This is a genomic window from Kocuria sp. HMSC066H03 (assembly GCF_001812045.1).
Classification (GTDB): Bacteria; Actinomycetota; Actinomycetes; order Actinomycetales; family Micrococcaceae; genus Kocuria; species Kocuria rhizophila.
The window spans coordinates 1-55,875 of sequence record NZ_KV807509.1 but is presented as its reverse complement, the minus strand read 5'-3'; the positions used below and the strand labels follow the sequence as shown (position 1 = coordinate 55,875).

Here is a 55,875-nt window from a genome sequence, read left to right as displayed (position 1 = left end):
TGATCCAGAGGGACCGGAACTGGGTCTCGATGAAGTCCTGCAGCAGCAGACCCAGAATGCCGATCGGCAGCGAGCCCAGGATGATGAACCAGCCCATCCGGGCATCGGGGTCCCTGCGGTCCATCCGCCCGGTCAGTGAGAGCGCCCAGTGCTTGATGATGCGCACGATGTCCCGCCAGAAGAAGATGATCACGGCGGTCTCCGTGCCCAGCTGCGTGATGGCGGTGAACGCCGCTCCGGGGTCGCCGCCGCCGGGCAGGAACTCCCCCACGATGCGCAGGTGCGCGGAGGAGGACACCGGGAGGAATTCGGTCAGGCCCTGCACGAGGCCGAGAATTATCGCTTCGATCCAGTTCACGCGACAACTGTACGGCACGTGAACTCCACCCCGGCCGGTGCAGCAACTGGGAGGGGGCTGGACGCACGCAGGGCCCCCGTCCGTGGACGGGAGCCCTGTTCGAGGCGCGGCGAGGACGGCTCAGCGGGTGCCGGGGCGATCTTCCGCGGTGTCGTCCTCGTCGTCGAAGTCGTCCTCGTCGATGAGGTCCTCGTCCATCATCTCGTTGTCCTCGAGGAGGTCCTCCTCGTCGTCATCGTCATCGTCCTCGTCGTAGTCGTCATCGTCGTCGTCGGCGAAGACGGTGAGGGGTGTGACCTCGTCGTGCGCGTCGTACAGCGCCTCCTCGTAGGCCTCGAAGGCGTTGGCGATGGCCACGTAGGCCTTGTCCACCGAGGGGTCCTCGTCCGAGCGCCTGTTGGCGGCTGCGGCGAGGTGCTCCTCGAGGGCGGTGACGAGCGATTGCAGGGCGGCGCGAGGATCGGTGCTCATGGAGTAGACGTTAGCCGTTATCCGAGCAGAATGGGAGCGATGAGAGAACAACGCCTCAAGCGCACGTCCGTCACCGGGCACCCCACCATGACGGGTCGCGACAAGCGCTACGAATACCTGTCCCTCACGGTGGGCCCCCGCGAGAAGCCCGCCGACGCCCGCACCCGCGTGGCGGAGCACGCCGAATACGGCAAGTGGGAGCTCATGCGCTCCGCGGTGCTCTACGACGGGGCCCGCCGCTTCGTGCTGCGACGCCGGATCATGCGGGTGGACCGCACGCTCTGAACGGGCGGCCCCTGCGTCAGTCGGCCACCGGGCCCAGCAGGGAGGTGGCCGTGGCCGCGTGCACGGACTCCTCGTCCGAGGGGTGGTACATCCCGGCGAGCACGTCCCGGTAGAGCCGCTCCAGCTCGGAGCCCCGCCGGTACTGCGACCCGCCCGAGGAGCGCAGCGCCAGGTCCACGACCTCCCGGGCGGCCTCGGTGGCACGGTGCTTGACCCCGGAGAACAGGACGAACCAGCGCCGCCCGTGGGCAACCTCCCGGTCCGAGCCGAGGGCGTCCACGTCCGCGCACAGCTGCCGCAGCTGCAGCTCGATCCCGTCCCGCAGCACCCCGGCCCGGGCGATGTGGCGGCGGATGTCCGGGTCCTGCGAGTACGCCGCCCCCTTGGCCAGCGAGCGGCGGGTCGTGGTGATCTCCACGGCCACCTCGATCGCCCGGTCCGCGATCCCGGTGTAGACCGCCGCGAGCAGCAGCTCGAAGCACCCGAAGATCCCCCACACCACGGGATCGGGGTTCGGGCCCACCGCGGTGGTGGTCAGGAGGTCCGCCTCCCGCAGCAGGGCACCGTCCAGCACGGTGGTGCAGGACTGCGAGGCGCGCATGCCCAGCGCGTCCCAGTCCGCACGGGTGGTGACCCCGGGGGCAGGGCCGCGGTGGTCCTCCCGGGTGAGGAATCCCACGAGGAGCCGCGCGGCGTCGTCGTCCTCCGTGGGTGCGCCGCCGGGGGCGTCCGCGCCCTCGACTCGGGCGTGCACGAGCAGCCGCGTCCAGCGCGGCGAGAGCGACGTGAAGATCTTGGTCCCGTGCAGCGCCCAGCCCCCGGTGGTGGGCTCGGCGCGGGTGGTTGCGTCGAAGAGCACGGAGTCGTTGCCGGCCTCCGAGATGCCGAACGCGAAGACCTCCCCCGCCACGGCGTCCTCGAAGATCCGGCGCGCCCGCTCGTCCCCACGCAGGTGGAGCGTGTAGCCGATGCCCACGATCACGTGGTGCATGTTGATCCCCAGCGCCGTGGCCGGGGCGGCCGTCGCGAGCCGTCGCTGGGCGCGGGCCGCCTGCTCCAGCGTGAAGCCCAGGCCGCCGAACTCCCGCGGCACGAGCATGCGCAGGTAGCCGACCTTCCGCAGCGCCTCGAAGTCCTCGTCGCAGAAGCGGTTCTCGCGGTCCACGTCCGCGGCGCGGGCGCGGATCCGGGCCAGCAGGTCCTCGGGGAGCAGGTCGGTCACGGGGTCCATCACGGGGTCCATCTCAGGGTCCTTCGGATCGGGGTGTTCGCGGGTTCGGGTGCTCGTGCGGCTGGGTGCTCGCGCTGCCGGCTGCGCGCGGTGCGCTGGCCGGGCGGTGAGCTGGGGAACGACGCCGCGCGAGCACGTCGGGGGGACGACGCCGCACGGGTGCGTTGGGCGCGCACGCGACCGTGCGGCGTCGTCGTCGCCGGTCCCTGCTGTGGTCAGTAGGTGCGCAGGAGCCGGTCCAGCACGCGGGAGCCGAACTCCAGGGAGGCAACCGGCACGCGCTCGTCCACGCCGTGGAACATGCCCGTGAAGTCGAGCTCGTCCGGCAGCTGGAGCGGCACGAAGCCGTAGCCGGTGATCCCCAGGGTGGACAGGGACTTGTTGTCGGTGCCGGCGCCCAGCATGTAGGGCAGCACCACGGCGTCGGGGTCCTCGGCCTCCAGTGCGTCGACCATGGCATCCACCACCGTGCCGGAGAACGGGACCTCCAGGGCGATGTCCTCGAACTCCGCGTCGATGCGCACCTTCTCCCCGGCGAGCTCCTGCAGCGTGGCCAGCACGTGCTCCTTCTGCTCGGGCAGGAAGCGCACGTCCACCGCGCCCTGGGCGGAGCCGGGGATCACGTTGGTCTTGTACCCGCCCTCGAGCACCGTGGGGTTCGAGGTGTTCTGCAGCGTGGCCCCCACGAAGCGGGACACGGCGCCCAGCTCCCGCAGCAGCTTCTGGGGGTTCTGCGGGTCGAACTCCACGCCGGTGAGCTCCGTGACCTGGTCCAGGAACGCCCGCGTGGTCTTGGTGAGCTCCACCGGCCACGTGTACTGGCCGATGTTCGCCATGGCCCGGGACAGGTGCGTCACGGCGTTGTCCTCGTGCAGCCCGGACCCGTGGCCGGCCTGGCCCTGCGCGTGGAGCTTGAGCCACAGCAGCCCCTTCTCCGCGGTCTGCAGCAGGTACGCCCGGCGCCCGCCGATGGTCGCGGAGAACCCGCCCACCTCGCTGATCGCGTCCGTGACGCCCTCGAAGACCTCGGGGTGCTCGTGCACCATGTACTTGGAGCCGTAGCGCATGCCCGCCTCCTCGTCCGCGAAGAACCCGAAGACGATGTCCCGCTTGGGCACGGCCCCGGTGCGGCGCATGTGCCGCAGGACGGACAGCATCATGGCGTCCATGTCCTTCATGTCCACCGCGCCGCGGCCCCAGATCATGCCGTCCTTCAGCTCGCCCGCGAACGGGTCCACGGACCAGTCCTGGGCCATCGCGGGCACCACGTCCAGGTGGCCGTGCACCAGCAGGGCGCCCGCCGTGGGGTCCGAGCCCTCCAGGCGGGTGAACACGTTGGCGCGGCCCGGGGCGGACTCGAAGTACTGGGTCTCCAGCCCCACCTCCTGGATCAGCTCGGCCACGCGCTCGGCGGCCGCCCGCTCCCCCTCGGCCTCGCCGCTGGAGTAGTTGGAGGTGTCGAAGCGGATGAGCTCCTGGCAGATCCGTGCAGTCTCCGCCTCGGGGGTGGAGGTGTTCTCGGTCGTCTCGCCCATGGCGCGGCTTCTCCTCACTCGTCGATGACGACGCCGCCGCGCGGCCTTCCCGGGCCGCACTCGCTCCCGGCACCGGCGGCGTCGCTGCTGCTCCCACGGTAGTCCCCCGTGGAATTGGCAGGGTTCTCGGTTACCCTGAGTGGCACGAACCCCTGTGTTTCATGAGGACCCGTTGGAGGACACGATGACTGGAAACATCACGCTGATCGCCCGGACCGTGCCCAACCGCCGGGAGGTCACCGCGCCGAGCCGGTCCGTGACCGAGAGCGACTCCGCCGCCCTGGCCCAGCTGCTGGTGGAGGCCTACGGCACGCGGGTGGAGGGCGAGCAGGACAAGGCGGAGGCCCTCGTGCGGGACGCATTCGCCGGTGCCTACGGTCCGTTCCTCGCGGAGCAGTCGCAGCTGATCGAGGACGAGGACGGCCACCCCGTGGCCGCCGCCATGGTTCTGGAACGCCGCGAGGACGACCGGCTCCCGGACGTCCCCTACCTGTTCGAGCTGTTCACGGCGTCGTCGCACCGACGCCGCGGACTCGCGGAGCAGCTCGTGCGCCAGGTCATGGCCTCGCTGCACGAGAACGGGTACGACGAGGTGTGCGTGCGCATTCCCGAGGACAACTCCGCGGCGCTCGCGCTGTACCTGACCCTGGACTTCAACCGCTGGTCCCCGGAGCAGGACGAAATCTGAGCCGACCGCCCCGGGCAGGGCTGCGCCCTGCGCGGGCCCTGCCGCTCGACGTGGGCCCTGCCGCTCGACGCGGAACCGCAGTAGGCGCGGAGCCCGCGCCGCACCCGAGGGTGCCGGATGTCCCGGTCGGCAGTGCCGACCTTCTCGTGCCGGTGGGAACGGCGAACCGGGGCTCCCGCCGTCGGCTCCCCCCGGCCGCGCCGGGTCACGCCACCGCTCCGCGGCCTCAGCGCAGGTCGAGCTCCCTGCGCACCGGAGGCTGCTGCGTGACGTCCGTGTGCAGCGCCCAGCGCACGGCCACCTCGACGAGCCTGAGGCTCTGCGGGTCGTGCGTGGCGGTGGCGCCGGGGTGCCGGGAGTCCAGGACCTCCCCGGCCGCCGCGGCCTCGGCATCCTCCAGGATGCGGGCCTCGCCCTCCAGCTGGACCTCCTCGGTGCCGTCCCGCATGATGACCATGGAGATCCGCGGGTCCGAGGCGATGTTGGAGCACTTGCGGGAGGCCACGTTGGTCCCGAGCACGAGGTGTCCGGCCTCCGTGCCGGCCACGTGCACGTAGGCGGACTCCGGGTACCCGGTCCCGCTGTTGCTGGCCACCACGGCCGAGCCGGCATCGGCCACGAAGCCCATCAGCCAGCGTGCGTCCTCGGTGAGGTTGTTGCCCAGTTCGACCATCTCTGCCCCCGGTGGGTCGTCGCGGTTGCCGGTGCGGCACGTCCACCACCCACTGTAGGGCCGCGGCCCTGGGAGGTCACCGGATGGACGCGTGTCGCCCGAGGCCGAGCAGGCACCGCCGACGCCGGGCGTGCCGTTCCGGGCCGGAGGATGCCGACCGGAAGTGCGGCCCGCCGGCCAGAACCGGGGCATGACGACCGGAATCCGAACGGTGCCCGGGGTGTCGGCACCACCTCCGGAGGCTCAGAGCAGGGTCTGGACGGGCTCCACCAGGTGCGCGCCCCGGGACTGCACCGAGCCCACGTCCGTGCTCACGGGGTGCATCCGCCACTGGCCGGCCACGTCCAGGCTGTGCGCCACAGCGCGCTCCAGCAGGGCCCGGGTGTGGTCCTTGTCCTTGTCCGGGGCGATCCACTCGCGGGCGAAGTCCTCGCCCATGCCCATCGGGAGCCTGTTGTGCAGGGCGCCGAGCGCGGCCAGGTGCGGGTCTCCGGAGCTGGGGTCCGGTGCCTCACGGGTTAGGATCGAGCACGACAGCAGCCACTGCCCCGGGGCGTCCTCCTGCGCGGCCCTGCCGGGGCGCGACTGCCCCGGGCGGGCGGCGTCCTCGCAGCCCTCGGGGATGCGCCACCACTCGTAGATCCCGGCGAACCAGATCACGGAGCCGTTCCGCGGGTGCACGTAGTACGGCTGCTTCCGGCCCCGCCCCGAGGCGGGGGCCTGCCACTCGTAGTAGCCGTCAGCGGCGATCGCGCAGCGCCGGGCAGTGATCGCCGCGCGGAACGAGGGCTTCTCCATCACGGTCTCGGAGCGGGCGTTGAACATCTTGGAGCCCACCGAGATCTCCTTGGCCCACGAGGGCACCAGACCCCACCGGGCGGCGTGGATCTCCGGCAGCAGCTGACCGTCCTCGGTGAGCCGCTCGAGCAGGACGGGCACGGTGTGGGTGGGGGCCACGTTCCAGTTCGGCTCCGCCCCTTCGCCGATCGAGTCGTCCACCCGCGCGTCGAAGGGCAGGGCCAGCTGGCCGGGGGTCCTGGCGATCACATAGCGCCCGCACATGCCGCGCTCCTCTCCCTGGGGGTCATTGAGAGGCCGACGACCGCGTCACCGGGCCGTAGCCCATGTACGTGGCATAGCGGTCGTAGACCCCCATGAGGGCCTCCTCGACCTCCGCCACCGTGGTCCCGGGGCGCACGTCCGCCACGCAGCCGGCCGTGGCCGGCTCCCACGGCACGTCCAACGCCTCGTAGACCTCCTCGAGCACGCTGCGCAGCGGCTCCGACTCCTCGACCACGAGCACCGTGGAGAAGTACCACGCTCCAGCCACCACGCGCTGCGCCGTGCCCGCGAGCTTCACGGGCCGCGCCGGATTCGCCGCGGTGCCGGGCGCGTGCACGCTGTACTCGCCGGCACAGTACTCGCCCGGGATCTCCCCCACCTCGGCCGGGATCTCCAGCTCCTCCAGAGCCGCCACGATCATGTCCCCGAACAGCCGGTAGCGGTCCTGGATGCCCGTCTTGGGATCCGGGTCCGGTTCCACGTGGTCGATCACCAGGCACCCACCGTGGTAGGCCGCCGCGCGACCACCCACGCGGCGCACGAGAGGGGTGAAGGCGGCGTCGTGCGCGGCCTGGCGCGCCCGGGAGAACCCCGGGTTCAGCTCGTCGCGGCGCCCGAACGCGACCGTGGGTCGCGGCTGGTACACGCGCAGCACGGGTTCGGTGCCGCCGCTTCGGGCGGCGTCGAGGATGGAGAGGGCGCGGCGGTAGTCCTGCTCGGCGCCCAGGGACTCGCGCTGACGTATGAGTTTCATGCTGCCGCCAACTCTAGTGCAGGCGCGCGGCGAGCCGCCCGGTCCCGAGCGGGGCGGAGTCAGGCCCCGGTGTGGACGAGCCGTGCCCCCGCAGCGGCACTGGATGCCCGAGCCGACGTCGCTGCGGCAGCCCGGGGTGCCGGGGTCAGGGGTCCGTGCGCGGCGGCCGCGATGACCGCGGTCTTGAGCACGTGCGGGTCCTCCAGCAAGTCGCGGGACCGGTTGAGCGACGTGAGCACCCGCCACGCCATGGGCACGCCCCCGCGGGACACGTACCGGTTGACGTGGCGCACCGCGGTGTTCCACCGTCGGCGCTGGTCCCGGGTCAGTTCGTGGCCCTCCAGCTCCGCGAGCCACCCTCGGGCACCCGCGTAGACGCGCGTGACCAGCTCGCGCTCGAACGCCTCCACGGTCCCGGTCCCCCGCATCAGACGGTTCAGAGCGGTCAGTTCTGCCACGGACATCGCGGCTTTCACGGTGGTTGCAGTGCGCATGACGTCTCAGCCCCCCTGAGATGGTGACCGTGGTGAGGGCGCGCCAGGGCGCCCTCACCACGGTTGTCGAACCAGCCCTGCTGGCCGGACGCTCCCCCCGGATCGTCCTTCGGCCAGCGGTCTCTCCCCTTGCGCGTCCAGTGTATGCAGGTCCCCGCGGGGCTTCACAGTCGCACATTGGGGGACGACGCCGCACGGTTGTCCCCCGGAGGGCACCCGTCCTAGGCGGGTGGGGCGCGTCCTCGTGCGGTCCCCGCATCCGGGGCGCGGCACCGTGCCCACCCCGCACCGCCGCGTCCCGCAGACCGGTGACCGGTGACCAGGGGGTTCAGGTGCGGTGGGCGGCCGAGCCCGGCACGAGCGGAGCACGGCGGAGGCCGCGACGGTGATCCGTCGCGGCCTCCGGTCGGGGGGTCATTCGTGGGGTCTCAGAAGTCCCAGTCCTCGTCCTCCGTGTTCACGGCCTTGCCGATCACGTAGGAGGAGCCGGAGCCGGAGAAGAAGTCGTGGTTCTCGTCCGCGTTCGGGGACAGCGAGGAGAGGATCGCCGGGGAGACGTCCGTCATCTCGCGCGGGAACAGCGCCTCGTAGCCCAGGTTGTTCAGGGCCTTGTTCGCGTTGTAGTGCAGGAACTTCTTGACGTCCTCGGTCCAGCCCACGGAGTCGTAGAGGGCCTCGGCGTAGGCCACCTCGTTGTCGTAGAGCTCGTCCAGCAGGTCGTAGGTGTAGTCCTTCAGCTCCTGCTGGCGCTCGGGGGTCTCCTGCAGCAGACCCTTCTGGTACTTGTAGCCGATGTAGTAGCCGTGCACGGCCTCGTCGCGGATGATCAGCCGGATCAGGTCCGCGGTGTTGGTCAGCTTGGCGTGCGAGGAGAAGTACATGGGCAGGTAGAACCCCGAGTAGAACAGGAAGGACTCCAGCAGCGTGGAGGCCACCTTCTTCTTCAGCGGGTCGTCACCCTTGTAGTAGCGCAGGACGATGTCCGCCTTGCGCTGCAGGTGCTCGTTCTCCTTGGACCAGCGGAACGCCTCGTCGATCTGCTTCATGGAGGACAGCGTGGAGAAGATCGAGGAGTAGGACTTGGCGTGCACGGACTCCATGAAGGCGATGTTGGTGTACACCGCCTCCTCGTGCAGGGTCTTGGCGTCCGGGATGAGCGAGACCGCGCCCACCGTGCCCTGGATGGTGTCCAGCAGGGTCAGGCCCGTGAAGACCTTCATGGTGAGGTCCTGCTCCTCGGCGGTGAGGGTCTTCCAGGACTGCACGTCGTTGGACAGCGGCACCTTCTCGGGCAGCCAGAAGTTGGAGGTCAGACGGTCCCAGACCTCGGTGTCCTTCTCGTCCTGGACGCGGTTCCAGTTGATGGCCTCCGCCGGGTGGCGGAGCAGCTCGACCTGTTCGGTGGTCATGGCGGCGCAGACTCCTTCGTAGCTGGCTGTGTCCCGGTGCGCACGTGGGAAGACCGTCCCGCGGTCTCGTATCACAACGGGCTGGCGGGGGCCGTGCAAGGGGACCTCCCAGCGTACTCCACCCGCACCCGGGACCGTGACGCGTTTCCGGGGTCGGTGCCGACGCTGTTTTCTGAGGGCGAACTCCCCCGCGGACCTCTTCCCCCGATGTGGTCGCGGCATGCAGGATGGCTCACATGCCGACCCGCAACCGGGCTGGTGACTCGAACGAAAGGTTTCTGATCATGCCTGATTTCGGAGGACTCGCACACAAGGCCAAGGACATGGCCGGTGGCCACGAGGACAAGGTCAACCAGGGCATCGACAAGGCCGGTGACACGGTGGACGAGAAGACCGGCGGCAAGTTCGAGGGCCAGGTCGACCAGGGCCAGGACGCCGTGCGCGACCACCTCGGCGGCAACGAGTAGTTCCCGCCCACCCACGCAGAACGGGCTCCTTTCCGATCGGAAGGGAGCCCGTTCTGCGCGCCGGCCCGGCAGCCCGGATCAGGCCTCGTCGGCCTCCCGCGCCAGGGCCGTGAGGCGTGAGACCGCGCGGTAGTACTTCTTCTGGTACCCGCCGGCCATCATCTCCTCGGTGAAGACCCGGTCGAACGGCACACCCGTGGAGAGGATCGGCAGGTCACGGTCGTAGAGCCGGTCCGCGAGCACCACGAAGCGCAGTGCCACGGCCTGCTGGTCGATCGTGCGCACACCGCGCCACGCGATCGCGTCCAGGTTCTGGATGAGGGCCCGGTAGCGGGAGGGGTGCACGCGGGAGAGCTGGTCCACGAGCGCGTCGAAGTCGTCCACGGCGACCCGCCGACCCGCGAAGTGCTGCTCCACGGCGGCGTCGAGGGCGGCGTCGTCGGCCAGCGGGGACGGTGCCTCGGGCAGCCCGCGGTGGCGGTAGTCCTCGCCGTCGATGCGCACCACCTCGAACTGGCTGGAGAGCACCTGGATCTCGCGCTGGAAGTCCTGCGCCGCGAAGCGGCCCTCCCCCAGCGAGCCCGGAAGCGTGTTGGACGTGGCCGCGAGCTTGACCCCGGCGTCCGCGAGCTCGCGCATGAGCCGGGACATCAGCACGGTGTCCCCGGGGTCGTCCAGCTCGAACTCGTCGATGCACACGAGCGAGTACTCCTTGAGGGCGTCCACCGTGCGCCGGAACGTGAGAGCGCCCACCAGGTTGGTGTACTCCACGAACGTGCCGAACGCCTTGGGGCCGGGCACCGCGTGCCAGAGGGATGCCAGCAGGTGGGTCTTGCCCACGCCGAAGCCGCCGTCCAGGTAGATGCCCTGTGCGGCGGCGGGCGCCTTCTGGCCCCCGAAGATCTTGGAGAAGAACCCGCCGCCCCCGGCGCCACGCCCGGAGACTCCCGCCGCGAAGGCCCTGAGCTTCTCCACGGCCTCCGCCTGCGAGGGCTGGGACGGGTCCGGGCGGTAGGTGTCGAAGGACACCTCCCCGAAACGCTCCGAGGGCCGGAAGCCGTCCAGCAGTTCATCGGCCGAGACGCGCGGATTGCGGTCGACGAGGTGTTCGATCTGAGTGCTCACGTGTGCAGGGCCTCCCGACCGGGACCGGTGCGCCGACCACCGCGGCGCGTCCGGAGCCGGTCCTGTTGCGGACGGACGACGGTGAGGTGCCCGAGCACCCCGTTTCACCCCCGATGCTACCGCTCAGCCCGTGGTGAACACCGTGACCGCGCGTGACCTCCCCGGCACGCCCGGTATGCGAGCGGTGGGAGCCCAGCACTACGCTGAGGACTGAGAAGCGCCCGGGACTCCGGGCGTCACGCGCACGACAGCACGAGGACAAGGAGAACCCTCCCCATGGCTGCAGATGCAGAGCACAACGAGGCCTTCGCACAGTACGCGCACCCCGAGCGGCTGGTCTCCACCCAGTGGGTGGCCGAGCACGCGGGCGAGCCGGGCGTCGTCGTCGTCGAGTCCGACGAGGACGTCCTGCTGTACGAGACCGGTCACGTTCCCGGCGCGGTGAAGGTGGACTGGCACACCGAGCTCAACGACCCCGTCACCCGCGACTACGTGGACGGCGAGCGCTTCGCGCAGCTGATGTCCGCCAAGGGCATCGGGCGGGAGGACACCGTGGTGGTCTACGGGGACAAGTCCAACTGGTGGGCGGCCTACGCCCTGTGGGTGTTCACGCTGTTCGGCCACCAGGACGTCCGTCTCATGGACGGCGGCCGGGACAAGTGGATCGCCGAGGGCCGCGAGCTCACCACCGAGCGCCCCGAGGTGACGCCCGCGGCCTACCCCGTGGTCGAGCGGGAGGACGCACCGATCCGCGCGTACCGCGAGGACGTGCTGGCCGCACTGGGCACCACCCCGCTGATCGACGTGCGCTCCCCGCAGGAGTACACGGGTGAGCGCACCCACATGCCGGACTACCCCCAGGAGGGCACGCTGCGCGGCGGGCACATTCCCACCGCGGCGTCCGTCCCGTGGGCCCGGGCCGCCGCCGAGGACGGGACGTTCAGGTCCCGCAAGGAGCTCGAGGCCATCTACCTGGACGAGGTGGGGCTGACCCCGGGCGAGGACGTGATCGCGTACTGCCGCATCGGCGAGCGCTCCTCCCACACCTGGTTCGTGCTCACGCACCTGCTGGGCTTCGAGAACGTGCGCAACTACGACGGCTCGTGGACCGAGTGGGGCAATGCGGTGCGCGTGCCCGTGGCCCGGGGCGAGGAGCGCGGCGAGGCCCCGGAGGCCACCCGATGACCGCCCAGGACCTTCCCGCCCAGCTCGCGGAGCTCGTCACCGAGTTCCACGAGGTCCCCGAGCCCGACAAGCTGCAGCTGCTGCTGGAGTTCTCCCGCTCCCTGCCCGAGCTGCCCGCCCGGCTGGGTGAGCACCCCGAGGAGCTCGAGCAGGTCACGGAGTGCCAGTCCCCGCTGTTCCTCACGGTGGAGCTGGAGGGCACCGGGCCGCAGGCCCCGGTGCAGCTGTTCTTCTCCGCCCCGGCCGAGGCGCCGACCACGCGCGGCTTCGCCTCGATCCTGCACGAGGGTCTCAACGGGCTGCTGGCCGAGCAGGTGCTGGCCGTCCCCGACGACCTCCCGGAGCGTTTCGGACTGACCTCGCTGGTCTCCCCTCTGCGCATGCGGGGGATGTCCGCGATGCTCGGACGGATCAAGCGCCAGATCACGGCCCTGCAGGCCGTCTGAGCCGACTGCCGTTCCCACCGCGCGAGCCGTCCCGTTCCAGGGGCGGCTCGCGCCGTGTCCGGGTGCGGTCCCGTGGGGTCGCACACCCCGTCGTGCGCTCAGGCGCCCCCGGAGTCCTGCCTGAGGACCGCGCCCAGCCAGTCACCGATGGCACGTTCGTAGCGCTTGCGGTCGATGTTCCACTCCTTGGTGTGCCGGGCGCCGGAGAAACCCACGAAGTCCACGTGCGGGCTCAGGTTGGCAAGCTTCACCGAGCCCGCCACGGGCACCACCTCGTCGTCCGTGGAGTGCAGGATCAGCGTGGGCGTGGTGATGTCCTCCCAGCGGGAGAGCCAGTCCAGGGCGTGCAGGTCCAGGGGCGCGGCCAGACCCGTGATGCGCGGGCCCATGCGGTGGGAGATCATGTCCGCGGCCAGGCGACCCACCCGGCGCGGGATCCGGTGGATGCGGGTCTGGTGGGCCAGCAGCTCGTACCAGTCCACCACGGGCCCCGTGAGCACCAGCGCCCGGATCCGGTCCCGGTACCGGGTCAGCTCGGTGGTGCGCAGCACGATCGCCCCGCCCATGGACCAGCCGAAGAGCACCACGTCCGAGGCGCCGTGCCCCAGGGCGTACTCGATGCCCGCCTGGACGTCTTCCCACTCCGTGAACCCGAGACCGTACCGGTTGTCCTCGGTGGCCGGGGCCTCCTGGTCGTTGCGGTAGGAGAGGATCAGGGAGTGCAGACCCAGCTGGTGGGCCACCCGCGCACCGCGGATGCACTCGGGGCGCTGGGCGCCACGGCCGTGCACCATGACCGCCCACGTCCCACCGTGATCGGCCCGGGCGGTGTCCCCGTCCGCGGGTATCACCCAGGCCGGGGCGGGGCCGAGCTCCGTGGGGATCCCCACCTTGCTGTAGGCCAGGCCTGCATCCGACGGACGCGCGTACACGGTGCCCGTCCAGAACCCGCGCTTGCCCTCCGCGAGCTCGCCGCGGTAGACGCGCTCCACGATGCGCGTGACCGTGCCACCGGTCTGCCGGACCACGAAACCGATCCGGGCCAGCCCCGCGCCGCCGTCGAAGCGCAGCGCATAGGTGCCCGCCACGCGCGTGTCGGAGGTGGCGGGCAGCGTCACGAGCTGCTGCTCCGAGTTCGGGTCGCGCTCGAGCTTGAGCACCGTGACGTTTCCCGGCCGTGTGGACGGGGTGACCACGTGGCGGGCCACGAGGGCCGCGGCACCCCCGGACAGGGCGAACGTGGCCGACGCGGCACCGATGCTGACACCCGCTCCCACCAGGGCGCCGTGGCGCCAGGATCGTGAGGACTCGGTGTCGTGGGAGCTCCGCAGTGCCATGGCGCCATTCTGGCACGCCCGCTCCCCCGGCCCGCCCCGGCGCGCAGCGGGCATAACGGACGCGGCGTCGTCGTTGGAACGAGCGGACCACCACACCCAGGACAGGGAGGCACACCGTGGACACGAACCACGACACCCAGCGCGAGGAGACCGGGGCGGCACTGACGCCGGAGGCGGCCGCGGCACGCACCGATGCGCAGTGGCGGGAGCTGCTGAGCCCCGCCGAGTACCACGTGCTGCGCGAGGCCGGCACCGAGCCGCCGAACTCCGGTGAGTACGTGGACACCACAACCGAGGGCGTCTACGAGTGCCGCGCGTGCGGGGCGGAGCTGTTCCGCTCCGAGACCAAGTTCGCCTCCCACTGCGGCTGGCCCTCGTTCTTCGCGCCGCTGGCCGAGGACAGGGTGCGCTACATCGAGGACACCTCGATGGGCATGAAGCGCGTGGAGGTCCGCTGCGCCACGTGCGACTCCCACCTGGGCCACGTGTTCGAGGGCGAGGGCTACGGCACACCCACCGATCTGCGCTACTGCATGAACTCGGTGTCGCTGCGCCTGGCCCCCGGGCGCTGAGGCGCCCGCGCCACCGCGCCCGGACCCGCCGTGACGCGTGCCCACGACACGACACCAAACGCGCTGTCACATCCGGCGGTGTGGTTACTGTGACCTTGTGGGAGCGGTGACCGAGCTGATGAGCACTCCGGATGTGTTCCGCGCAGTCGTGCGGGCCCTGGAGACTGCCCGGTTCCGCCCGGAGATCACCCTCAGCAGGATCGCGCCCCCGCGGGGCCTGGCCCCGCACGCCATCTCCTTCGCCGCCGAGGTGGGGCACCCGCCCACCGCGCGCGGAGCCGAGCCCGATCTCGCGCCGCGCGAGGCACCGGCCTCCGGGCGCTTCGTGGTGCTCTACGACGAGTCCTGCCCGGAGCCCTGGCAGGGGCCTTTCCGGATCGTGAGCTGGTTCCGGTCCCGGATGGACACCGAGATGGGCCGCGACGAGCTGCTCACGGACGTCAGCTGGTCCTGGCTCACGGACACCCTCTCCGAGCACGGAGCGCAGTTCACCGCCGAGGGCGGCACCGCCTCCCGGATCGTGGAACGCCACTACGGGAGCCTCACGGACCGGGCCGACGTGGCCCAGGTCGAGGTCCGCGCCTCATGGACCCCTGTCCCCCGCACCGGAATTCCCCACTGGGCCCAGCCGCACCTGCACGCGTGGGCCCAGGTACTCTGTACTGCTGCAGGGCTGCCCCCGCGCCACGACGACGTGGCGTTCGTGTGAGCACCACCGGGGCCCGACACTGATCCCAGTCTGCCCGACGGCGCGGAGCCGGTTCCGCCGCCGTCGCACCACCGTACGAGGAACTTCTCATCAACAGACACGCCGACGATCCCACTCCCGCCCGTGAGCCCGGTCCCGCCGAGATCGTGGTCCCGGGATTCGAGCACCTCGCCGTCCCCGCGACCGTGCACCTCAACGGCCCCGCGGAGGGTCTGCCCCGCGTGGTGGACACCGCGAGGGGCCTGACGCGCGCCGCCGAGCAGCTCGCCGAGGCCACGGGGCCGGTGGCCGTGGACACCGAGCGCGCCTCCGGATTCCGCTACGGCCAGCGCGCGTTCCTCGTGCAGCTGCGCCGCGAAGGAGCGGGAACCATCCTGATCGACCCCGAGGCCGTGGGCTCCCTGGCCCAGGTGGACGAGGCGCTGCGCGGCGTCGAGTGGGTGCTGCACGCCGCCACCCAGGACATGCCGTGCCTTGCGGAGCTCGACATGCGACCGGACCGGCTCTTCGACACAGAGCTGGGCGGACGGCTGCTGGGGCTGCGCAAGGTGGGGCTCGCCTCGATGACCGAGGAGCTGCTGGGCTTCACGCTCTCCAAGGAGCACTCGGCCGTGGACTGGTCCCAGCGTCCTCTGCCGGTGGACTGGCTCAACTACGCCGCCCTGGACGTGGAGGTGCTCGTGCAGCTGCGCTGGGCCACCGAGGACCGGCTGGCCGAGGCGGGGAAGCTGGGCTGGGCCCTCGAGGAGTTCGAGCACGTGCGCACCACACCCCCGCCCCCTCCGCGGCAGGACCCCTGGCGGCGCACCCACGGGCTGGGAAACGTGCGCGGGCGGCGCAAGCTCACCGCCGTGCGCAACCTCTGGCAGGCACGGGAGTCCCTCGCGCAGCACAAGGACATCGCGCCCACCCGGCTGCTGCCGGACTCCGCGATCGTCGCCGCCGCCAACGCGATGCCGCGCACCGTCCCCCAGCTGATGTCCACCCCCGGTTTCCACGGCCGGCTGGCCTCACGCGAGGCCACGCGCTGGCTCTCGGCCGTGCAGGAGGCGCGACTCACCGAGGAGCCCGTGCCCGCGACCGTGCCCTCCACCGCGCTGCCGCCCGTCAAGGGGTGGGAGACCAAGCGTCCCGAGGCCTCCGAGCGCCTGAAGGTTCTCAAGCCTGCGGTCGCCGAGCTCGCCGCGCAGCTCGACCTGCCCACGGAGAACCTGCTCACCCCCGAGCACCTGCGGCGCTTCTGCTGGCAGCCGCCGCGCTCCACCTCCGACGACGCCGTGGCCGAGCGGCTGCGCGAGCTCGGCGCCCGCTCGTGGCAGGTGGAGCGCGTGGCTCCGGTCATCGGCGCCCACTGCCGGGACCTGCGCTCACGACGCCGCGCGGAGCGTGCCGATCCCCAGGGCGCCGAGCCACAGGGCTGACGGCGTCGAGCTCCAGGGCTGAGGGTGCCGCTCCACCCGCCACCGTCCCGTGCGCCCGTCGGCGCCAGGACCGAAGGTCTCCACCGACCGCCGTTCCCGCCGCTCGACAACTCCCGCCCCCTCCCCGCGCCCGGCTGTTCCCACGCTCCGGGCTCCGACGCCCGGGTGCCCCGGCCCGGCCCGTCCGTGGGCCGGAGGACCCGGTACCGGACGCCCGGAGCCGGACGCCCGGAGCCGGACGCCCGGAGCCGGACACGACGACGGCCGCACACCGAGGTGCGCGGCCGTCGTCGCGGGGTGACGCCAAGGCGTCGCCCGTCCGTCAGGACGTCAGTTCTTCATGTCCTTGGCGTCCGGTGCGGGGTGCGCCGGCTCCATGTCCACGTCCTTCTCGGTGGTCGCGGGCTTCGGGCGCTTCGCGTCCGTGCCCTTGGAGGACGAGCTCTGGGCCTTCTCCTTGACGGAGGCGGCGCCGTCCTGGGCCTTGTCCTTGACGGCCGCGGCGCCCTCGGACGCCTTGGTGGTCACGGTCCCGGTGGCCTTCTGCGCGCCCTCAGCGATCTTCTCGCCCACCACGGGCACCTCGGACTTGACCCAGTCGGTGCCCTCGGACACCTTGGCCTGGACCTTGGGGTCGTTCCAGGTGTTGATGGCGCTCTCGCGCAGGGACTCGTAGCTCTTCCGCCCGGACGCGGATCCGACCACGAACCCGATCCCGAAACCGGCCACAAATGCAAGACGCTTGATCATCGTGTCTCCCTCTCGTTCCCGCGGACCGGATCGGACCGGACCGCTGCTGGTGATCATGGTACTGACAGAATCTGGTGGAGTGCTCCGCCCACGCCGTACGGGCCCCGGACACTGCGCCGTCCTAGGATGAGTGGCAACCGCTCAGAGAGGATGCTCCATGACACCGCAGTCCCCGCACCACGATTCCCCCACCGCCCACGGCGACCGCACGGACGACCGGCAGGGTGCCACACGGGAGGCCTCGGGTGAGGTTCCCACGCGACGTCGCGCCGTGGGCATGGCGGGTGTGGCCGCCGCCGGTGCGCTGGCCCTGAGTGCGTGCGGAGGCCAGGACCAGGCCGAGTCCGCTCCCTCGCCCACCGGCCCGAGCTCTCCCACGGACGTGGGCGCCGCCTCCGAGATCCCCGTGGGCTCCGGGATGAAGGTGGACCAGGACGGCCTGCAGGCCGTGGTCGGCCACCCCCAGGAGGGCACCTTCACCGCGTACTCCCCCGTGTGCCCCCACCAGGGCTGCATGGTCAACCCGGCCAAGAAACAGTTCGTGTGCCCGTGCCACAGCTCGGTGTTCGACATGGCCACCGGTGACGTGACCGGCGGACCCGCCGAGTCCGGACTGAGCCCCTACCCCGTGAAGGTCGAGAACGGGCGCATCATCGTGGGGTGAGACCCGGGCCTCACTGCTCGCTGCCGGCTCCCCGCGCCGGGTCCCCGGCGCCCGTGGTGCGAGACGCGGGCAGGGGCTGCGCGGCGTCGTCGTGGGCGGGGCGTGCGTACGGGACCTTGGTTCCCAGCACGGACGCCAGGGTGTCCTGCGCGATGCGCTGCGCGGTGAGGCCCGTGTGCCGCAGGATCTGGTCCCGGCTCGCGTGCTCCAGGAACTCCGTGGGAAGGCCCACCTCGTTCAGCGCGGTGTCCACCCCGTGCGCCCGCATCTGCTGGCGGATGAGGGAGCCGATGCCGCCCGCGCGCACCCCGTCCTCGATGACCACCACGATCCGGTGGCGCGCCGCGGTCTCCACCACGGAGTCCGCCACGGGCAGCACCCAGCGGGGATCGAGAACGGTGGAGGACACGCCGTGGGCGGCGAGCCGCTCGGAGACGTCCAGCGCCATGACGCACATGGCACCCACACCCACGATCAGCACGTCGCGGTGCTCCTGCTCCGGACCGGTGCCCTCGCCGCTGCGGGCGAGCACGTCCACACCGTCCGCCAGGCGCTCCAGCGCGGGCAGGGGTGCGCCCACGGGGCCCTTGGGGTAGCGCACCACGGTGGGTGCGTCGGACACGGCCACCGCCTCGCGCAGCTCCTCGACCATCGTGGCCTCGTCACGCGGCGCCGCGAGGTGCAGCCCCGGCACGATCTGCAGCAGCGCGAGGTCCCACATGCCGTGGTGGCTGGGGCCGTCCGGGCCCGTGACGCCCGCGCGGTCCAGGACCACCGTGACACCCGCCCGGTGCAGGGCCACGTCCATGAGCAGCTGGTCGAAACCGCGGTTGAGGAACGTGGCGTAGAGCCCCACCACGGGGTGCAGGCCGCTGAAGGCCATGCCGGCGGCCATGGTCAGGGCGTGCTGCTCCGCGATCCCCACGTCCACCACGCGGTCCGGGTGCGCGAGCTGCATCTTCTGCAGCCCCATGGGGATCAGCATGGCGCCCGTGATGCCCACCACGTCCTCGCGGTCGTCGGCGATCGCCGCGATCTCGTCCCGGAACACGTGGGTCCACGTGCGGGCGGAGGCCGTGCCGGTGGGTTTGCCCGTCTCGGGGTCGATCACCGGAACGGAGTGGAACTGGTCGTTCTCGTCCAGCCGTGCCGGGAGGTAGCCGTGACCCTTCTCGGTGATGGCGTGCACGATCACCGGCCCGCCGAAGTTGCGGGCGTTCGTCAGCGCCTGCTCCATGGCCGCGAGGTCGTGGCCGTCCACCGGACCCACGTACTTCATGCCGAGGTCCTCGAAGATGCCCTGCTGGACCACCACGTCCTTGATGCCCTGCTTCATCCCGTGCAGGCCGCGGTAGATCGCCTGGCCCAGGTGGCCGGACGCGGTGAGCATGTGCTTGGCCCGGTCCAGCGTCTGCTCGTAGCGGCGGTCCGTGCGCACCGCGTCCACGCCCTGCTGCACGCTGGCCTGCAGGTCCTTGAGGTGGTTGGCGAAACCGCCCACCGTGGGGGCGTAGGAGCGGCCGTTGTCGTTGACCACGATTACGACCTTGCGGTCCCGGTCCGAGGCGATGTTGTTCACGGCCTCCCAGGCCATGCCTCCGGTGAGCGCGCCGTCCCCGATCACGGCCACCGTGTGCCGGTCGTTCTGACCCGTGAGCGCGTAGCCCCGGGAGATCCCGTCCGCCCACGAGAGGGACGAGGACGCGTGGGAGGACTCCACGATGTCGTGCTCGGACTCCGCCCGGGAGGGGTACCCGGCCAGACCGCCCTCCTGCCGCAGCGTGCTGAAGTCCTGTCGCCCGGTGAGCAGCTTGTGCACGTAGGACTGGTGGCCGGTGTCGAAGACCACGGAGTCCGTGGGCGAGGAGAAGACGCGGTGCACCGCCATCGTGAGTTCCACAACGCCCAGGTTGGGCCCCAGGTGCCCCCCGGTGGCCGAGACGTTGCTGATCAGGAACGCGCGGATCTCCCCCGCCAGCTGCTCCATCTGCCCGGCGTCCAGCCGCTTCAGGTCCTCAGGTCCCGCGATGCTCTCCAGAAGGGTCATTGCCTGCTCTCCGTGGTGTCTCGGCGCCGGTGCCCCGCACCCGCCAGGCGGTGGCCCGGTGGGAGGTGTCGCGTTGGGGGCGCGGCGCCCGAATGCTCCGTCCGATCCTACTCGCACCCCGTGGGGCGCAGCGCACACGGCAACGGCCGGGACCCCCGGACAGGGGATCACCGGCCGTTGCTCGGGTGTGCCGTGCGGAACGCGCTACTTGGCGATCTGGCGCAGCACGTACTGCAGGATGCCGCCGTTGCGGTAGTAGTCGGCCTCACCCGGGGTGTCGATGCGCAGCACGGCGTCGAACTCCACGGTGGAGCCGTCCTCCTTGGCGGCGGTGACCTTCAGGGTCTTGGGAGTGGTGCCCTCGTTGAGAGCGGTCACCCCTTCGATCGAGAAGGTCTCCGTGCCGTCCAGGCCCAGGGAGTCCGCGGACTCGCCCTCGGGGAACTGCAGGGGCAGCACACCCATGCCGATCAGGTTGGAGCGGTGGATGCGCTCGTAGGACTGTGCGATCACCGCGCGCACACCCAGCAGGGAGGTGCCCTTGGCCGCCCAGTCGCGCGACGACCCGGAGCCGTACTCCTTGCCGCCCAGCACCACCAGGGGCACGCCGGCCTCCTGGTAGTTCATGGCGGCGTCGTACACCGCGGCCTGGGGGCCGCCGTCCTGGGTGAAGTCGCGGGTGAAGCCACCCTCGACCCCGTCCAGGAGCTGGTTCTTGATGCGGATGTTCGCGAACGTGCCGCGGATCATGACCTCGTGGTTGCCGCGGCGGGAGCCGTAGGAGTTGAAGTCCTTGCGCGCCACGCCGTGCTCGGTGAGGTACTTGCCCGCCGGGGTGTCCGACTTGAACGAGCCGGCCGGGGAGATGTGGTCCGTGGTGACAGAGTCCCCCAGCTTGAGCAGCACGCGGGCACCCTCGATGTCCTCCACCGGGGTGGTCTCCATGGACATGCCCTCGAAGTACGGTGGCTTGCGCACGTAGGTGGACTCGGGGTCCCACTCGAACACGTCACCCGTGGGGGTGTCGAGGTTCTGCCAGCGGTGGTCGCCGTCGAAGATCGTGCCGTACTCGCGGTCGAACATCTCCGTGTCGATCGACGCGTCGATGATCTTCTGCACCTCGGTGGGGTCCGGCCAGATGTCCTTGAGGAACACGTCCTTGCCGTCCGAGTCCTGGCCCAGGGGCTCCTTCTCGAAGTCGAAGTCCATGGTCCCGGCCAGGGCGTAGGCGATGACCAGCGGCGGGGACGCCAGGTAGTTCATCTTCACGTCCGGGTTGATGCGACCCTCGAAGTTGCGGTTGCCGGAGAGCACGGACGTGACCGAGAGGTCGTTGTCCTGGATGGCCTGGGAGATCTCGGACTCGAGCGGACCCGAGTTGCCGATGCACGTGGTGCAGCCGTAGCCCACGATGTAGAAGCCCAGCTCCTCCAGCGCGGGAACCAGACCGGACTTCTCGTAGTACTCGGTGACCACGCGGGAGCCGGGGGCGATCGAGGTCTTGACCCACGGCTTGGCCTTCAGACCCTTCTCCGTGGCGTTGCGCGCCAGCACGGCCGCCGCCATCATCACGGAGGGGTTGGAGGTGTTGGTGCACGAGGTGATCGAGGCGATCGACACCGCACCGTGGTCCAGCTCGAACTCGCGGCCGTCGGGCATGGTGACGGGCACGGTCTTCTCGGCACGATCACGCAGCTGAGCCGCGGAGGCCTCCCGCGGCTCGTGCTCCGGGTCCTGCTCCTCGGCGGCGTCGTGGGACGGGGCGTCGGAGGCCGGGAAGGACTCCACCACGTTGGCGTCCACCTCCACGTTCTCGTCCTGCGCCACGTAGTTCACGAGGTCCTCGCGGAACTGCTCCTTGGAGCGGGACAGCTCGATGCGGTCCTGGGGACGCTTGGGTCCGGAGATGGAGGGGACCACCGTGGAGAGGTCCAGCTCCAGGTACTCGGAGTAGCTGACCTCCTTGGCGGGGTCGTGCCACATGCCCTGTTCCTTGGTGTACGCCTCGATCAGGGCGATCTGCTCCTCGGAGCGGCCCGTGAGCTTCAGGTAGTCCAGGGTCACCTGGTCGATCGGGAAGATCGCGGCGGTGGAGCCGAACTCCGGGGACATGTTGCCGATCGTGGCGCGGTTGGCCAGCGGCACGGCCGCCACGCCCTCGCCGTAGAACTCCACGAACTTGCCCACCACGCCGTGCTCGCGCAGCATCTCGGTGATCGTCAGCACCACGTCCGTGGCGGTGGCGCCCGCGGGGATCTCGCCGGTGAGCTTGAAGCCCACCACGCGCGGGATCAGCATGGAGATGGGCTGGCCCAGCATGGCCGCCTCGGCCTCGATGCCGCCCACGCCCCAGCCCAGCACGCCGATGCCGTTCTCCATGGTGGTGTGGGAGTCGGTGCCCACGCAGGTGTCCGGGTAGGCACGCACGGTGCCGTCCACCTCACGGGTCATGACCACGCGCGCCAGGTTCTCGATGTTGACCTGGTGCACGATGCCCATTCCGGGCGGGACGACCTTGAAGTCGTCGAACGCGGTCTGACCCCAGCGCAGGAACTGGTAGCGCTCACCGTTGCGCTGGTACTCGATGTCCATGTTGCGCTCGATCGCGTCGGCGGAGCCGAACTCGTCGATCTGCACGGAGTGGTCGATGACCAGCTCGGCGGGTGCCAGCGGGTTCACACGGGAGGGGTCTCCCCCGAGGTCCGCCACGGCCTCGCGCATGGTGGCGAGGTCCACGATGCAGGGCACGCCGGTGAAGTCCTGCATGATCACGCGACCAGGGGTGAACTGGATCTCCGTGTCGGGCTGGGCGCTGGGGTCCCAGGACCCCAGGGCCTCGATGTGCTTGCTCGTGACGTTGGCACCGTCCTCGGTGCGCAGCAGGTTCTCGAGCAGGACCTTCAGGCTGTAGGGGAGCTTCTCGGCTCCCGCCACGGCGTTCAGTCGGAAAATTTCGTAGTCGGTGCCCTTGACGTTGAGAACGCCCTTGGCTCCAAAGCTGTCCACAGTCATGGTGTGGAACTCCTCTCGCCACCGTCGGTTGCGTTCCACGCACCGGGGCACCGGAGTGTCCCGCGCACGGGGAACGGTCCCTGCCAGTGTATCCCGTGCCACGTCCCGCGCCCGTCATGACCACCCCGGGGAACCCGCCCGGGCGGTCCGGTCCGCGTGGACCGGCTCAGGCGTCGCGGCGCAGCACGGCCACGGCCTCCACGTGGTGCGTGTTGGGGTACAGGTCCAGGGCCGTCACGTCCTCGACCTTCCACCCGCGCCGACGGAGCCTGCCCAGGTCCCGCCCGAGGGCCGCCGGATCGCACGCCACGTACACGATGGTGCGGGGCCCGGCCTGGTCCACGGCGGCCAGCACCTCCTTGGCGGCACCGGCCCGCGGCGGGTCCATGATGACCACGTCGGGACGCGGCACCCGTGCCCCGGCGGACGACGCCGCTCGGTGGCCACGGCGTCGTCGGTCGCCCTGGCGGTGGCCCCCGCGTCCGCTCAGGACACGGGCCACGTCCCCGCGCACGCTGCGCACGTGCTCGGCGTGGGCGAGGTTGTGGGCGGCGTCTGCGGATGTGACGGGCGAGCCCTCCACCGCGAACACCGCGCCGCTCTCCCCCACGGCGCGCGCCGCGACGGCCGTGAACAGCCCGGCGCCGCTGTAGAGGTCCCACACGGTGTCACCCACGCGCAGGTCGGCCCCGGCCAGCACGGTCCCGGCGAGCGCGGCCGGGGCCTCGCGGTGGATCTGCCAGAAGCCCGTGGGGCTCACGCGCCACCGCAGCGGCTGCGCGGCCTCCCCGGAGGCGTCCGTGGACGCGGGCCACTCGAGGGTCTCGAGCACCTCGCCGGTTCCGGCCCATGTGGCGACCCTGCGGTGGTCCGCCGAACGCGCCGTGACGGAGAAGCCGTGGGCGGAGCCCCACTCGCCGAGCTGGGCCCGCAGCGCGTCCAGCTGCCGTTCGCCCGCGTCCGCCCGCAGGCTCACGTGCAGCAGCGGGGTCCGGCCGTTCGACGGGGCGGAGACGTCCAGGCGCTCGGCTCCCTCGACACGCAGGGCCCACGGGGCCAGGGCCTGGATCGGGGCGGAGGCCAGGGGCATGTCCTGGAGGGTCACCAGCTCGTTGGAGCGGTGCGGGTGCATGCCGGGGGTGCCGTCCGCGGCCACGTCCAGGTGCAGCCGGGTCCGCCACCCCGTGCCGTCGGGCGTCTCCCCGTCGGTGGGGTGCACCCGACCCTGCCACTCGTGGCCGGCCAGGTGCGAGAGCTGCTCCGCGAGAACGCGCCGCTTGAGCTCGCGCTGGGTGGCGAGGTCCGCGTGGCCGAACTCCGCTCCCCCCACCGGCTTGCGCCCCTCGGCCGCGGCCAGCAGGGCGTCGGCCCGGGGCCACACGTGGTGCTCTCGGCGTCCCGGCGCGGGGTCGACGACCTCGACCACGTCCCCGCGCCAGAAGGACGCGTCGGGCTGCCAGTCCGTGAGGGCCACCCGTACCAGCTCCCCGGGCAGCCCGTGCCGCACGAACACCACCCTGCCCTCGGCAGTTCGGGCCACCACGTGGCCGCCGTGGGCCACCTCGCCCAGGCGCAGCTCGAGGGTGTGCGGGGTGTCGGTCATCGGCTGTTCTCCGTGAGTTGCAGTTCGCGCACCGATTCGAGGTGCCAGGGCACGGAGGCGATCATGACTCCGCGTTCGTAGTGCAGCCGGGTCCGCAGGGGGCGGATGGCCTGGTTGTGCAGGAAGCGTTCCCAGCCGCGCCCCACCACGTACTCGGGGAGGTAGACGATCACAAGGTCCCGGGGGGACTTGCGCCGGATCCCGCGGATGTGGGCGATCACCGGACCCACCGAGTCCCGGTAGGGCGAGGCGAGCACGGTGATGGGCACCGGGATCTCCAGCGACTGCCAGCTGCGCACGATGTCCTCCGTGCGCGTGCGGTCCGTGTCCACCACCACGGCCTCCAGGCTGGAGGGGCGGGACGCCCGCGCGTAGGTCAGTGCGCGCACCACGGGCTTGCGGACGGACGTGACCACGATGATCGAGTGCACGCGGGAGGGCAGGGCGCGCACCATGGAGTCGGGGTGCACCTCCAGCTCCGCGTCCACGGCGCGGTAGTGGTGGGCGATGGCGCGCATGAAGAGGGTGGTCAGGGCGATGGCCACGATCGTGAGCCACGCCCCCTGCGCAAACTTGGTCACGAGGATCACCACGAACACGGCGGCGCAGGCCACCAGGGCGACCGCGGCCACCGTGAGGCGCACGGCGATCTGCCGGTTGGTGGCCCGGGAGGTCCGCGTGCGGCGGAACCGGTTCCAGTGCCGCACCATCCCGGCCTGGGTGAGGGTGAAGGCGAAGAACGCGCCCACCACGTAGAGCTGGATCAGCGCGTTGACGTTCGCGCCGAACACCAGGGTGAACGCGGCCGCCACCACGGACAGCAGCACGATCCCGTTGGTGAAGGCGAAGCGGTCCCCCCGGCTCTGCAGCTGCCGGGGCAGCAGGGCTGCGGAGGCCAGCCGGGAGGCGAGCACCGGGAAACCCGAGTAGGCGGTGTTGGCCGCCATGAACAGCACGCCCACGGTCACGAGCGCGAGCACCACGACCCACACGGAGTCCGGACCGGTGACCGCCTGGGCGATCTGGGCGAGCACGGGGACCTGGTAGAAGTCCGCGGCGGGGGCGTGCCCGTCGATCAGCAGCTGCCGGTCGGGGTCCATGACCACCACCACGCCCGTGCGCCGGGTCAGGTACAGGACCCCCAGCAGCAGCACGGCGGAGAGGGCACCGAGGACGGCGAGGGTCCGCGCGGCGTTGGGCGCCTTGGGCTTGCGGAAGTAGGGCACGGAGTGGGTGATCGTCTCCACCCCGGTCACGGCCACCGCGCCCGAGGAGAAGGCCCGCAGCACGAGCATGGCGCCCGCCAGACCCACCAGTCCCGCGTCCATGCCCTCGGCGGGCAGCACCTCGTAGGCCGCCGACGGCGCAGGGTCCAGTGCCCCGGCCAGGTCCTGCACCACACCGACCACGATGAGCAGCAGCACCACGGCCACGAAAGCGTACGTGGGCACGGAGGACGCCCGGCCCATGAACTTCAGCCCGCGCAGGTTCAGCAGCCCCACCAGGGCGATCCCCACCACCGCGACCGCGGTGCGGTGCTCCACCAGCACGGGGAAGACCGCCGCGAGGTACTGCGCGGCGGCGGCCATGGACACCGCGACCACCAGCGTGTAGTCGACCATCAGGGCCGCACCCACGGCGGCACCGGCGGGACGTCCCAGGTTCTTGGAGGCGATCTCGAAGTCCGCGCCGCCCGAGGGGTAGGCCCGCACGTTCTGCCGGTAGGCGGTGATGACCACGGCGAGGACCACCAGCACCGCGAGCCCCACCCAGGGGGACACCACGATCGCGGAGGAGCCCGCGAGCGCGAGCGTCAGGACGATCTCGTCGGGCGCGTAGGCCACCGAGGAGAGGGCGTCGGACGCGAAGACGGGCAGGGCCGTGCCCTTGGAGAGCACCGTGCCCGCGGCGCGCTCGTTGTGGAGGGGTTTGCCCACGAGAGCGCGGCGGAGGAGCTGGGACGCATACACGTGGGAACACGCTAGTCGCTGAGCGGGTCCTTGTCCCGCGGTGGTGGCACCTATGCTGTGCCCCATGGCGCATTTCGTGATCATGGGCGTGGGCAGGGTGGGCATCAGCCTGGCGCACGCCCTCGAGGACTCCGGGCACACCGTGGCGGTGATCGACCAGGACGACCGCGCGTTCCGCAAGCTGCGTCCCGACTTCTCGGGCAAGAAGGTCACCGGCCACGGCTTCGACAGGGATGTGCTGCAGCGCGCGGGGATAGCGGACGCCTACGCGTTCGCGGCGGTCTCCAGCGGGGACAACTCCAACATCATCGCGGCGCGCGTGGCGCGCGAGACCTTCAAGGTCAAGCACGTGGTGGCCCGGATCTACGACCCCACCCGCGCCGAGTTCTACCAGCGCATGGGGATCCCCACCGTGGCCAGCGTGCGCTGGAGCGCGGACCAGGTGCTGCGCCGGATCCTGCCCGAGCACGCGATCACGGGTGACTTCCGGGAGGCCTCGGGGCGCCTGCAGCTCGGCGAGCTTCCCCTGGACGACTCCTGGTCCGGGCTGCACCTGGACCGGATCGAGGAGGCCGCCGGGGTGCGGATCGCCTTCGTGACCCGTTTCGGGGAGGGCATCCTCCCCGCCAGCGACACCAGCTACCAGCAAGGAGACATCGTGCACGCGATGATGCGCGTCGAGGACGTGGAGCGCGTTGCCCGCGTCCTCTCCCGTCCGCCGTCGGACGAGGTCATGGAGGCCGTGGCGCTCGCGGCCACCCGGGACGGGAAGGGGCGGCACTGATGCACGTGGTCATCGTGGGCGGGGGCTCCGTGGGTTCCTCGATCGCCCGGGAGCTGCTCTCGCACGGGCACGACGTCGTGGTGGTGGACGCCACCGCCGAGGTGATCGGGCGCTCCAACCTGCGCGGTGCGCAGTGGGTCGTGGGGGACGCGTGCGACCTCGACGTCCTGCAGCGTGCCCGGGCCGAGGAGGCGGACGTCATGGTGGCCGCCACGGGGGACGACAAGGCGAACCTCGTGGTGTCCCTGCTCGCCCGCAGCGAGTTCGGGGTGCCCCGCACCGTGGGCCGGGTGAACAACCCCAAGAACGAGTGGCTCTTCGACGACGCCTGGGGCGTGGACGTGGCCGTGTCCACCCCCCGCCTCATGACGGCCCTCGTGGAGGAGGCCGTGGAGATCGGGGACGTGGTGCGGCTGCTGAGCTTCCAGACCGGGGCCGCCACGCTGTCCGCCTACACGGTCCCGCGCGAGCACCCCGTGGTCGCGAGCACGGTGTCCCAGGTGCCGTGGCCCCCGGACGTGGCCCTCGTGGCCATCCTGCGCGACGGCGTGCCGATCGCCCCGTCCGGGGACGACCTGCTGGAGGGCGGGGACGAGCTCTTCTTCATCACTACCGCGGAGGGAGAGGAGCAGCTGCGGGCCATGTTCACCACGGCCCGGGACGTCAATCTGCAGGCTGCGCTGGACGAGGGCGGCTCGACAGCCATGCCAGCCACAGCACGGCGGCGTACAGCGGGGTCCCCATCACCAGACGCGTGACGCCGAGCGCGGTCACGTTCTCGGCGAAGTAGAGCGGCAGCTGGACCACCAGGCGGGCCGCGAACATGGCCATGAGCAGCCCGTTGGCCCGCTGGTAGACGGCCCGCCGCGCCGGATCGGACTGCCAGGCGGTGCCCTCACCCCGCACGTAGCCGTACAGCACCCCGAGCAGGGGCCACTTCACCGCCGCCGACAGCGCGAGCCCCAGCAGCCACGCGGCGTTGATGAAGAATCCCGGGACGTAGTAGTCCAGTGCCTGGCCGCCCACCCGTGCGAACAGCGCGCACACGCCCACGCCCACGAGACCGGCGAGCGCCTGGGTGACCGTCTGGCGCTGCGCGAGCCGCGCGAGGGTGAACACGGCGGCGGTCGCGAGAGACGCGGTCAGGGCCACGGACAGCTCGCCCACGAGGATCACGCACGCGAGGTACACGAGCCCCGGCAGGATCGACTCGACGACGCCGCGCCAGCCGCCCATCGCGGAGAGCACGTCCAGCTGCCCGCTCTCGTCGCGGCGCAGGCCGGAGCGCTCGGCGAACTCCTGCGCCGCGCGGCGCACCGAGGCGTCGGGATCCCCGGCGGCGTCGCTCCGGGTGGGCTCTCCGTCCGGCTCCCGCGTCACCGGGCGGCCCGCTTGGGCGTGACGATCTCGTAGCGAGGGTTGTACATGGTGGGAACCCCGTCCGGGAAGCACACGACCGCGAGGCAGCGCAGCCTGGTGCCGGCGGCAACTCCCGGAACCGTGCGCTGACCGTGCCACAGCAGCTCCACACCGCACGGCACGGCGCTGCCGGGACGCGGCACCTTCAGCAGGGCGCGGAAGTGCGGGGGCGCGGTGGCGGGCGCCACGGTGACCTCCACCACCACGCCCTCCACCACCGCCCGGCGCCGGCACCGCTCCCCGGTGCCGGGCGTGAGCTCGTGCTCCCCGGCCTCGGGCCCGGAGCGCACGTCGATCGCGCCGGTGAGGGGGTTGTTGACGGGCACGGTCAGCCGATCTCGGTGATCTCGGGACCGCGGCGCGGCGGCTGCACGTCCGGGCGCGACGACGCCTCCCCGGACTCGCCGCCGCCCTTCGGTGCCGTCTCCCCCGGGCCGTCCGCGCGGGTGATCGTGGCGTTCTCGGGCATGGTCAGGGCCAGCATGTCGCGCGGCGGGTGCGGATCCCGGCCGCGGACCACCACGAGGGCCCGCACGGCGTCGTCGAGCACCTCCGCAGTGGTGCCGGGCATGGCGGCGCCGCCCGTGAACACCGCGCGCAGGAACCAGCGCGGGCCGTCGATGCCCACGAAGCGCGCGAGACGGTAGCCCTTCTGGCCGTCCGGGGTGGTCCCCGGGAACTTTGCGTCGACCTGCAGCCCGAGCGGGCCCTGGGACACGGTCGGGTTCCCGCCGTCGCGGCGCAGCCCGGCCACGAGCTCGGCCCGCACCTCGTCCCACAGCTGCGCGGTCTTCGGGGCGGTGAACGCCTGCAGCTGCACCGAGCCGTCGCGGAAGTCCAGGTTCACCGCGCGCGGCACCTTGGTGTGCTGGTCCACCTCCATGCGCACGGTCACCCCGCTGATGGGCTTGACCAGCAGCGCGCCCATGTCGAGGTAGTCGCCACGTTCACCCGAGAACTCGGCCTCGTCCCACGGGCCGTTCGCCCGCGGGTCCGTCACGTCCTGATCCGGCTCGCCCGCCTCCTCGCCCTGGGGGGCGCCGTTCTCCTCGGCGGCCGTCTCCGCCGCGTCGGTGCTGTTGCGCTTCTTACGTCCGAACATCGATCACTCCAGGAAGTCGTCGGGCAGAAAATCGGTGGTGCCCCGCCACGGGTGCGGGTCAGTGGGTTCCGGAGGAGCCGAAGCCCCGTTCCCCGCGCTCACTGTCGTCGAGCTCGTCGCTCGGCACGAAGCGCGCCGTGACCACCGGCTGGATCACCAGCTGGGCGATTCGCTCGCCCCGGCGGACCGTGTAGCTCTCGCGGGCGTCCGTGTTGAGCAGGCACACCTTCAGCTCCCCCCGGTAGCCGCTGTCCACGGTGCCCGGGGCGTTGACCACGGTGATCCCGTGCTTCACGGCCAGTCCGGACCGGGGGTGCACCAGGCCCACGTGGCCCTGCGGGACGGCCACGGCGACACCCGTGTCCACGAGTGCCCGCTCACCCGGCGCCAGTACCACGTCGTGGCGCGCCCGCAGGTCCGCCCCGGCGTCGCCCGCGCGCGCGTAGGACGGCGGGAGCAGATCCGGGTCCAGCATCCGCAGCGGAACGGGGAGGTCCTCGGGGGTGTTCACGTCAGTCACAGTCCTCCACTCTAACGCCCCGCCCCGGCGCCGACGGAGCGCGTTCAGCACCCATCCAGGAGCAGCGGGTCAGTACCACCGGGCCCATTCCCGGGACCACCGCCGCGGGCGGAGGTCACGAGTGGTGCGCCCCGCCCCGGTCCCAGGGGGGTCTCCGGCGGCGCCGCAACGGACCCGGACGTCCCGCGGCCGTGTGGCCACGCCATCCGCGGTCTCCCGGCGGCGCACCGGGCGCACGAGTGTGCCAAGGTGGAGGCATGAGCTCTCAGCACCCCGTCCCCGGCGAGGACACCCCTCAGGACACCACGACCCCCCGCGAGGCCCGGAGCACCGCACCGGGGAGCAGCCCGGGCCGCACCGCGACCGCCGGTCCGCACGACCCGCGGGACCGAGAGGTGTCCCCCGCGTCCCGTGCCGGGGAGGCGGACGGCGCGAGGGCGGCGTCGTCCACCGGCGGCGCGCACGACGGCGCGGTGCGCTACTCCGAGAAGCTCACCGTGTCCTGGTGGATGTGGCTGATCGTGGCCTTCGTGGGCGGCACGGGCTTCGTGGCCGTGGCCCCCATCAGCATTGCCGTGGGAGTCGTCGTGGCCGTGGTGCTGGTGGTCGCCGTGGGTCTCGCGGTGCACCTCGGCGCGCCGAGCATCGTGCTCACGGACGAGGACCTGCGCGTGGGACGGGCGTACATCGAGCGGCGCTACGTGGGCCGCGCGGAGGCCCTGCACGGAACTGCGGCCCGTGAGGCACGCGGCCCGCAGCTGGACGGCCGCGCCTTCATGAACTTCCGGGTGTCTGTCCCGGACCTGTGCCGGATCGAGATCACCGACCCCGTGGACCCCACGCCCTACTGGCTCACCGCGACCCGCCATCCGGAGGAACTCGCCCGCGCCATCAACGAGCGACCGGCGCCCGGCCACTGACGGACGCGCTGAGCCCCGGCCCTCCCGCGCGGATGCGGCCACGTGCCCCGGTCCCGGGAACGACGACGGGCGGTCACCCTGACAGGGTGACCGCCCGTGGCAGTCGTGCGGGCGGGGAACTCAGCCCAGGCACTCGTAGCAGTACTTCACGCCGCCGCGCTCCTCGGCGAGCTGCGAGCGGTGGCGCACCAGGAAGCAGGAACCGCACGTGAACTCGTCGTCCTGGGCCGGCAGGACCACCACGGAGAGCTCCTCGTTGGAGAGGTCCGCTCCGGGCAGCTCGAAGCTCTCGGCCGCCGTGGCCTCGTCCTCGTCAACGCTTCCGGACTGGTGGTCCGACCGCCGGGACTGCAGCTCCTCGATGGAGTCTTCCTTGAGGTCCTCGTCCTGCTTGCGCGGCGCGTCGTAGTCTGTGGCCATGTGTCTATCCGCTCCAACCGGTCTTCGCGAGATCGCTGTGTGCAACGGCGTCCGGACGATCTCCCCCGGGGCCGTGTCGCGTAGAGTGTGCACCATGGGGGCTGAAAAAGCCAGTGCCCCTGACACAGATTTCTCACAGGGCATGATCCGCCGCAGCGGCGGGCAGATCCGCGCCCGGACCAGCCCCGACGCCGCCGCCACGCGGCCGTGCGGCACCCGCCCCGGCGCCCCGCGGGCCTGCCAGTAGACTGGCGCACGGATGGCGCGGGGCGCACCACGGAGGACGTGGGGAGCGCTCCCCCGACGGAAGGACAGCATGGAGCAGTTGCGCCTGGCAGGAGTGCACGACGACGGCGAGCACCTGATCGTGGAAACCCCCGACTCCACGCGGTACCGCCTGAAGATCGACCAGCAGTTGCGGCAGGCGATCCAGTACGCCCGGCGCAAGCCGCCGGCCCGGGGGCGCGGCGGCGCGTCCTACGGTCCGCGCGACATCCAGGCGAGGTTCCGGGCGGGTGCCAGCGTGGACGACATCGTGGCCGAGTCCGGGTGGGAGCCGGAGCGCGTGCGCCGCTACGAGTGGCCCATCCTCGCCGAGCGCTCCCACATGGTCACCGAGGCCTGCCGGGTCAAGGTCTCCGGCACCAACCCCTCGCACGACGGCTACCGCTCCGTGTTCGAGGGAGAGCCCAAGTCCCTGCAGGAGACGGTCGAGGCCCAAGCGGCCCGACTCGGCGTGGACCGTTCCAGCTTCGACTGGGACGCGTGGCTCCGGGAGGACCAGCTGTGGACGGTGCAGCTGAGCTTCGACCCCCCTGCCGAGGGTGACTCCCTGCCCGCGCCCGAGCCGGCACGGTGGAGCTACAACCCCGCCACGCGCAGCGTGCGCCCTGACAACGACTGGGCCCGGGCCCTGGGAGAGGAGCCCCGCGAGACGGGCCCGCTCGGCGCCGCGGCACCGGCCGCACCCATGCAGGCCCCCGGCCGCGCCGTGCACCGGCTGCAGCACGAGGCCGGCCCGGCGGACGACCTCCTGGACGTGCTGCAGGCCCGCCGCGGCCGCCGTCTGGGCACCGACGAGTCCGGCGACGACCGGCTCGCGGAGATGCTCGGCCGCGGGATGGGCCAGGTGGAGCAGCGCCCCCGGCCGATCGACGCGCCCAAGGACTCCCCCGTGTTCGACCGCCCCATCCAGCCCGCCGCCTCGCAGGTGGCCGAGGACCAGGCGCTGCGGGGTGAGGGGATCCAGATCGTGGACGACTCCACCCCCGACCGCGAGGATCCCCGTGCCACCGGTGCGGACACCTCCCCCGAGTCAGCTCCCGGGCCCGAGGAGGACACCCACCTGGACGGGGACGAGACCTGGGTGGAGGTCACCCAGGAGCAGGACGCCCCCCGGGAGCGCACCGACCTCCAGGGCCCCGAGGGCCACACCGACGCCGCTCCGGTGGCCACCCTGACCCCGCGCACCACGGGTGCCGGTCGGGATGCGGCCGGTCACGGTGCGCAAGACCCGGAGGAGAGCAACCGGGACGAGGATCCTCGGGAGACTCGGGCGGCTTCCGCCGAGCACGACGCCGGCGCGGACTCCGAGTCCACAACCCCCGGACCGCGCGGACGCACCCCCAAGGCGAAACGGTCCTCCGTGCCCAGCTGGGACGACATCGTGTTCGGCGCCAACAGGTCCTGACCACTCCACGGCCACGAGCCGTGGTGCAACACCCCCGCGCCGCACGGTACAGTCGCGTGGGCAGGTCGGGTTCCACGGGGAGAATGTGCTCCGGCCGCACGCGAACACGGGCAACTCGTAGGGAAATCGGGCATGAGCAACTCCATTCAGGACGATCTATTCGGCGACGACTCACCGTCGGGCGAGGGCACGGACTCCGCGCCCCGCTCGGGAGCTCGCCGCTACCTGGCACCCGTGGCCCTGGGAGGGGCCGCGCTGCTCGTCCTGGCCGGTGTGGGTGCCGTGGCCTTCACGGGGTTCACGGGAGGTTCGGACGAACCCGCTCCCGCGGACTTCGCCACGGAGACCGCAACACCGAGCGCTCCCCCGACGCGCACGAAGACCCCCACCCCGACTCCCACCACCCCGGAGCCCACGGTTCCGCCGGAGCAGTACTACGTGCCCCCGCAGCCCGTGGCACCCGTGCAGCCGGTCTATCCGGCTCCTCAGCCGCCCGTGGCTCCGCAGCCGGCACCCACCACGGCCAAGCCCGCGCCCCCGAAGCAGCCCACCCAGGCGCCGACCACCAAGGCCCCCCAGCCCACGGCACCCCCTGCCCCGAAGCCCCCGCAGAAGCCCACGCCTCCTGCTCCCCCGAAGCCCCCGCAGAAGCCCACGGCACCGCCCACCGGTGGGGGCACGGGCAAGGGGTCGAACACGGGTGCCGATGCGGCCCAGGGCGAGGGTCAGGCCGGGAGCTCCTCGGGTGCCGACGGCGGATCCGCCCGCTGAGGGTCCCGCACCAGGACCGCTCGTCCACCGGCATGCACGGGACCCCCGCGCGGGGTCCTGCGGCTCACCACAGCAGGGCGGGCACGTACCGTTCCTCGTCCGTGAGAGAACCGTGCTGGCCCACCATGCCCAAGGGCCGGGTGCCCTGACGGGAGACGTCGTAGAGGGCGATCTCCTCCTTCCCCAGGATCCACACGTCGCCCGCCCGGGCGAGCATCCGGGGGTCCGGGTCCGCACCGAAGTAGCCCGCCCGCGCGAGCTCGGTCCGCGTGGCAGTCCACACCGCGTCCCCGAAGTGCTCCTGCCAGCGCTGCGCCACGTCCTCCGCATCCGCGTGGGCGGAGAGGTGCAGCTGCACCGCCCGCGGCTCCCCCGCCGTGTGGCGGACCCCGTCCATCAGATCCGCCTCCCCACTGACATCCAGGCGGTGCTCCGGGCCCACGTCCACCATGCCGTGGTCCGCGGTGAGCAGCACCCGGGTGTTCGCGGGCAGCCGTGTCACGAGACGTTTCAGGGCGGAGTCCAGCTCCTCCAGAGACCGCAGCCACGCGTCGGAGCGCCAGCCCACCCTGTGGCCGGTCTTGTCCAGCTCGTCCCAGTAGAAGTACACCAGCCCCCGGCGCCCCTCCCGCAGCTGCTCGAGGGTGCGGGCCGTCCGGGCGTACACGCCGTCGGCTCCGACGAAGCGCCCGCCCCGAAGCGCCGCCCGGGTGAGTCCGGAGGACTCGAAGCGCGGCGCGCTCACGGTCGCGGTGTCCACGTGCTCCGCGGCGCGCTCCAGGACGGTGGGCACGGGCTGCCAGGCGAGCGGATCGACGTCGGCGGGCCACTGGCCCAGCATGTTGACCACCCGCTCCGTGGCAGGGTCCAGCACGTCGTAGCCGAGCATCCCGTGCGTCCCGGGGGCCGCTCCTGTCCCCAGACAGGACAGGGAGACGGACGTGGTGGAGGGGAACGCGGCGTCGAGCTCCCCGAGGGACTGCGCGGAGCGCAGCGTGGGCGCGTAGCCCTGGACCTCCCGCAGCAGCCGGGAGCCGAGCCCGTCCACGAGCACCACCACGTAGCGGTGCGCGGCCGGCAGGCTCAGCGCGTTGCACGTCCCGGGCACCCCCGTGGCCGCGGCGGCCGAGCTCAGCACGTCCGCGATGCTGCGGGACCCGTAGCGCGGCGGGCGGGGCAGCTCGCGCGCGCTCACGAGGTGCGGCCCGCGTCGCGTCCGCTGTGGCGGTGCCCGAAGCGGCTGCGCGGTGCGGGCGGCTCCGGACGGGACGCCCCCTGGTGCGGGGCCTGGGCGATCTGGGCGCCGGAGTCGGTCAGAGGGGCCACGTTCGCGCGCCGCAGGGTCCGAGCGAACTCGCGCGCACCCTCCACGGCGTCCTGCCCGTCCGCCTCGGAGCTGATGCGCATCACCACGTCCTCGCTCGCGGCGGTGCCCGTGTACCCGTGGTCGGCCTGGCACTCCGGGTCCTCGCACATGGCCGGGTACAGCTCGAGCTGCTGCGTCCCGGTCCAGCTCACCGCGAGGTTCAGCTCCATGATCGGTGTGCCCGGCTGGTAGTTCTGGGGCTGGTGGTACGCGTAGCTCAGCGTCACGGAGCGGATCTGGGAGATGGGCACGGTCTCCGAGGACACGCGCGCCACGGTGTCCGCGCCGTTCTCGTCCAGCTGCTGGTCGTCCACGTGGGTGATGTGCAGGACGTCCTCCGCCAGGACCAGCGCCGTGATGTGGCGGTGCAGCTCCGTGTTGGTGAAGTGGGTCTCCAGCTGCACGAGGTGGGACGCCGGCCGCCTGCCGTCGAGGGAGTCCATGACCACGTCCGTGACGAGCTGCGGGTAGAACCCCGCCTTCTCGATGTCCTGGACGAGCCGTGAGCCGTCGGGTGCTGAGTAAGTCATGGCGCCATTGTCCTCCACCGGTGGCCCCGCGGCACACCGCGTCATCGCGCGACGCCGCCCCGCGGGCCCCGCGGTGACCCCGCAGCCCCTCAGGGGGTCACGACGCAGGACACCGTGCCGTCCTCGAGCTGCGTGCACTCCGGGGTGACGTCCGTGGTGGCCGCGGGCGGTCCGCCCACGCCGTCCGAGGGGACCCCCGGGGTCTGCGGTGCCCGGGTGGGCTCCGGAGCGGTGTCCGGGCCCTCGGCTCCACCCCAGCGTGCCAGCGCCGGGCCGAGCCACACGTACCCCGCCACCAGCGCGAGCACCGCGAGGGTCACGGTGAGCATCCACCAGGGCCAGCGCGGAGCCCGTGACCGGGTCCCGGGCCCACGACTCCCGGACGGCACAGCGGCACGCGCGCCCACTGGATCTGCCGTCGTCATCCCGTCCGCGGCCCCCGCGGGAGCAGGATCCCCGGAGCTCGCGGTCAGACGGGCCGTCTGCTCGGGCCCCGGTGCCGCGGGCCCCGGTGCCGCGGTGGCACGCCCTCCAGTCTCGGACACCTGCTCCAGCACCGGGGGGCCGGAGGTGTCGATGAGCTCCGTGCTGTCCTCCGCGGGCGGTCCGGCCACGGGCCACCGGGTGGTCGACGCCGGGGTGGCACGCTCCGTGTCGTGGCCACCGTCCCCCACCGGGGAGAAGGGGCGCAGCAGGTCTCCCCCGCGCTCGGTCATCGCGGGGCGCTCCGGAGCGGAGATCGCCTGGCGGTGCACGGCGTGCCACGCAATCGGGGCGTCGGCGGTGCCCCGGGCTCCCGGGGGCAGGCGGGCGGCGTCGGCCACCGGGGACAGCTCACGCTCCGTGGTGGGCTCGAGGACGTCGAAGACCTCGAACGGCTCGCCCTCCGCGGTCTCCGCTGTCCTGTCCGCGCGAGCGGACGCCGTGTCCAGCAGCTGCGCCAGCAGGCGGTCGGCGGCCCGGACACGCTGCTCGGGGTCCGGGTCCAGCAGCCCCGCCACCCCGGTGCGCAGCGCGGGCGAGTCCTCGAAGAGCTCGAGCTCCGCCACGTCCTCGGGGCGCAGCGGGTCCGCGCTGAGGTCCACCTCGGGCAGGACCATGCGCACCGCGGTCACACCCGCGGCGTAGAGGTCCATGCTCCGCGAGGGGTTGCCCGGCGCGTAGGCCTCCGAGGGCAGGTACCCGGGGGTTCCCACCACCGTGCCGGTGTGGGTCAGGCGTGCGTCGTCGAGACGGACCGCGATGCCGAAGTCCGCGAGCCGGGCGACAGGGAGCCGAGAACCCGTGGGTTCGAGCAGCACGTTGGCGGGCTTCACATCGCGGTGCACCCATCCGCGGGTGTGCACGAACCGCAGGGCCTCCAGCAGCTGGCACACGAACTCCTCCGCCAGCCAGTCCGCCACCGCGCCGTTGTCCTGCAGCGCGGCCTCCAGGGTTCCGCCGGAGACGAGTTCCATGGCGATCGCCACGTGCTCGTCCTCCGCCGCCCAGCCGTAGGGCGCGACCACGTGCGGGTGGTCCAGGTTCACGGACTGCTCGCGCACGAAGCGCAGCAGGTCCGCGGAGTCCCGCTGCCGCAGCACCTTGGCCGCGCACTCCGTGCCCAGCCGCAGGTCGTGGGCGCGCCACACGGCACCGCTGCCGCCCTCCGCAATGGGCGTCAGCAGCTCGAAACGGCCGGCGATCGTGTCCCGCACTGTCGGGCCGCGCTTATCCCAGCATCGCGCGGCGGGCGCTGTCCGTGCGCTGACCCGGGTCCCCGATCTTGACGACGGCCGAGAGCACGGTCAGCACCGGTCCGGAGAGCACCACGGGGTTCAGCTCCAGGAACGCGATCTGCGGGAAGCGGTCCTTGAGGAATGCCGCCCTGTTCACCAGCTGCTCGAGCCCGGTGGTGTCCACCGGCGGGACCCCCTGGTACCCGAAAAGCTTGCGCGCGGCCTTGGGGGCCCGCACCATCCGGGTGATGTCCCGGTCGGTGAGCGGCGGGACGCGGTGTGCCCAGTCGTCCAGCAGGTTCACGGCGTCGCCGGTCATGCCGAAGGACAGCACGGGTCCGATCAGAGGGTCCTCGGCGGCCCGCAGCACCACGGTCTGACCCGTGGGCGCCATGGACTGGACCTCGAAGTCGGTCACGTTCCACCCGGCCAGGGTGCGCTTCATGGTCTCGATCGCCGCGCGCAGCTGGTCCGAGTCCTGGATGTTGAGCACCACACCGCCCAGGTCCAGCCGGTGGCGCAGGAACGGGTCCGTGGTCTTCAGTGCCACCGGGTACCCCAGGCGCTCGGCGGCGGCCGGGCCGTCCTCCGGGTCGTTGAAGCGCACGGACTCCAGCACCCGGATGCCCGCGTGCCCGAGCAGCTCGTTGCGCTCGGCCGTGCTCAGCTCGTAGAGCTCGTCCCCGGTGACCTTCTCCCGCAGCCGGTCGAGCACCGACTCCACGGCCTCGACGTCGAAGTCCTCGGGCACCGTGACCACGCCCTGGTCCTGCGAGCGCCACGTGGTGTAGTCGATCACCTGCGCGAGCGCGTGCATCGCGGTGCCCGGCGAGTCGAAGCACGGCAGGGCGGCGTCGTCCGCGGTGCGCACCGATGCCGTGAGGCTGTCCGGGCCGTGCTGGCCGGTGAACACGGCCACCGTGGTGCGTCCCGCACCGCGTGCCGCGAGCGCCACGTCCCGGGCGAGCTCGTCCCGGTCCAGGCCCTGCGCGGGCATGAGCACGAGCACCACGCTGTCCACGTCCTGGGACGCCAGCTGCTCGCGGGCGGCCTCGAGGACGGCGCGGTGGGCGGCCTCCCCGCCCTGGGTGGTGTCCACGGAGCCGTTGACCACCACCGGCTCGAGGTCCAGCCGCAGCGCCGTGTCCTCGGTGAGCTGGGCGAGCGCGAGGGCGTTGGAGACCACGGCGATCCGGCGGGATCCGGGCAGCGGCTGGCTCTCCGCGATCGCGGCGATGTCCAGCAGCTGCTCCGCGGTGGTGGCCCGGATGACCCCCGCCTGGCGGAACATGGCGTCCAGGGCGCCCGGCGGGGCCTGGGTCACGCGCCCGGTGTGTCCCGGGGGCAGCCGCAGCCCGGTGACCTCGGACTTGGCCACGATCACGGGCTTGGACAGCGAGAGCCGGCGCGCGATGCGCGAGAACTTGCGCGGGTTGCCCACGGACTGCAGGTAGAGCCCGCACACCGTGGTCCCGGGATCGTCCTCCCAGTGCTGCATGAGGTCGTTGCCGGAGACATCCGCGCGGTTGCCCGCCGACAGGTAGCTGGACAGCCCCACCCCGTGGCGCAGCGCCGCGCCGTAGAGCATGGTGCCCACGGCCCCGGACTGGGAGAACAGGCCCAGCCCACCGCGCCGCGGCATCTGCTCCAGCACGGAGGCGTTGAGCGAGACCGCAGGGTCGGTGTTCATGAGCCCCAGGCTGGCAGGCCCCACCACGCGCATGCCCGCCGCGCGGGCGATCCGCACGAGCCGGCGCTGGGCCAGTGCACCCTCCACACCGTCCTCGGCGTAGCCGCCCGTCATCACGACGACGGCGCGCACGCCCGCTCGGCCGCAGTCCGTCACCGCCTCCTCCACGGCGTCCCGGGGCACGGCGATCACGGCCAGGTCCACGGGGTCGGGGATCTCCGAGAGGGCCGGAACGAAGGTGAGCCCCTCGCGCTCGAACGGGGAGTGGCCCACGCCGTACAGGGTTCCGGTGAACCCGCCCGCGAGGATGCTCTCGACCGCGTGGTGACCAGCGTGCTCCTCGTGGGCGGAGGCCCCGATCACGGCCACCGTGGCCGGTGTGAGCAGGTCCTGCACGGAGCGGGCCTCGGCACGGTGCTCGCGGGCGGCCATGACCGCCAGGGACTTCTCGGTGGGGTCGATGTCGAACTCCACGACCACCACGCCGTCCTCGAACTGGCGGGAGACGTCGTAGCCGGCCTCCACGAACACGTGCAGCATCTTGCGGTTCTCGGGCAGCACCTCCGCGGTGAAGCGGTTGATGCCGTTCTCCCGGGCCGCCGCGGCCAGGTGCTCCAGGAGGATGGAGCCGATGCCCCGGCCCTGGTGGTGGTCCGAGATCATGAACGCCACCTCCGCCGCTCGCGGCGAGGTGCGGTCGTAGCGGCCCACGCCGATGAGCTTGTCCCCCAGGATCAGCACGAAGCACACGCGGTCCCGGTGGTCCACCGTGGTGAAGCGCTCCAGCTCCCGCTGGGACAGCTTGGGCTTGTAGGAGAAGAAGCGCAGGTAGATGCTGTCCTGGGACTGCGAGGAGTGCATCTGCTGCAGCAGCTCCTGGTCCTGCGGGCTGATGGGGCGCAGGTGCGCGGTGGCGCCGTCCCGCAGGATGACGTCCGCCTCCCAGTACTCGGGGTAGGCCTGCTGCTGCGGAGTCTCGTCGAGGGAACCCATAGACTTCAGACTAGCCAACCGTCTGCCCCTGACACAGGAGCACGCACCGAATCCAAGGAGTTGCCGCTCGATGGCTCGTCGCCGCTCAGCCACCCGTTCCCCCCAGGACGACCTCCCCGAGGACTTCGTCGAGCACATCGTGGACGTGGACGTCACCCAGGAGATGGAGACCAGCTTCCTCGAGTACTCCTACTCGGTGATCTACTCCCGCGCCCTGCCGGACGCCCGGGACGGCCTCAAGCCCGTGCAGCGGCGGATCCTGTTCATGATGGACCAGATGGGGCTGCGCCCGGACCGCGGCCACGTCAAGAGCGCGCGCGTGGTGGGCGAGGTCATGGGCAAGCTGCACCCCCACGGTGACGCCGCGATCTACGACGCGATGGTCCGCATGGCGCAGTCCTTCGCCATGCGCGTGCCCCTGGTGGACGGCCACGGCAACTTCGGCTCGCTCGACGACGGTCCGGCCGCCCCGCGCTACACGGAGGCCCGCATGGCCCCGGCGGCCCGGACGCTCACCGGGGACCTGGACGAGGACGTCGTGGACTTCGTGCCCAACTACGACAACCAGTTCCAGCAGCCCGCCGTGCTCCCGGCCGCGTACCCCAACCTGCTGGTCAACGGCGCCACGGGCATCGCGGTGGGCATGGCCACCAACATGGCCCCGCACAACATGCGGGAGGTCGCGGCCGGTGCCCGCCACCTGGTCCTGAACCCCGAGGCCACCCTGGAGGAGCTCATGAAGCTCATCCCCGGCCCGGACCTGCCCTCGGGCGGGCGGATCGTGGGGCTCGAGGGCATCCGGGACGCGTACCGCACCGGGCGCGGCTCCTTCCGCACCCGCGCCACGGTCTCGATCGAGCAGGTCTCCCCGCGCAAGCAGGGCATCGTGGTCACCGAGCTGCCCTACATGGTGGGTCCTGAGAAGGTCACCGAGAAGATCAAGGACGCCGTCCAGGCCAAGAAGCTCACCGGCATCTCGGACGTGGTGGACCTCACGGACCGCACCAACGGGCTGCGGCTCGTGATCGAGGTCAAGAACGGTTTCAACCCCCAGGCGGTGCTCGCCCAGCTCTACAAGCACACGCCGCTGGAGGAGTCTTTCGGGATCAACAACGTGGCCCTGGTGGACGGCCAGCCGCGGACCATGGGCCTGCTGGAGCTGCTGCGCGTCTACACGGACCACCGGATCGCCGTGGTGCGCCGACGCACCGCGTTCCGCCTGGCCAAGCGCCAGGACCGGCTGCACCTGGTCGAGGGTCTGCTGATCGCGATCGTGGACATCGACGAGGTCATCCAGATCATCCGCGGCTCCGAGGAGACCGCCGAGGCCCGGGACCGGCTGATCGCGGTCTTCGACCTCTCCCGGGCCCAGGCGGAGCACATCCTGGAGCTGCGGCTGCGCCAGCTCACCAAGTTCTCCCGGATCGAGCTCGAGGCCGAGCGCGACCAGCTGCAGCGGGAGATCGCGGAGCTCGAGGCAGTCCTGGGCTCGGAGACCACGCTGCGCGGCGTCGTCGCCGACGAGCTGTCCGAGACCGCCCAGAAGTTCGGGGACGAGCGCCGCACCGTGCTGCTCGAGGCGGAGGACCTGCCCGCCGTGACCGCGGCACAGACCGGCGGGAAGAAGGCGGTCACGTCCGTGGCCCTGGAGATCAGCGACGACCCGTGCTGGGCGTTCCTCTCCACCACCGGGCGGATCGCCCGCAGCGCCGCGCGCACTCCCCTGGCGGACGGCTCGCGCCGCTTCAAGCACGACGCGCTCACGAGCGTGGTCCCCGCGACGGCTCGCGGCGAGATCGCCGCCGTGACGTCAACTGGCCGGATGCTGCGTGTCTCGTGCGTGGACATCCCCGTCCTGCAGGACTTCGACGGCGTGCCCCGCCTCGCGGACGGTGTGCCCGCCGCGGACTTCCTGGGCCTGGAGAAGAACGAGACGCTCGTGGGCCTGGCGCCCCTCACGGAGGTCGTGGGGATCGGCACGGCCGCGGGCGTGGTCAAGCGCGTGAACCCCGACTACCCGCTGAACCTGGACCAGTGGCCCGCGATCAAGCTCAAGGACGGGGACCGCGTGGTGGGGGTGGGTGCCGCGCCGGACGCCGCCGAGCTCGTGATGGTCTCCTCCGACGCCAAGCTGCTGCACTTCCCCGCCTCCGCCGTGCGCCCGCAGGGCCGCACCGCCGGTGGCGTGGCCGGGATGAAGCTCGCCGCCGGTGAGCACGTGATCTTCTGCGGGGCGGTGATCCCGCAGGAGTCCACCGTGGTGGTCACGCAGGCCCGCGGGGACGGTCAGCTGCCGGAGATGGGAGAGGCCTCCGTCAAGGTCACCCCCCTGAGCGAGTTCCCGCCCAAGGGTCGTGCCACCGCGGGTGTGCGCGCGCAACGGCTGCTCGCCGGGGAGGACGCGCTGAACCTCGCGTGGGTGGGCCACGGACCGGGCAAGGCCGTGTCCGCCGCAGGGGTCGCGCGGAGCCTGCCCACCGAGTACGGCCGCCGGGACGGCTCCGGGGTGGGCATCGACCGGGCCGTGGCCGCCGTGGGTCCCGCGCTCACGGGGCTGCCGGTGGAGGTTCCCACCGCCGGGAGCGCGTCCCGAGAGGATGCGGACACCGCGTCAGCGGAGGGCTGAGACGTCGCGGTCCGCGTCCGGGGCCGCAGGCCCTGTCATGCGGGACCGGCGGTCACGTCACCGCTGACGCGACCTGGCGGCGTCGTGCTCCCCGCCGCACTGACGCATCCCGTGGTCGTCCCCCTGCGGCGCGCGGCCCGGATCAGGCGTCGATCTGCTCCTGGTTCAGGTGCGAGGCGCCGGCCACGATGAAGTCCTTGCGGGGCGCCACCTGCGAGCCCATGAGCAGGGAGAACGCGCGCTCGGCGGCCTCCGCGTCCGCCACCCGCACCCGGCGCAGCACGCGGTGGCGGATGTCCATGGTGGTCTCCGCGAGCTGGTCGGCGTCCATCTCACCCAGACCCTTGTAGCGCTGGATGGGCTCCTTGTAGCGCCGCCCCTGCTCCTCGAGGCTGCCCAGCAGGGTGTCCAGCTCGCGCTCCGAGTACGTGTAGACCATCTCGTTGGCCTTGGAACCGGGGTTCACGATCTGCACCCGGTGCAGCGGCGGCACTGCGGCGTAGACGCGGCCGGCCTCCACGAGGGGGCGCATGTAACGGTAGAACAGGGTGAGCAGCAGCGTGCGGATGTGGGCGCCGTCCACGTCCGCGTCCGTCATCATGATGACCTTGCCGTAGCGCGCAGCGTCCAGGTCGAAGCTGCGCCCCGAGCCCGCGCCGATCACCTGGATCAGCGCGGCGCACTCGGCGTTGGCCAGCATGTCCGTGATGGAGGCCTTCTGCACGTTGAGGATCTTGCCGCGGATGGGCAGCAGCGCCTGGTGGTTCGAGTTGCGCGCCAGCCGGGCCGTGCCCAGCGCGGAGTCACCCTCCACGATGAACAGCTCCGAGCGGGCCACGTCCGCGGAGCGGCACTCCACGAGCTTGGTGGGCATGGACGAGGTCTCCAGGGCGTTCTTGCGCCGCTGGGTCTCCTTGTGCACCCGCGCCGAGATGCGGGACTTCATCTCCGCCACGACCTTCTCGAGCAGCTGGCCCGCCTGGGCCTTGTCGTCGCGCTTCTTCGACGTCAGCTGCCTGGTGAGCTCCGCCTCCACGACCTTGGCGACGATCTGGCGCACGGCGGGGGTGCCCAGCACCTCCTTGGTCTGGCCCTCGAACTGCGGCTCGGCCAGGCGCACGGTGAGCACGGCCGTGAGACCGGCGAGGACGTCGTCCTTCTCGAGCTTGTCGTTGCCGGCCTTGAGCTTGCGGGAGTTCACGTCCACCTGCTTGCGCAGCGTCTTGAGCAGGGCGTTCTCGAAACCGCTCAGGTGCGTGCCGCCCTTGGGGGTCGCGATGATGTTGACGAACGAGCGCACCGTGGTGTCGTACCCCACGCCCCAGCGCAGGGCGACGTCCACCTCGCACGTGCGCTCCACGTCCTGCAGCTGCGCGTGCCCGGAGTCGTCCAGCACCGGCACGCGCTCGGTGAACGAGCCCTGGCCCTGCAGCCGCCACACGTCCGTCACCGGGGCGTCCGCCGCGAGGAACTCCGCGAACTCGGAGATTCCACCGTCGTACTGGAAGACCTCCTCCACCGGCCCGTCGGCTCCCGGGGTGCCGGGCAGACGGCGCTCGTCGGTGACGGTGATCCGCAGTCCAGGGATGAGGAACGCCGTCTGGCGGGCACGGCGCACCAGGTCCTCCGTGGAGAACTTCGCATCCGGCGTGAAGATCTGGTCGTCCGCCCAGTATCGGATCCGGGTGCCCGTGACACCCCGCTTGGCCTTGCCCACCACCTGCAGGTGCGAGTCCGTGGTGAACGGCTCGAACGGCGCGTTCGGGGAGGGCGCACCCTTGTCCGTGAACGTTCCGGGCTCACCGCGCTTGAAGGACATCTGGTACGTCTTGCCGCCGCGGTCCACCTGCACGTCCAGGCGCGCGGACAGGGCGTTGACCACCGAGGCTCCCACACCGTGCAGACCGCCCGACGCGGAGTACGAGCCCCCGCCGAACTTGCCGCCCGCGTGCAGCTTGGTGAACACCACCTCCACCCCGGTCAGTCCGGTGCGGGGCTCGGTGTCGATGGGGATGCCGCGGCCGTCGTCGTGGACCTCCACGGAGCCGTCCTTGTGCAGGAACAGCGCGATGTCCTGCCCGTAGCCCGCCAGCGCTTCGTCCACCGAGTTGTCGATGATCTCCCACAGGCAGTGCATCAGTCCGCGGGAGTCCGTGGAGCCGATGTACATGCCCGGGCGCTTGCGCACCGCTTCCAGTCCCTCCAGCACGGAGAGGTGGCGGGCGTTGTATTCGGATCGAGACGGTGTCACGAGCTTCTTCCGGGGTCGGGGGGCCGCGAGGGCGTTGGGGACCTCATCACTCTAGACGGCGCCCCGGTTTTGTGCGCGGTGGGCGAAACATCGGCCACGCGGGAAGCAATGGCCGCGCGCGTGAGTTGTACTGGGACGTGCGATCCAGCTGATCGAGCCGACATCGCGCTGCGGTGCGCACACGCGTGCCCGCCGCATTCCACACCTGTGAGGAGGATCCCATGAACGCGACACTCGAAGCGCGTGAACTGAATGCGACCCACCGCTGCGATGCCTGCGGCGCGCAGGCCTACGTCCGCGTGGTCCTCGAATCCACCGGCGGCGAGCTGCTGTTCTGCGCCCACCACGCCCGGGTCAACGAGGACAAGCTGCGTCCCCTGGCCGCCACGTGGCAGGACGAGACCGAGCACATCGGGGCCTGAGTCACCCACCGCGCCACGGCGGCAGAGACCGACCGGGGCTGCGCAGTAGATGGCATGAGACGAGGCGCGCACCGTGCGGTGCGCGCCTCGTCTCGTCCCACGGTCCCGTGAGGATCAGATGGCCGTGGGCTTGCGGCCCCAGAAGATCACGTTGGTCCCCAGGTACCGGCTCTCGGAGCCCACGTCCTCGAACCCGGCCTCCCGCAGCTGCCGTTCCACCTCGGCGGGCGGGACGAACCCCAGCGTCGAGGACTTGAGGTAGCTGTACGCGCTGCGGTCCCGGGCCACGATCTGACCGAGCAGCGGAAGCACCACACTCATGCCCACGGAGACCGCGAGCTTGAGCAGCCCGCGCGGCGGGGCCGTCTCCAGCACCACCACCCGGCCACCGGGCCTGAGCACACGGAACTGCTCGCGCAGCACCCTGGGGACATCACTGACGTTGCGCAGCAGGTATCCGTGCGTCACGGCGTCGAACGACGCGTCCTCGTACCGCAGCTCGTGGGCGTCCGCGAACTCCCACGTGACCGAGTCCGCGCCCGGCTTGGTGCGGGCCTCGGCCAGCATGTTCTCGGAGAAGTCCACCCCCACCACCTCCGCTCGCGGTTCACGACGCCGCACGGCCAGGGCGATCTCACCGGTGCCCGTAGCGATGTCCAGCAGTCTCCCGCGCGGCGGCACCTGTGCCCGCCGGGCCACCTCGCGGCACCAGCGGGCGTGACCGCCCAGGGTCATGAGCGCGTTGATGCGGTCGTACTCCACATTGATGCGGTTGAAGATGCCCTGCACCTGCGCGTCGCGCGCGGTCATCTCGTGCCCTTCTGCCGGGCCGTGCGCCGGCATCAGTCCAGGTAGTCCCGCAGCACCTGCGAGCGGGACGGGTGGCGCAGCTTGGACATGGTCTTGGACTCTATCTGGCGGATCCGCTCACGAGTGACGCCGTAGACCTTGCCGATCTCGTCCAGGGTCTTGGGCTGACCGTCGGTGAGACCGAAGCGCATGGCCACCACGCCGGCCTCCCGCTCGGACAGGGTGTCCAGCACGGAGTGCAGCTGCTCCTGCAGCAGGGTGAAGGACACGGCGTCCGCGGGGACCACGGCCTCGGAGTCCTCGATGAGATCCCCGAACTCGGAGTCGCCGTCCTCGCCCAGGGGGGTGTGCAGGGAGATGGGCTCACGGCCGTACTTCTGCACCTCCACGACCTTCTCGGGGGTCATGTCCAGCTCGTTGGCGAGCTCCTCCGGGGTGGGCTCGCGGCCGAGGTCCTGCAGCATCTGGCGCTGCACGCGGGCCAGCTTGTTGATGACCTCCACCATGTGCACCGGGATGCGGATGGTGCGGGCCTGGTCCGCCATGGCGCGGGTGATGGCCTGGCGGATCCACCACGTGGCGTACGTAGAGAACTTGAAGCCCTTGGTGTAGTCGAACTTCTCGACCGCGCGGATGAGGCCCAGGTTGCCCTCCTGGATGAGGTCCAGGAACAGCATGCCGCGGCCGGTGTAGCGCTTGGCCAGGGACACCACGAGCCGGAGGTTCGCCTCCAGGAGGTGGTTCTTGGCGCGGCGGCCGTCGTGGATCACCCAGCGGTAGGCGCGGCGGGTGTCGGCATCCATGGAGTCGGCCTCGTCCGCGAACTTGTGCTCGGCGTAGAGCCCGGCCTCGATCCGCAGCGCGAGGTCCACCTCCTGCTCCGCGTTCAGCAGCGCGACCTTGCCGATCTGCTTGAGGTAGTCCTTGACGGGGTCTGCGGTGGCTCCGGCGACGACCACCTGCTGCGCCGGGGCGTCGTCGTCGTCGTTGCTGGTCAGCACGAAGCCGCGGGCGCTGCGGTCCTGGCGCCCCTTCATGAGCTGCGCGGACTCCTCCACCGACGCCTGCTGGGACTCCTGGGCGTCGTCGTCCTCGGCGTCGTCCTGGAGGTCCTCCGTCACGATCTCGTCCTCGGCGAGCGCCTCGTCCACGGGGTCGGCCTTCTTGCGGCCGCGCCCGGTGCCGGTGCTCGTGGGCGCGGCCTTGGCCGCACTCTTGCGGGGTGTCGCCGTGGTGCCGGGCTTGTCCTCCGCGGAGGCCTTGACCGCGGCTTCCGCAGCCTTGGTGGTGCCCGCGGCCGTGGTGGTGCCCGTGGACTTGGCGGTGCCCGTTGTCCGCGTGCCAGTGCTCTTGGTGGCGGCCGTCTTCTTGGCCGCGGTCTTCTTGGGTGCAGCCGTCTTGCGGGCTGCCGTCCTGGTCCCCGCAGTCTTCGCGGTGGAAGCCGTCGTGGTCGAGGCCTCCGCGGTGGCCGCCGTCTGCTCTGCAGCGTCCGACGCCGCGGTCGCGGTGGTGCTCGCCGTGCGCGACGAGGCCGCCGTGGTCTTCTTGGCGGCGGTGCTCTTGCGGGCCACGGTCTTCTTCGCGGCCGTGGTCTTGGCCGCGGTCGTCTTCTTGGCCGCCGTGGTCTTCTTGGCGGGGGCCTTCTTCGCGGCGCCGCTCGTGCTCGCGCCGCTCTGGGAGGCCGACGCCGCCGAGGCGGTCTCCGCCGCGGGGGCCTGCGAGGCGGACGCGGTCTTGCTGGCAGCTGGTGACACGGAAAACCTTTCGTTGGACAGATCTTCGGACGCGTACCACGCGGGTGGCCAACACGCCTATGACCCTGTCAAGTCCGGTGCGGTGACAGGAATGTCCGACCGGGACTCTGAGGGTCCTACTCCCGGCAACGCCACACCCCCGCAGATTGTTCCCACCCCCGGGGAGAAAGTTTTCCGCGCGGCTGCTCCGGCCCACGCACCGAACCATGGCGGTCCCCCGCCGGCCACGCACGACGACGCCCGACCCCACCCGGGGTCCGTGCCCTCAGCCGCGGCTCCAGTGGTGGCGCCCCGGCCACGCCGTGGCCCGGCTCGAGCACCACCACGGTGTGGGAAGCGTGCTCAGGCGGCGCCGGACGTCGCTCACGGCGTGGCGCCCAGCCCCCGGAGCACTGCCCTCGTGGCAGTGTCCCTCCAGCAGGCGAGCGGCCGTGAGGGACCGCCCACGGTAGTGCTCCAGCTGAGCCAGAACGGCGACCACCGTGGTGCGTGCCTCCCACCCACGGTCCTCATCCCCGGCCTTGGCCGCCAGCACCGCGTCGAGCACCTGGAGCACCCTGTGGGCGCTGTCCACGGAGTCCCAGTGCGGTGGTCCGTCCCACTCCCCGGACACCGCGGCGATGCACCGCAGTGCCTCGTCGATGGTGTCCGCGTCGGGATCCAGCTGCCCCGGGGCACACCCCTCCAGGCGCCGCGACGCCGCATGCAGCCCCACCAGCGCGGCCGCCGCGCGCTCTGGGTTGCCGGTGAGCCACATGTAGAGCAGTGCGTCCCGGCTGAGATCGTCCCCCAGGTCGTCCAGCAGCCGGAGGAGTTCGCGGTCAGGCCACGCGAGGACTTCCGCCACCCAGCGGTTCCGGTTCCTTCCCACCCGGTGCCCGGCGGCCGACCAGGCAGCGAGCCGCGCCCTGGCCTGGCCCACCGTGAGGTCGTGGGACGAGGTGGACCGTGGGGGCCGCGCGGCGGCGTGCCGGTCCGCCGTCTCCCGGGGGTTGCGCTCCGCGCAGCGCCGGAGCGCCTCGCGCAGGTGCGCTCCTCTCTCCTGCACGCAGGACCGCCACACGGGGTCGTCGCGCAGGAGCGGTGGTTCCGCTCCACTGCCCTCGGCCACGAGCTGGGCGTTCACGGGGCTGTCCCGGATCAGCCGGACCGACAGCGCCCGCTCCGGCTCGTCGGCGTCCCACCAGTGGGTGGGCCCCACCACGAGCTGCCGCAGCATCTCGAATCCCGTGAGGTCCAGAATTCTCCGCCACCGTGCGAGGGCCCCGGAGGCCTCGGTCACCGCGTCCCCTGTCTCCGTGGCGCAGTAGACCACCACCACCAGCTCACCGCGGTGCGGCGTGCCCGCGAGGAGTCCCGCCAGGTCCTCGGCCACCGCAGGCAGGTCCGCTCGGGAATCCGGGGTGTCGAGGCTGAGGCACAGGGCGTGCCCATCCCTCACGGGAAGGAACAGCACGGTGCCGTCGCAGGGGCTGTGTCCCAGCTGGTGGGGAATCAGCGCGAGCAGGTCCTCGCAGCGGCGGACGGTCACGGTCGGGGTCGATTCAGGAGCCACGGTCATGCCCCCACGGTGCCCCGGGGTACGAACGGCCGCGTGGCCGCGGCGTCGAACGGGGAGGGCCGGGGCCGCAGGCGCACCGGGACCACCGTGGTGCAGTGCGCTCACCGCGGCACGCACCCGGCACCGCCCGCCGCGGGCGCGCCCGCCGCGAAGGGCGTCAGACCGCGTCAGACCGCATCGGGTCCGTGGAGGCGACGGACCTGGCGGCTGCACCGCAGGATGGCCAGCGTGCCCACGAGCGCCACGAGTCCCTGGGCGGCGATCGCGGGACGGAACGCCTCGCCGTCGTAGAGGGTGGACGAGATCCCGGCTCCGTAGAGCAGGTCCAGCACCAGCCCGGTGACCCAGATGGCGAGCAGGGACGCCGCGAAGCCCCCCACGTTGGCGAGTCCCGTGGCCGTGCCGCTGACCCGGGGAGGGCTGAACGAGCGCACGATGTCGAACGCGATCATGGAGGCGGGAAGGGAGAGGGCTATCAGGCACACACCCCCGTAGACCACGGCCAGCGGAGCCCTGCCCGGCCACAGCAGCAGGACCGCCCAGCCGGACCAGCTGACCGCGCAGCAGGCCAGCACCAGCCTGGAGCGGTGGTGGGCGAAGCGCGCGCTCAGCCTGCCGATCACGGGCGCCACCACCACGTTGAAGACCACGTACACCGTCATCACGGCAGAGGCCTGCCCCGGGTCCAGCCCCTGGGCGTTCTGCAGGTACGGGTAGGCCCACATCAGCGCGAACGTGTTGCCCGCGAACTGGACCGTGAAGTGCACCCAGAAGCCCAGGCGCGTCCCCGGTTCACGCAGCGCCAGGCCCATGGACGCGCGCACCGCGGAGAACGAGATGCTGTCGCTGAGCTCCCGCGCGCCGGGCGGGTGGTTGCGCAGCAGCAGTCCGGACAGCACCGCGGCGAGCATGGCGATCCCCGCCATCACCACGAACGAGGGCACCCACCCGGCGGCGTGCAACAGCACGGCGAAGGGCAGCACGGAGAACAGCTGCCCCAGGTTGCCCGTCATGCCCACCACCTGGGAGAGCATCGGGACGCGCAGCGGCGAGAACCACACGGGCAGCAGGCGCATGACGCACACGAACGTGGCCGCGTCCCCGGCGCCCACCAGGACGCGTCCCACCACGCCCTCGGCCACCGACTGCGCCGAGGCCAGCTGCAGCTGCCCCGCGGCCATGGCCACCCCGCCCACGGTGATCAGGATGCGGGGACCGAAGCGGTCCACGAGGACCCCCACGGGAACCTGCAGCACGGCGTAGACCAGCACCTGCATCATGGAGAACAGGGAGAGACCGGAGGCCGCGGTCTGGAAGCGCTCGGCGGCTTCCACGGACGCCACCCCGAAGCTCGTGCGCTGGGCCACGGCGGAGAAGTAGGCGAACATCCCCACCGCCAGGATCAGCCACGCGGTGGGAGAGTCCCTGGACCGGGGCGCACTGGGCGAGGGGGTGCGGGGCATGCTGGAGGGCCTTCCGAGGGCTGTCGTTGCTCTGCCCCCGCGCGCACGGCCCGTGGGCTACTTGTCCTGGTGGCCGTCCGAGTCGTTGCGAGCGGCCAGGAACGCCTCGGCCGCGGCGCCGAGGTCGTCGGCGTCAGGAAGATCGGAGTCGTCGGGCCCGGCGAGGATGGACCGGCGGGCGGACGCGTCCACCACGTCATCGTAGCGCCGTTCCATGCTCTCGATGACGGCCTGCACCTCGGGGGACGAGTTCGCCTGCTCGTCGATCTGGCGGATCACGTCCCGCGAGGCCTCCCGCAGCTCGTCGGTGGGCAGCGTGCGGCCCGTGACCGCGCTGAGGTGCTCGAGAGCCGCCACGGCGGCCTGCGGGAGGTAGGACTCCGCGAGGTACTGGGGGACGTGCACGGACAGACCCACGTGGTCGATCCCGTGCTCCTGGAACCGCAGCTCCAGCAGGTGGGAGGCCGAGGCGCTCACCTCGAAGCTCGGCCGACTCCCGCCCATGCGGGGCAGCAGGTCCGCGCGCGGACCGTGGGCCGTCACGAGGACGGGGCGGGTGTGGGGCACGGGCATCGGGATGCCGTTCACGATTGCCACCAGGGAGACCCGCAACCGCTGGGCGAGCCCCACCACGGCTGCGGCGAAGCGCTCCCACTGGGTGTCCGGCTCCGGACCGGTGAGCAGCAGGAAGTGCCGGTCCAGACCGTCGGTGACGAGGTGCAGGTTCAGCTCGGGAGCCTCCCAGTCCTCGAAGTGGTCCTCCGCGAAGGTCACCCGGGGGCGCCGCGAGCGGTAGTCGTAGAGCTGGTCGAGATCGAAGCGTGCCACCGTCTCGCTCGGCATGGAGTCGAGGACCACTGCCTCGATCTGACCCGCGAGGTGCCCGGCCTCCACGTACCCGGAGAGGGCCACGATCATCGGCAGGCCACGCAGCCGGTCATCACCCAGCAGAGCGGGGTTGCCCAGGTACAGGGCCGTGGGATCCAGCACTTCTCCTCCTAGTGGACACGGGCCGCGGCGCACCCGCAGACCACGGCGCGCGCCCTCGATGGACAGGGAACGCCTCCGGGGTCACAGGGTATTCCCGCCCCGGCGTCCGCAGCCGGATGACTAGGATCGGTGTCACACCGGCGCATCGCGCCCGGGCCCGCGGCCACCTGCACCGCGGCTCCGACCGTTCTCAGCCAGGCGTGGAAGGACATCACAGTGACCACAGCGCAAGAGATCCTCACGACCCACGAGGTGAGCCTCACCGCCGCCACCAAGCCCCTGGGCGACTCCGCCACGGACGCACTCGTGCTGGGCGTCCTCCAGGACGGCACCGTCTCGGTGCCGAGCGACGTGAAGGCGGGAGTCCGGCGTCGTCTGGCGCAGCTCGCCGAGCGGGCGCAGGCCTCGGGCTCTCTGGAGAAGGTCGTCGTGGTCCCCGCACCCGACGACGTCCGCGCCGGTCTCGTGGTCTTCACGGGCCTCGGTGAGGGCCAGGGCCGGGAGCAGCTCGAGAACCTGCGCCTCGCCGCGGGCGCCGCGGTGCGTGCGCTGCAGGGCCGGGCCTCGTCCGCCGTGGTCTCTCTGCCTGTGGACACCGCCGAGCAGGTCCAGGCCGTGGCCGAGGGCGTGGGCCTCGCGGCGTTCGTGTACACCACCCAGAAGACCCGCACCGCAGGGGACAAGGACCGGCCCCTGGAATCCGCCGTGGTGAGCGTCCCGAAGAACCTCGCCAAGGCCGCGAAGCCCGCCGTCGAGCGTGCCCGCCACGTGGCCCGCGCGGTGCGTCTGACCCGCACGCTCGTGGACCTGTCCCCGGACACCGCCACCCCGGAGTTCGTGGCGGACGTGGCCACCACCGCGGCCAAGGGCACCAAGGTCAAGGTGGAGGTGCTCGCGGAGAAGGAGCTGACCCGCGGCGGCTTCGGTGGTCTGCTCGGCGTGGGTCAGGGCTCCGTCAACGGTCCCCGGCTCGTGAAGCTGCGCTGGTCCCCGGCGCGCGCCAAGAAGCACGTCTCCCTGGTGGGCAAGGGCATCACGTTCGACTCGGGCGGACTCTCCCTCAAGCCGCCGGCCTCGATGATGACCATGAAGTCGGACATGGCGGGTGCCGCGGCCGTGCTGAGCACGGTCCTCGCCGCGGCGGCTCTCGAGCTGCCCGTGGCCGTGACCGGCTGGCTGTGCCTCGCGGAGAACCTGCCCTCGGGCTCGGCCACCCGTCCCGGCGACGTCCTGCACATGCACAGCGGCCACACCGTAGAGGTGCTCAACACGGACGCCGAGGGTCGCCTGGTGCTCGCCGACGGCCTGTGGGCGGCCGGCCAGGAGAACCCCGACCTGCTCGTGGACATCGCCACCCTCACCGGCGCGCAGATGGCCGCTCTCGGCGTCCGCACCGCCGGTGTCATGGGTGACGACGCCGCCCGCTCCCTCGTGGTCGACGCCGCCGGTCGCGCGGGCGAGCCCGCGTGGCCCATGCCCCTGCCCGAGCACCTGCGCCCCTCGCTGGACTCCTTCGTGGCGGACCTGAAGAACATGGGCGACAAGCACGGCGGAATGCTCGTGGCCGGCCTGTTCCTGCGCGAGTTCGTGCCGGAGCAGGGTGGACGCAGGCTCCCGTGGGCCCACATCGACATCGCCGGACCGTCCTTCAACGAGTCCCAGCCGTGGGGCTACACCCCCAGGGAGGGGACGGGCTTCGGCGTGCGCACGTTGCTCGAGATCGCGGCCGCCCACGCCGAGTGAGCAGCGCCGCGTGAATTGCGCCACGTCGCGGGGCCCCACCGGGCAGCAATACCTGGTGGGGCCCCGTGGGTGGCGTTAGGCTTGACCCCAACCGTGACCGTCCTCCTCAGACCCTGGATCGGGCCTCGGGCGGACATCCGAATCCAAGAACTCGAACCCCGAGGGAGCCAACGTGGCCGACAACCAATACGACATTCTGGTCCTGGGCGGAGGATCTGCCGGGTACTCCGCCGCTCTGCGCGCGGTGCAGCTGGGCTACTCCGTGGCGTTGATCGAGAAGGAGAAGCTCGGCGGCACGTGCCTGCACTGGGGCTGCATCCCCACCAAGGCGTACCTGCACTCCGCCGAGCTCGCAGAGGGCGCCCGGGAGTCGGAGAAGTACGGCATCAAGGCCACCCTGGAGTCCATCGACATGGGCGCCGTGCGCGACTACAAGAACAAGATCGTGCAGGGCAAGTACAAGGGCCTCACCGGGCTCATGAAGATGCGCAAGGTCGATGTCATCCAGGGCAACGGCAAGCTCACGGGCAAGAACACCATCGATGTGGACGGCACCACGTACACGGGTGAGCACATCATCCTGGCCACCGGATCCGTCTCCAAGACCATGGGTCTGGAGATCGGCGGCCGCGTGATGACCTCCACCGAGGCGCTCGAGATCGACTTCGTGCCCAAGTCCGCGATCGTCCTCGGCGGCGGCGTCATCGGCTGCGAGTTCGCCTCCATGTGGCGCTCGTTCGGTGTGGACGTCACCGTGATCGAGGGCCTGCCCCACCTCGTGGCCAACGAGGATCCCGCGATCATCAAGACGCTCGAGCGCGAGTTCAAGAAGCGCGGCATCAAGTCCAACCTGGGCACCTTCTTCGAGAAGGTCGAGCAGGACGACAACGGCGCCAAGGTGACCCTCGCGGACGGCAAGGAGTTCGAGGCGGAGATCGTGCTCGTGGCCGTGGGCCGCGGTCCCAACACCGCGGACATGGGCTTCGAGGACCAGGGCATCCCCATGGACCGCGGGTTCGTCACCCCGAACGAGCGGCTGCACACGGGCGTGGGCAACATCTACGCGATCGGCGACATCGTTCCCGGCGTGCAGCTGGCGCACCGCGGATACCAGCAGGGCCGCTTCGTGGCCGAGGAGATCGCCGGGCTGAACCCCGTGGTGGTCCCGGACATCAACGTTCCCAAGGTCACCTTCACCGAGCCGGAGATCGCCTCCGTGGGCTACTCGCAGCCCAAGGCCGAGGAGAAGTTCGGCAAGGACAACGTGGAGACCTTCGAGTACAACCTGGCCGGCAACGGCAAGAGCTCGATCCTCGGCACCGGCGGCCTCATCAAGCTCGTACGCGAGAAGGACGGCCCCATCGTGGGCTTCCACGCGATCGGCACCCGCATCAGCGAGCAGATCGGCGAGGGCCAGCTCATGGTCAACTGGGAGGCCTACCCGGAGGACGTCGCGGCGTTCGTCCACGCGCACCCCACGCAGAACGAGGCCATCGGAGAGGCTGCCATGGCACTGGCAGGCTCTCCCCTGCACGGCTGAGCCACGAGCGGGTGCGCGTCCCCGGGGACGCGCACCCGCTTGCTCCTCCCGGTACCGCCCGGGCCCGGACACGTAGAACATTTTTCGAGAAATTCTGTAGAGAGGGACGGACGCGACAATGTCTGAAACCGTTAATCTGCCCGCACTGGGTGAGTCTGTCACCGAAGGAACCGTCACCCGCTGGCTGAAGCAGGTCGGGGACGAGGTCGCGGTGGACGAGGCCCTGGTGGAGGTCTCCACGGACAAGGTGGACACCGAGGTTCCGTCCCCCGTGGCCGGTGTGGTCGAGAAGATCCTCGTGGACGAGGACGAGGACGTCGAGGTCGGCGCCCCTCTCGTCGTGATCGGCGACGGCTCCGGCGGCTCCGACCAGGACTCCGACTCCGGTGCGGACACCGCCGAGGAGTCCGCCTCGCAGGACTCCGCCGATGATTCTGGCGACTCCTCCGAGGAGGCGCAGGAGGCCCCGAAGGCCGACACCAAGCAGGCCTCGGGCAACTCGGTGGAGGTCACCCTCCCCGCGC

50 protein-coding genes (1 of these 50 only partly in view) are annotated in these 55,875 nt (G+C 71.6%); 19 read left to right on the top strand and 31 right to left on the bottom strand.

Features of this window, described 5'->3' with window-relative positions:
- Both HMPREF2833_RS09150 and HMPREF2833_RS09145 read right to left on the bottom strand, forming a co-directional pair.
- Nucleotides 1–358, bottom strand: the 5' portion of a protein-coding gene (locus HMPREF2833_RS09150) for an undecaprenyl-diphosphate phosphatase (RefSeq protein ID WP_070637700.1). The gene continues 476 nt to the left of window position 1, outside the view; only the first 358 of its 834 coding nucleotides appear in the window; the start codon lies at nucleotides 356–358; its stop codon lies off the left edge, out of view.
- A gap of 120 nt (nucleotides 359–478) precedes the next feature.
- Nucleotides 479–829 (bottom strand): primosomal protein, encoded by a 351-nt coding sequence (locus HMPREF2833_RS09145; protein WP_070637699.1) that lies wholly within the window; start codon nucleotides 827–829, stop codon nucleotides 479–481.
- A gap of 87 nt (nucleotides 830–916) precedes the next feature.
- On the opposite strand from HMPREF2833_RS09145, the gene HMPREF2833_RS09140 reads away from it, so the two are divergent.
- Nucleotides 917–1,114 carry a DUF5703 family protein gene (locus HMPREF2833_RS09140; RefSeq protein WP_141756189.1) on the top strand — a complete coding sequence of 66 codons (198 nt, stop codon included), beginning with the start codon at nucleotides 917–919 and terminating at the stop codon, nucleotides 1,112–1,114.
- Between the two features lie 16 nt (nucleotides 1,115–1,130).
- On the opposite strand, the gene HMPREF2833_RS09135 is transcribed toward HMPREF2833_RS09140, so the two are convergent.
- Together HMPREF2833_RS09135 and HMPREF2833_RS09130 are read right to left on the bottom strand one after the other, a co-directional pair.
- Nucleotides 1,131–2,357, bottom strand: coding sequence for an acyl-CoA dehydrogenase family protein (locus HMPREF2833_RS09135; RefSeq protein ID WP_083311000.1), 1,227 nt, complete (start codon nucleotides 2,355–2,357; stop codon nucleotides 1,131–1,133).
- 203 nt (nucleotides 2,358–2,560) lie between these two features.
- Nucleotides 2,561–3,880: a M20/M25/M40 family metallo-hydrolase gene (locus HMPREF2833_RS09130; RefSeq protein WP_059281692.1), complete on the bottom strand. Its 1,320-nt coding sequence runs from the start codon at nucleotides 3,878–3,880 to the stop codon at nucleotides 2,561–2,563.
- A gap of 184 nt (nucleotides 3,881–4,064) precedes the next feature.
- Here HMPREF2833_RS09130 and HMPREF2833_RS09125 point away from each other — a divergent pair, with 184 nt between their 5' ends.
- Complete coding sequence (locus HMPREF2833_RS09125; protein WP_059281702.1) at nucleotides 4,065–4,568, top strand: GNAT family N-acetyltransferase; 504 nt, start codon at nucleotides 4,065–4,067, stop codon at nucleotides 4,566–4,568.
- Nucleotides 4,569–4,794: 226 nt separating this feature from the next.
- Here the strand turns inward: HMPREF2833_RS09125 and HMPREF2833_RS09120 are convergent, their stop codons facing one another.
- The 5 genes from HMPREF2833_RS09120 to nrdF all read right to left on the bottom strand — a co-directional run bounded on the left by HMPREF2833_RS09120 (nucleotide 4,795) and on the right by nrdF (nucleotide 8,960).
- Nucleotides 4,795–5,241, bottom strand: a complete 447-nt coding sequence (locus HMPREF2833_RS09120) for a pyridoxamine 5'-phosphate oxidase family protein (protein ID WP_070637696.1) — start codon at nucleotides 5,239–5,241, stop codon at nucleotides 4,795–4,797.
- A 243-nt stretch (nucleotides 5,242–5,484) separates the two neighbouring features.
- On the bottom strand, nucleotides 5,485–6,303 hold the full coding sequence (locus tag HMPREF2833_RS09115) for an SOS response-associated peptidase (RefSeq protein ID WP_083310999.1): 819 nt from the start codon (nucleotides 6,301–6,303) through the stop codon (nucleotides 5,485–5,487).
- Nucleotides 6,304–6,325: 22 nt separating this feature from the next.
- Entirely contained in the window at nucleotides 6,326–7,057 is a 732-nt protein-coding gene (locus HMPREF2833_RS09110) for a lipoate--protein ligase family protein (RefSeq protein WP_070637694.1), read from the bottom strand.
- A 59-nt stretch (nucleotides 7,058–7,116) separates the two neighbouring features.
- Nucleotides 7,117–7,551: a hypothetical protein gene (locus tag HMPREF2833_RS09105; protein WP_070637692.1), complete on the bottom strand. Its 435-nt coding sequence runs from the start codon at nucleotides 7,549–7,551 to the stop codon at nucleotides 7,117–7,119.
- 428 nt (nucleotides 7,552–7,979) lie between these two features.
- Nucleotides 7,980–8,960 (bottom strand): class 1b ribonucleoside-diphosphate reductase subunit beta, encoded by a 981-nt coding sequence (nrdF, locus tag HMPREF2833_RS09100; RefSeq protein ID WP_019310658.1) that lies wholly within the window; start codon nucleotides 8,958–8,960, stop codon nucleotides 7,980–7,982.
- Nucleotides 8,961–9,244: 284 nt separating this feature from the next.
- On the opposite strand from nrdF, the gene HMPREF2833_RS09095 reads away from it, so the two are divergent.
- Nucleotides 9,245–9,427, top strand: a complete 183-nt coding sequence (locus HMPREF2833_RS09095) for an antitoxin (RefSeq protein WP_070637690.1) — start codon at nucleotides 9,245–9,247, stop codon at nucleotides 9,425–9,427.
- Between the two features lie 78 nt (nucleotides 9,428–9,505).
- Here HMPREF2833_RS09095 and zapE read toward each other — a convergent pair whose 3' ends face one another.
- Nucleotides 9,506–10,552: a cell division protein ZapE gene (gene zapE / locus HMPREF2833_RS09090; protein ID WP_070637688.1), complete on the bottom strand. Its 1,047-nt coding sequence runs from the start codon at nucleotides 10,550–10,552 to the stop codon at nucleotides 9,506–9,508.
- A gap of 276 nt (nucleotides 10,553–10,828) precedes the next feature.
- On the opposite strand from zapE, the gene HMPREF2833_RS09085 reads away from it, so the two are divergent.
- Together HMPREF2833_RS09085 and HMPREF2833_RS09080 are read left to right on the top strand one after the other, a co-directional pair.
- Complete coding sequence (locus tag HMPREF2833_RS09085; protein ID WP_070637686.1) at nucleotides 10,829–11,737, top strand: sulfurtransferase; 909 nt, start codon at nucleotides 10,829–10,831, stop codon at nucleotides 11,735–11,737.
- Nucleotides 11,734–12,183: a SufE family protein gene (locus HMPREF2833_RS09080; protein WP_070637684.1), complete on the top strand. Its 450-nt coding sequence runs from the start codon at nucleotides 11,734–11,736 to the stop codon at nucleotides 12,181–12,183. Before HMPREF2833_RS09085 ends, HMPREF2833_RS09080 begins: the two co-directional genes overlap by 4 nt.
- A 98-nt stretch (nucleotides 12,184–12,281) precedes the next feature.
- On the opposite strand, the gene HMPREF2833_RS09075 is transcribed toward HMPREF2833_RS09080, so the two are convergent.
- A complete protein-coding gene (locus HMPREF2833_RS09075; RefSeq protein WP_070637682.1) occupies nucleotides 12,282–13,520 on the bottom strand; it encodes an alpha/beta hydrolase family protein in 1,239 nt (412 codons plus the stop codon).
- A 116-nt stretch (nucleotides 13,521–13,636) separates the two neighbouring features.
- Between HMPREF2833_RS09075 and msrB the strand changes: the two genes are divergently transcribed.
- The 3 genes from msrB (at nucleotide 13,637) to HMPREF2833_RS09060 (ending at nucleotide 16,222) form a co-directional block, all read left to right on the top strand.
- Nucleotides 13,637–14,092 (top strand): peptide-methionine (R)-S-oxide reductase MsrB, encoded by a 456-nt coding sequence (gene msrB, locus HMPREF2833_RS09070; protein ID WP_082019333.1) that lies wholly within the window; start codon nucleotides 13,637–13,639, stop codon nucleotides 14,090–14,092.
- Between the two features lie 118 nt (nucleotides 14,093–14,210).
- Nucleotides 14,211–14,801 (top strand): DUF3000 domain-containing protein, encoded by a 591-nt coding sequence (locus HMPREF2833_RS09065; protein ID WP_070638487.1) that lies wholly within the window; start codon nucleotides 14,211–14,213, stop codon nucleotides 14,799–14,801.
- Nucleotides 14,802–14,947: 146 nt separating this feature from the next.
- Complete coding sequence (locus tag HMPREF2833_RS09060) at nucleotides 14,948–16,222, top strand: HRDC domain-containing protein (RefSeq protein ID WP_070637680.1); 1,275 nt, start codon at nucleotides 14,948–14,950, stop codon at nucleotides 16,220–16,222.
- A 330-nt stretch (nucleotides 16,223–16,552) separates the two neighbouring features.
- Here HMPREF2833_RS09060 and HMPREF2833_RS09055 read toward each other — a convergent pair whose 3' ends face one another.
- Nucleotides 16,553–16,972 (bottom strand): hypothetical protein, encoded by a 420-nt coding sequence (locus tag HMPREF2833_RS09055; protein ID WP_070637678.1) that lies wholly within the window; start codon nucleotides 16,970–16,972, stop codon nucleotides 16,553–16,555.
- Between the two features lie 157 nt (nucleotides 16,973–17,129).
- Between HMPREF2833_RS09055 and HMPREF2833_RS09050 the strand changes: the two genes are divergently transcribed.
- Nucleotides 17,130–17,636, top strand: a complete 507-nt coding sequence (locus HMPREF2833_RS09050; protein WP_083310997.1) for a Rieske (2Fe-2S) protein — start codon at nucleotides 17,130–17,132, stop codon at nucleotides 17,634–17,636.
- Between the two features lie 10 nt (nucleotides 17,637–17,646).
- On the opposite strand, the gene dxs is transcribed toward HMPREF2833_RS09050, so the two are convergent.
- The 4 genes from dxs to HMPREF2833_RS09030 form a co-directional block, all read right to left on the bottom strand.
- The gene (gene dxs, locus HMPREF2833_RS09045; RefSeq protein ID WP_070637676.1) at nucleotides 17,647–19,683 is read right to left on the bottom strand and encodes a 1-deoxy-D-xylulose-5-phosphate synthase; all 2,037 of its coding nucleotides are present in this window, start codon (nucleotides 19,681–19,683) and stop codon (nucleotides 17,647–17,649) included.
- 204 nt (nucleotides 19,684–19,887) lie between these two features.
- A complete protein-coding gene (gene acnA / locus HMPREF2833_RS09040; protein ID WP_070637674.1) occupies nucleotides 19,888–22,695 on the bottom strand; it encodes an aconitate hydratase AcnA in 2,808 nt (935 codons plus the stop codon).
- Between the two features lie 166 nt (nucleotides 22,696–22,861).
- On the bottom strand, nucleotides 22,862–24,298 hold the full coding sequence (locus tag HMPREF2833_RS09035) for a class I SAM-dependent RNA methyltransferase (protein ID WP_070637672.1): 1,437 nt from the start codon (nucleotides 24,296–24,298) through the stop codon (nucleotides 22,862–22,864).
- Nucleotides 24,295–26,268, bottom strand: a complete 1,974-nt coding sequence (locus HMPREF2833_RS09030) for an APC family permease (protein ID WP_070637670.1) — start codon at nucleotides 26,266–26,268, stop codon at nucleotides 24,295–24,297. The genes HMPREF2833_RS09035 and HMPREF2833_RS09030 overlap by 4 nt, the downstream gene beginning before the upstream one ends.
- A 64-nt stretch (nucleotides 26,269–26,332) precedes the next feature.
- Here HMPREF2833_RS09030 and HMPREF2833_RS09025 point away from each other — a divergent pair, with 64 nt between their 5' ends.
- Complete coding sequence (locus HMPREF2833_RS09025; RefSeq protein ID WP_039102209.1) at nucleotides 26,333–27,052, top strand: potassium channel family protein; 720 nt, start codon at nucleotides 26,333–26,335, stop codon at nucleotides 27,050–27,052.
- Nucleotides 27,052–27,810, top strand: a complete 759-nt coding sequence (locus HMPREF2833_RS09020) for a potassium channel family protein (RefSeq protein WP_019310674.1) — start codon at nucleotides 27,052–27,054, stop codon at nucleotides 27,808–27,810. Before HMPREF2833_RS09025 ends, HMPREF2833_RS09020 begins: the two co-directional genes overlap by 1 nt.
- On the opposite strand, the gene HMPREF2833_RS09015 is transcribed toward HMPREF2833_RS09020, so the two are convergent.
- From HMPREF2833_RS09015 to dut, 4 genes are read right to left on the bottom strand one after another with little or no spacing between them, the layout of a single operon-like run.
- Nucleotides 27,716–28,432 carry a DUF3159 domain-containing protein gene (locus tag HMPREF2833_RS09015; protein WP_070637669.1) on the bottom strand — a complete coding sequence of 239 codons (717 nt, stop codon included), beginning with the start codon at nucleotides 28,430–28,432 and terminating at the stop codon, nucleotides 27,716–27,718. The genes HMPREF2833_RS09020 and HMPREF2833_RS09015 overlap by 95 nt on opposite strands.
- Entirely contained in the window at nucleotides 28,429–28,797 is a 369-nt protein-coding gene (locus tag HMPREF2833_RS09010) for a hypothetical protein (protein WP_053069413.1), read from the bottom strand. The genes HMPREF2833_RS09015 and HMPREF2833_RS09010 overlap by 4 nt, the downstream gene beginning before the upstream one ends.
- Nucleotides 28,798–28,799: 2 nt before the next feature.
- Nucleotides 28,800–29,573: a DUF3710 domain-containing protein gene (locus tag HMPREF2833_RS09005; RefSeq protein WP_070637666.1), complete on the bottom strand. Its 774-nt coding sequence runs from the start codon at nucleotides 29,571–29,573 to the stop codon at nucleotides 28,800–28,802.
- A 58-nt stretch (nucleotides 29,574–29,631) separates the two neighbouring features.
- On the bottom strand, nucleotides 29,632–30,048 hold the full coding sequence (gene dut / locus HMPREF2833_RS09000) for a dUTP diphosphatase (protein ID WP_047978641.1): 417 nt from the start codon (nucleotides 30,046–30,048) through the stop codon (nucleotides 29,632–29,634).
- 302 nt (nucleotides 30,049–30,350) lie between these two features.
- Between dut and HMPREF2833_RS08995 the strand changes: the two genes are divergently transcribed.
- Nucleotides 30,351–31,013, top strand: a complete 663-nt coding sequence (locus HMPREF2833_RS08995; RefSeq protein WP_223246188.1) for a DUF3093 domain-containing protein — start codon at nucleotides 30,351–30,353, stop codon at nucleotides 31,011–31,013.
- A gap of 120 nt (nucleotides 31,014–31,133) precedes the next feature.
- Here the strand turns inward: HMPREF2833_RS08995 and HMPREF2833_RS08990 are convergent, their stop codons facing one another.
- On the bottom strand, nucleotides 31,134–31,433 hold the full coding sequence (locus HMPREF2833_RS08990) for a DUF4193 domain-containing protein (RefSeq protein WP_019310681.1): 300 nt from the start codon (nucleotides 31,431–31,433) through the stop codon (nucleotides 31,134–31,136).
- Between the two features lie 316 nt (nucleotides 31,434–31,749).
- Here HMPREF2833_RS08990 and sepH point away from each other — a divergent pair, with 316 nt between their 5' ends.
- Nucleotides 31,750–33,123, top strand: coding sequence for a septation protein SepH (gene sepH, locus HMPREF2833_RS08985; protein ID WP_070637664.1), 1,374 nt, complete (start codon nucleotides 31,750–31,752; stop codon nucleotides 33,121–33,123).
- A gap of 132 nt (nucleotides 33,124–33,255) precedes the next feature.
- The gene (locus HMPREF2833_RS08980) at nucleotides 33,256–33,894 is read left to right on the top strand and encodes a hypothetical protein (protein WP_039102199.1); all 639 of its coding nucleotides are present in this window, start codon (nucleotides 33,256–33,258) and stop codon (nucleotides 33,892–33,894) included.
- A 64-nt stretch (nucleotides 33,895–33,958) separates the two neighbouring features.
- Here HMPREF2833_RS08980 and HMPREF2833_RS08975 read toward each other — a convergent pair whose 3' ends face one another.
- The 4 genes from HMPREF2833_RS08975 to HMPREF2833_RS08960 form a co-directional block, all read right to left on the bottom strand.
- Nucleotides 33,959–35,089 (bottom strand): alkaline phosphatase family protein, encoded by a 1,131-nt coding sequence (locus HMPREF2833_RS08975; RefSeq protein ID WP_070637663.1) that lies wholly within the window; start codon nucleotides 35,087–35,089, stop codon nucleotides 33,959–33,961.
- Nucleotides 35,086–35,790 (bottom strand): DUF5998 family protein, encoded by a 705-nt coding sequence (locus tag HMPREF2833_RS08970; protein WP_035885321.1) that lies wholly within the window; start codon nucleotides 35,788–35,790, stop codon nucleotides 35,086–35,088. The genes HMPREF2833_RS08975 and HMPREF2833_RS08970 overlap by 4 nt, the downstream gene beginning before the upstream one ends.
- 89 nt (nucleotides 35,791–35,879) lie before the next feature.
- On the bottom strand, nucleotides 35,880–37,487 hold the full coding sequence (locus HMPREF2833_RS08965; RefSeq protein ID WP_070637661.1) for a serine/threonine-protein kinase: 1,608 nt from the start codon (nucleotides 37,485–37,487) through the stop codon (nucleotides 35,880–35,882).
- A 13-nt stretch (nucleotides 37,488–37,500) separates the two neighbouring features.
- Nucleotides 37,501–40,191, bottom strand: coding sequence for a bifunctional acetate--CoA ligase family protein/GNAT family N-acetyltransferase (locus tag HMPREF2833_RS08960; protein WP_070637659.1), 2,691 nt, complete (start codon nucleotides 40,189–40,191; stop codon nucleotides 37,501–37,503).
- A gap of 70 nt (nucleotides 40,192–40,261) precedes the next feature.
- Between HMPREF2833_RS08960 and HMPREF2833_RS08955 the strand changes: the two genes are divergently transcribed.
- Entirely contained in the window at nucleotides 40,262–42,817 is a 2,556-nt protein-coding gene (locus tag HMPREF2833_RS08955) for a DNA gyrase/topoisomerase IV subunit A (protein ID WP_070637657.1), read from the top strand.
- A gap of 142 nt (nucleotides 42,818–42,959) precedes the next feature.
- Here the strand turns inward: HMPREF2833_RS08955 and HMPREF2833_RS08950 are convergent, their stop codons facing one another.
- Nucleotides 42,960–45,068, bottom strand: coding sequence for a DNA gyrase/topoisomerase IV subunit B (locus tag HMPREF2833_RS08950; RefSeq protein ID WP_070637655.1), 2,109 nt, complete (start codon nucleotides 45,066–45,068; stop codon nucleotides 42,960–42,962).
- A gap of 221 nt (nucleotides 45,069–45,289) precedes the next feature.
- Here HMPREF2833_RS08950 and HMPREF2833_RS08945 point away from each other — a divergent pair, with 221 nt between their 5' ends.
- Nucleotides 45,290–45,490, top strand: coding sequence for a DUF7455 domain-containing protein (locus HMPREF2833_RS08945; RefSeq protein ID WP_047978633.1), 201 nt, complete (start codon nucleotides 45,290–45,292; stop codon nucleotides 45,488–45,490).
- A 114-nt stretch (nucleotides 45,491–45,604) separates the two neighbouring features.
- Here HMPREF2833_RS08945 and HMPREF2833_RS08940 read toward each other — a convergent pair whose 3' ends face one another.
- From HMPREF2833_RS08940 to HMPREF2833_RS08920, 5 genes are all read right to left on the bottom strand, one after another.
- Nucleotides 45,605–46,300 (bottom strand): ubiquinone/menaquinone biosynthesis methyltransferase, encoded by a 696-nt coding sequence (locus HMPREF2833_RS08940; RefSeq protein ID WP_070637653.1) that lies wholly within the window; start codon nucleotides 46,298–46,300, stop codon nucleotides 45,605–45,607.
- Nucleotides 46,301–46,332: 32 nt separating this feature from the next.
- Nucleotides 46,333–47,871, bottom strand: coding sequence for an RNA polymerase sigma factor (locus HMPREF2833_RS08935; RefSeq protein WP_070638477.1), 1,539 nt, complete (start codon nucleotides 47,869–47,871; stop codon nucleotides 46,333–46,335).
- A gap of 448 nt (nucleotides 47,872–48,319) precedes the next feature.
- Nucleotides 48,320–49,615, bottom strand: coding sequence for a hypothetical protein (locus HMPREF2833_RS08930; protein WP_141756177.1), 1,296 nt, complete (start codon nucleotides 49,613–49,615; stop codon nucleotides 48,320–48,322).
- Between the two features lie 167 nt (nucleotides 49,616–49,782).
- Nucleotides 49,783–51,078 (bottom strand): MFS transporter, encoded by a 1,296-nt coding sequence (locus HMPREF2833_RS08925; RefSeq protein WP_070637649.1) that lies wholly within the window; start codon nucleotides 51,076–51,078, stop codon nucleotides 49,783–49,785.
- A 57-nt stretch (nucleotides 51,079–51,135) separates the two neighbouring features.
- Nucleotides 51,136–52,068 (bottom strand): proteasome assembly chaperone family protein, encoded by a 933-nt coding sequence (locus tag HMPREF2833_RS08920; RefSeq protein WP_039102205.1) that lies wholly within the window; start codon nucleotides 52,066–52,068, stop codon nucleotides 51,136–51,138.
- Between the two features lie 216 nt (nucleotides 52,069–52,284).
- On the opposite strand from HMPREF2833_RS08920, the gene HMPREF2833_RS08915 reads away from it, so the two are divergent.
- From HMPREF2833_RS08915 to HMPREF2833_RS08905, 3 genes are all read left to right on the top strand, one after another.
- Nucleotides 52,285–53,811, top strand: coding sequence for a leucyl aminopeptidase (locus HMPREF2833_RS08915; protein ID WP_070637647.1), 1,527 nt, complete (start codon nucleotides 52,285–52,287; stop codon nucleotides 53,809–53,811).
- A 172-nt stretch (nucleotides 53,812–53,983) separates the two neighbouring features.
- Nucleotides 53,984–55,351: a dihydrolipoyl dehydrogenase gene (gene lpdA / locus HMPREF2833_RS08910; protein ID WP_039102207.1), complete on the top strand. Its 1,368-nt coding sequence runs from the start codon at nucleotides 53,984–53,986 to the stop codon at nucleotides 55,349–55,351.
- A gap of 118 nt (nucleotides 55,352–55,469) precedes the next feature.
- A partial coding sequence (locus tag HMPREF2833_RS08905) for a biotin/lipoyl-containing protein (protein ID WP_305778338.1) occupies nucleotides 55,470–55,875 on the top strand: 406 nt, incomplete at its 3' end.

Bases quoted from the DNA above. Each gene is read 5' to 3' on its own strand.
- HMPREF2833_RS08945 (WP_047978633.1), top strand. From the start codon at position 45,290: ATGAACGCGACACTCGAAGCGCGTGAACTGAATGCGACCCACCGCTGC.
- HMPREF2833_RS08955 (WP_070637657.1), top strand. From the start codon at position 40,262: ATGGCTCGTCGCCGCTCAGCCACCCGTTCCCCCCAGGACGACCTCCCC.
- dxs (WP_070637676.1), bottom strand. From the start codon at position 19,683: ATGACCCTTCTGGAGAGCATCGCGGGACCTGAGGACCTGAAGCGGCTG.
- HMPREF2833_RS09115 (WP_083310999.1), bottom strand. From the start codon at position 6,303: ATGTGCGGGCGCTATGTGATCGCCAGGACCCCCGGCCAGCTGGCCCTG.
- acnA (WP_070637674.1), bottom strand. From the start codon at position 22,695: ATGACTGTGGACAGCTTTGGAGCCAAGGGCGTTCTCAACGTCAAGGGC.
- HMPREF2833_RS09095 (WP_070637690.1), top strand. From the start codon at position 9,245: ATGCCTGATTTCGGAGGACTCGCACACAAGGCCAAGGACATGGCCGGT.
- HMPREF2833_RS09120 (WP_070637696.1), bottom strand. From the start codon at position 5,241: ATGGTCGAACTGGGCAACAACCTCACCGAGGACGCACGCTGGCTGATG.
- HMPREF2833_RS09025 (WP_039102209.1), top strand. From the start codon at position 26,333: ATGGCGCATTTCGTGATCATGGGCGTGGGCAGGGTGGGCATCAGCCTG.
- HMPREF2833_RS08940 (WP_070637653.1), bottom strand. From the start codon at position 46,300: ATGACCGCGCGCGACGCGCAGGTGCAGGGCATCTTCAACCGCATCAAT.
- HMPREF2833_RS08970 (WP_035885321.1), bottom strand. From the start codon at position 35,790: ATGACTTACTCAGCACCCGACGGCTCACGGCTCGTCCAGGACATCGAG.
- HMPREF2833_RS09065 (WP_070638487.1), top strand. From the start codon at position 14,211: ATGAGCACTCCGGATGTGTTCCGCGCAGTCGTGCGGGCCCTGGAGACT.
- nrdF (WP_019310658.1), bottom strand. From the start codon at position 8,960: ATGACCACCGAACAGGTCGAGCTGCTCCGCCACCCGGCGGAGGCCATC.
- HMPREF2833_RS08990 (WP_019310681.1), bottom strand. From the start codon at position 31,433: ATGGCCACAGACTACGACGCGCCGCGCAAGCAGGACGAGGACCTCAAG.
- sepH (WP_070637664.1), top strand. From the start codon at position 31,750: ATGGAGCAGTTGCGCCTGGCAGGAGTGCACGACGACGGCGAGCACCTG.
- HMPREF2833_RS08925 (WP_070637649.1), bottom strand. From the start codon at position 51,078: ATGCCCCGCACCCCCTCGCCCAGTGCGCCCCGGTCCAGGGACTCTCCC.
- HMPREF2833_RS09135 (WP_083311000.1), bottom strand. From the start codon at position 2,357: ATGGACCCCGTGATGGACCCCGTGACCGACCTGCTCCCCGAGGACCTG.
- HMPREF2833_RS09005 (WP_070637666.1), bottom strand. From the start codon at position 29,573: ATGTTCGGACGTAAGAAGCGCAACAGCACCGACGCGGCGGAGACGGCC.
- HMPREF2833_RS09080 (WP_070637684.1), top strand. From the start codon at position 11,734: ATGACCGCCCAGGACCTTCCCGCCCAGCTCGCGGAGCTCGTCACCGAG.
- HMPREF2833_RS09035 (WP_070637672.1), bottom strand. From the start codon at position 24,298: ATGACCGACACCCCGCACACCCTCGAGCTGCGCCTGGGCGAGGTGGCC.
- HMPREF2833_RS09020 (WP_019310674.1), top strand. From the start codon at position 27,052: ATGCACGTGGTCATCGTGGGCGGGGGCTCCGTGGGTTCCTCGATCGCC.
- HMPREF2833_RS09125 (WP_059281702.1), top strand. From the start codon at position 4,065: ATGACTGGAAACATCACGCTGATCGCCCGGACCGTGCCCAACCGCCGG.
- HMPREF2833_RS09140 (WP_141756189.1), top strand. From the start codon at position 917: ATGACGGGTCGCGACAAGCGCTACGAATACCTGTCCCTCACGGTGGGC.
- HMPREF2833_RS08930 (WP_141756177.1), bottom strand. From the start codon at position 49,615: ATGACCGTGGCTCCTGAATCGACCCCGACCGTGACCGTCCGCCGCTGC.
- HMPREF2833_RS08980 (WP_039102199.1), top strand. From the start codon at position 33,256: ATGAGCAACTCCATTCAGGACGATCTATTCGGCGACGACTCACCGTCG.
- HMPREF2833_RS09075 (WP_070637682.1), bottom strand. From the start codon at position 13,520: ATGGCACTGCGGAGCTCCCACGACACCGAGTCCTCACGATCCTGGCGC.
- HMPREF2833_RS08995 (WP_223246188.1), top strand. From the start codon at position 30,351: ATGAGCTCTCAGCACCCCGTCCCCGGCGAGGACACCCCTCAGGACACC.
- HMPREF2833_RS09130 (WP_059281692.1), bottom strand. From the start codon at position 3,880: ATGGGCGAGACGACCGAGAACACCTCCACCCCCGAGGCGGAGACTGCA.
- dut (WP_047978641.1), bottom strand. From the start codon at position 30,048: ATGCTGGACCCGGATCTGCTCCCGCCGTCCTACGCGCGCGCGGGCGAC.
- HMPREF2833_RS09085 (WP_070637686.1), top strand. From the start codon at position 10,829: ATGGCTGCAGATGCAGAGCACAACGAGGCCTTCGCACAGTACGCGCAC.
- HMPREF2833_RS09105 (WP_070637692.1), bottom strand. From the start codon at position 7,551: ATGCGCACTGCAACCACCGTGAAAGCCGCGATGTCCGTGGCAGAACTG.
- HMPREF2833_RS08960 (WP_070637659.1), bottom strand. From the start codon at position 40,191: ATGGGTTCCCTCGACGAGACTCCGCAGCAGCAGGCCTACCCCGAGTAC.
- HMPREF2833_RS09055 (WP_070637678.1), bottom strand. From the start codon at position 16,972: ATGATCAAGCGTCTTGCATTTGTGGCCGGTTTCGGGATCGGGTTCGTG.
- HMPREF2833_RS09110 (WP_070637694.1), bottom strand. From the start codon at position 7,057: ATGAAACTCATACGTCAGCGCGAGTCCCTGGGCGCCGAGCAGGACTAC.
- HMPREF2833_RS09145 (WP_070637699.1), bottom strand. From the start codon at position 829: ATGAGCACCGATCCTCGCGCCGCCCTGCAATCGCTCGTCACCGCCCTC.
- HMPREF2833_RS09050 (WP_083310997.1), top strand. From the start codon at position 17,130: ATGACACCGCAGTCCCCGCACCACGATTCCCCCACCGCCCACGGCGAC.